General features: G+C 52.0%; 45 protein-coding genes, 1 pseudogene and 1 riboswitch (2 of these 47 cut by a window edge). Of the genes and pseudogenes, 19 read left to right on the top strand and 27 right to left on the bottom strand.

From position 1 onward, the window contains the following. The 7 genes from HFP08_RS10720 to HFP08_RS10690 all read right to left on the bottom strand — a co-directional run. Positions 1 to 116 carry the 5' end (the start) of an ABC transporter permease gene (locus tag HFP08_RS10720; protein ID WP_240941288.1) on the bottom strand. Its footprint begins 808 nt before the window's first position, so the window shows 116 of its 924 coding nt (coding positions 1-116); the start codon lies at positions 114 to 116; its stop codon lies beyond the left edge, outside the window. Between the two features lie 277 nt (positions 117 to 393). Next, complete coding sequence (locus tag HFP08_RS10715; RefSeq protein ID WP_168120595.1) at positions 394 to 1,950, bottom strand: response regulator transcription factor; 1,557 nt, start codon at positions 1,948 to 1,950, stop codon at positions 394 to 396. Next, positions 1,943 to 3,742, bottom strand: a complete 1,800-nt coding sequence (locus HFP08_RS10710; RefSeq protein WP_168120594.1) for a sensor histidine kinase — start codon at positions 3,740 to 3,742, stop codon at positions 1,943 to 1,945. Before HFP08_RS10710 ends, HFP08_RS10715 begins: the two co-directional genes overlap by 8 nt. An 84-nt stretch (positions 3,743 to 3,826) precedes the next feature. Further along, the gene (locus HFP08_RS10705; protein WP_168120593.1) at positions 3,827 to 6,709 is read right to left on the bottom strand and encodes a glycoside hydrolase family 3 C-terminal domain-containing protein; all 2,883 of its coding nucleotides are present in this window, start codon (positions 6,707 to 6,709) and stop codon (positions 3,827 to 3,829) included. Between the two features lie 58 nt (positions 6,710 to 6,767). Next, a complete protein-coding gene (locus HFP08_RS10700; RefSeq protein WP_240941276.1) occupies positions 6,768 to 9,197 on the bottom strand; it encodes a glycoside hydrolase family 95 protein in 2,430 nt (809 codons plus the stop codon). 205 nt (positions 9,198 to 9,402) lie between these two features. Further along, positions 9,403 to 10,239, bottom strand: a complete 837-nt coding sequence (locus HFP08_RS10695; protein WP_168120592.1) for a sugar phosphate isomerase/epimerase family protein — start codon at positions 10,237 to 10,239, stop codon at positions 9,403 to 9,405. 31 nt (positions 10,240 to 10,270) lie between these two features. Beyond that, positions 10,271 to 11,353, bottom strand: a complete 1,083-nt coding sequence (locus tag HFP08_RS10690) for a Gfo/Idh/MocA family protein (protein WP_168120591.1) — start codon at positions 11,351 to 11,353, stop codon at positions 10,271 to 10,273. Between the two features lie 144 nt (positions 11,354 to 11,497). On the opposite strand from HFP08_RS10690, the gene HFP08_RS10685 reads away from it, so the two are divergent. Next, on the top strand, positions 11,498 to 12,379 hold the full coding sequence (locus HFP08_RS10685; protein ID WP_168120590.1) for an AraC family transcriptional regulator: 882 nt from the start codon (positions 11,498 to 11,500) through the stop codon (positions 12,377 to 12,379). 254 nt (positions 12,380 to 12,633) lie between these two features. Here the strand turns inward: HFP08_RS10685 and HFP08_RS10680 are convergent, their stop codons facing one another. Continuing rightward, complete coding sequence (locus HFP08_RS10680) at positions 12,634 to 14,133, bottom strand: L-fucose/L-arabinose isomerase family protein (protein ID WP_168120589.1); 1,500 nt, start codon at positions 14,131 to 14,133, stop codon at positions 12,634 to 12,636. A gap of 125 nt (positions 14,134 to 14,258) precedes the next feature. On the opposite strand from HFP08_RS10680, the gene HFP08_RS10675 reads away from it, so the two are divergent. After that, on the top strand, positions 14,259 to 15,137 hold the full coding sequence (locus HFP08_RS10675) for a helix-turn-helix domain-containing protein (RefSeq protein WP_168120588.1): 879 nt from the start codon (positions 14,259 to 14,261) through the stop codon (positions 15,135 to 15,137). Here HFP08_RS10675 and HFP08_RS10670 read toward each other — a convergent pair. Together HFP08_RS10670 and nikR are read right to left on the bottom strand one after the other, a co-directional pair. Further along, positions 15,134 to 15,409: a hypothetical protein gene (locus tag HFP08_RS10670; RefSeq protein ID WP_168120587.1), complete on the bottom strand. Its 276-nt coding sequence runs from the start codon at positions 15,407 to 15,409 to the stop codon at positions 15,134 to 15,136. The genes HFP08_RS10675 and HFP08_RS10670 overlap by 4 nt on opposite strands. A gap of 22 nt (positions 15,410 to 15,431) precedes the next feature. Beyond that, positions 15,432 to 15,911: a nickel-responsive transcriptional regulator NikR gene (gene nikR / locus HFP08_RS10665; protein WP_168120586.1), complete on the bottom strand. Its 480-nt coding sequence runs from the start codon at positions 15,909 to 15,911 to the stop codon at positions 15,432 to 15,434. A 128-nt stretch (positions 15,912 to 16,039) separates the two neighbouring features. On the opposite strand from nikR, the gene HFP08_RS10660 reads away from it, so the two are divergent. Next, complete coding sequence (locus HFP08_RS10660) at positions 16,040 to 16,279, top strand: hypothetical protein (RefSeq protein WP_168120528.1); 240 nt, start codon at positions 16,040 to 16,042, stop codon at positions 16,277 to 16,279. A gap of 223 nt (positions 16,280 to 16,502) precedes the next feature. On the opposite strand, the gene HFP08_RS10655 is transcribed toward HFP08_RS10660, so the two are convergent. The 3 genes from HFP08_RS10655 to HFP08_RS10645 form a co-directional block, all read right to left on the bottom strand. Next, entirely contained in the window at positions 16,503 to 16,706 is a 204-nt protein-coding gene (locus HFP08_RS10655) for a hypothetical protein (protein ID WP_168120585.1), read from the bottom strand. A gap of 104 nt (positions 16,707 to 16,810) precedes the next feature. Further along, positions 16,811 to 17,512: a hypothetical protein gene (locus tag HFP08_RS10650; RefSeq protein ID WP_168120584.1), complete on the bottom strand. Its 702-nt coding sequence runs from the start codon at positions 17,510 to 17,512 to the stop codon at positions 16,811 to 16,813. A gap of 76 nt (positions 17,513 to 17,588) precedes the next feature. Beyond that, on the bottom strand, positions 17,589 to 18,620 hold the full coding sequence (locus HFP08_RS10645) for a Gfo/Idh/MocA family protein (RefSeq protein ID WP_168120583.1): 1,032 nt from the start codon (positions 18,618 to 18,620) through the stop codon (positions 17,589 to 17,591). A gap of 144 nt (positions 18,621 to 18,764) precedes the next feature. Here HFP08_RS10645 and HFP08_RS10640 point away from each other — a divergent pair, with 144 nt between their 5' ends. After that, entirely contained in the window at positions 18,765 to 19,610 is an 846-nt protein-coding gene (locus HFP08_RS10640; protein ID WP_168120582.1) for a YihY/virulence factor BrkB family protein, read from the top strand. On the opposite strand, the gene HFP08_RS10635 is transcribed toward HFP08_RS10640, so the two are convergent. Further along, a complete protein-coding gene (locus tag HFP08_RS10635) occupies positions 19,591 to 20,637 on the bottom strand; it encodes a Gfo/Idh/MocA family protein (RefSeq protein WP_168120581.1) in 1,047 nt (348 codons plus the stop codon). The two genes, HFP08_RS10640 and HFP08_RS10635, sit on opposite strands and share 20 nt — an antisense overlap. 150 nt (positions 20,638 to 20,787) lie before the next feature. On the opposite strand from HFP08_RS10635, the gene HFP08_RS10630 reads away from it, so the two are divergent. The 13 genes from HFP08_RS10630 to thiD all read left to right on the top strand — a co-directional run bounded on the left by HFP08_RS10630 (position 20,788) and on the right by thiD (position 32,336). Next, on the top strand, positions 20,788 to 21,672 hold the full coding sequence (locus tag HFP08_RS10630; RefSeq protein ID WP_168120580.1) for a helix-turn-helix domain-containing protein: 885 nt from the start codon (positions 20,788 to 20,790) through the stop codon (positions 21,670 to 21,672). Between the two features lie 87 nt (positions 21,673 to 21,759). Further along, on the top strand, positions 21,760 to 22,608 hold the full coding sequence (locus HFP08_RS10625; RefSeq protein ID WP_168120579.1) for a helix-turn-helix domain-containing protein: 849 nt from the start codon (positions 21,760 to 21,762) through the stop codon (positions 22,606 to 22,608). 179 nt (positions 22,609 to 22,787) lie between these two features. Next, positions 22,788 to 22,897, top strand: a riboswitch (TPP riboswitch). Between the two features lie 78 nt (positions 22,898 to 22,975). Next, positions 22,976 to 24,310: an acetylornithine deacetylase gene (locus HFP08_RS10620; RefSeq protein WP_277345849.1), complete on the top strand. Its 1,335-nt coding sequence runs from the start codon at positions 22,976 to 22,978 to the stop codon at positions 24,308 to 24,310. Further along, a complete protein-coding gene (gene tenA / locus HFP08_RS10615) occupies positions 24,307 to 24,978 on the top strand; it encodes a thiaminase II (RefSeq protein WP_168120577.1) in 672 nt (223 codons plus the stop codon). The genes HFP08_RS10620 and tenA overlap by 4 nt, the downstream gene beginning before the upstream one ends. Beyond that, positions 24,975 to 25,838, top strand: a complete 864-nt coding sequence (locus tag HFP08_RS10610; protein ID WP_206109224.1) for an ABC transporter ATP-binding protein — start codon at positions 24,975 to 24,977, stop codon at positions 25,836 to 25,838. Before tenA ends, HFP08_RS10610 begins: the two co-directional genes overlap by 4 nt. Further along, positions 25,835 to 26,596, top strand: a complete 762-nt coding sequence (locus HFP08_RS10605; protein ID WP_240941275.1) for an ABC transporter permease — start codon at positions 25,835 to 25,837, stop codon at positions 26,594 to 26,596. The genes HFP08_RS10610 and HFP08_RS10605 overlap by 4 nt, the downstream gene beginning before the upstream one ends. Before the next feature lie 48 nt (positions 26,597 to 26,644). Beyond that, the gene (locus HFP08_RS10600) at positions 26,645 to 27,661 is read left to right on the top strand and encodes an ABC transporter substrate-binding protein (RefSeq protein ID WP_168120576.1); all 1,017 of its coding nucleotides are present in this window, start codon (positions 26,645 to 26,647) and stop codon (positions 27,659 to 27,661) included. A 17-nt stretch (positions 27,662 to 27,678) separates the two neighbouring features. Next, positions 27,679 to 28,689, top strand: coding sequence for a ThiF family adenylyltransferase (locus HFP08_RS10595; RefSeq protein WP_168120575.1), 1,011 nt, complete (start codon positions 27,679 to 27,681; stop codon positions 28,687 to 28,689). A gap of 22 nt (positions 28,690 to 28,711) precedes the next feature. Then, the gene (gene thiE, locus HFP08_RS10590; RefSeq protein ID WP_168120574.1) at positions 28,712 to 29,329 is read left to right on the top strand and encodes a thiamine phosphate synthase; all 618 of its coding nucleotides are present in this window, start codon (positions 28,712 to 28,714) and stop codon (positions 29,327 to 29,329) included. 11 nt (positions 29,330 to 29,340) lie between these two features. Continuing rightward, on the top strand, positions 29,341 to 29,538 hold the full coding sequence (gene thiS, locus HFP08_RS10585) for a sulfur carrier protein ThiS (protein ID WP_168120573.1): 198 nt from the start codon (positions 29,341 to 29,343) through the stop codon (positions 29,536 to 29,538). 3 nt (positions 29,539 to 29,541) lie between these two features. Beyond that, positions 29,542 to 30,321 carry a thiazole synthase gene (locus HFP08_RS10580; protein WP_168120572.1) on the top strand — a complete coding sequence of 260 codons (780 nt, stop codon included), beginning with the start codon at positions 29,542 to 29,544 and terminating at the stop codon, positions 30,319 to 30,321. 37 nt (positions 30,322 to 30,358) lie between these two features. Further along, entirely contained in the window at positions 30,359 to 31,525 is a 1,167-nt protein-coding gene (thiO, locus tag HFP08_RS10575) for a glycine oxidase ThiO (protein WP_168120571.1), read from the top strand. Further along, positions 31,515 to 32,336, top strand: a complete 822-nt coding sequence (gene thiD, locus HFP08_RS10570; protein WP_168120570.1) for a bifunctional hydroxymethylpyrimidine kinase/phosphomethylpyrimidine kinase — start codon at positions 31,515 to 31,517, stop codon at positions 32,334 to 32,336. Before thiO ends, thiD begins: the two co-directional genes overlap by 11 nt. A 105-nt stretch (positions 32,337 to 32,441) precedes the next feature. Here the strand turns inward: thiD and HFP08_RS10565 are convergent, their stop codons facing one another. Next, the gene (locus tag HFP08_RS10565; protein ID WP_168120569.1) at positions 32,442 to 34,388 is read right to left on the bottom strand and encodes an alpha-L-arabinofuranosidase C-terminal domain-containing protein; all 1,947 of its coding nucleotides are present in this window, start codon (positions 34,386 to 34,388) and stop codon (positions 32,442 to 32,444) included. Positions 34,389 to 34,563: 175 nt separating this feature from the next. On the opposite strand from HFP08_RS10565, the gene HFP08_RS10560 reads away from it, so the two are divergent. Next, complete coding sequence (locus tag HFP08_RS10560) at positions 34,564 to 35,364, top strand: helix-turn-helix transcriptional regulator (RefSeq protein ID WP_168120568.1); 801 nt, start codon at positions 34,564 to 34,566, stop codon at positions 35,362 to 35,364. Here HFP08_RS10560 and HFP08_RS10555 read toward each other — a convergent pair. The 10 genes and pseudogenes from HFP08_RS10555 to HFP08_RS10505 form a co-directional block, all read right to left on the bottom strand. Further along, positions 35,340 to 36,260, bottom strand: a complete 921-nt coding sequence (locus tag HFP08_RS10555; RefSeq protein ID WP_481856558.1) for a nucleoside hydrolase — start codon at positions 36,258 to 36,260, stop codon at positions 35,340 to 35,342. The two genes, HFP08_RS10560 and HFP08_RS10555, sit on opposite strands and share 25 nt — an antisense overlap. Positions 36,261 to 37,401: 1,141 nt before the next feature. Beyond that, positions 37,402 to 37,632 (bottom strand): annotated as a pseudogene (locus HFP08_RS29690) (hypothetical protein); the annotation flags it as partial. 437 nt (positions 37,633 to 38,069) lie between these two features. Further along, the gene (locus HFP08_RS29500) at positions 38,070 to 39,275 is read right to left on the bottom strand and encodes a collagen-like domain-containing protein (RefSeq protein ID WP_277345847.1); all 1,206 of its coding nucleotides are present in this window, start codon (positions 39,273 to 39,275) and stop codon (positions 38,070 to 38,072) included. A 521-nt stretch (positions 39,276 to 39,796) separates the two neighbouring features. Then, on the bottom strand, positions 39,797 to 42,283 hold the full coding sequence (locus HFP08_RS10535) for a glycosyl hydrolase family 95 catalytic domain-containing protein (protein ID WP_168120565.1): 2,487 nt from the start codon (positions 42,281 to 42,283) through the stop codon (positions 39,797 to 39,799). Between the two features lie 15 nt (positions 42,284 to 42,298). After that, complete coding sequence (locus HFP08_RS10530) at positions 42,299 to 44,029, bottom strand: type 2 periplasmic-binding domain-containing protein (protein WP_168120564.1); 1,731 nt, start codon at positions 44,027 to 44,029, stop codon at positions 42,299 to 42,301. A gap of 68 nt (positions 44,030 to 44,097) precedes the next feature. Beyond that, positions 44,098 to 45,009, bottom strand: coding sequence for a carbohydrate ABC transporter permease (locus HFP08_RS10525; RefSeq protein WP_240941274.1), 912 nt, complete (start codon positions 45,007 to 45,009; stop codon positions 44,098 to 44,100). Between the two features lie 24 nt (positions 45,010 to 45,033). Further along, on the bottom strand, positions 45,034 to 45,969 hold the full coding sequence (locus HFP08_RS10520) for an ABC transporter permease subunit (protein WP_240941273.1): 936 nt from the start codon (positions 45,967 to 45,969) through the stop codon (positions 45,034 to 45,036). A 229-nt stretch (positions 45,970 to 46,198) separates the two neighbouring features. Further along, positions 46,199 to 48,061, bottom strand: a complete 1,863-nt coding sequence (locus HFP08_RS10515) for a cache domain-containing sensor histidine kinase (RefSeq protein ID WP_168120563.1) — start codon at positions 48,059 to 48,061, stop codon at positions 46,199 to 46,201. Continuing rightward, complete coding sequence (locus HFP08_RS10510; protein WP_168120562.1) at positions 48,012 to 49,619, bottom strand: response regulator; 1,608 nt, start codon at positions 49,617 to 49,619, stop codon at positions 48,012 to 48,014. Before HFP08_RS10510 ends, HFP08_RS10515 begins: the two co-directional genes overlap by 50 nt. Positions 49,620 to 49,760: 141 nt before the next feature. Beyond that, positions 49,761 to 52,469, bottom strand: a complete 2,709-nt coding sequence (locus HFP08_RS10505; protein WP_168120561.1) for a glycosyl hydrolase family 95 catalytic domain-containing protein — start codon at positions 52,467 to 52,469, stop codon at positions 49,761 to 49,763. Between the two features lie 111 nt (positions 52,470 to 52,580). Between HFP08_RS10505 and HFP08_RS10500 the strand changes: the two genes are divergently transcribed. Continuing rightward, positions 52,581 to 53,489, top strand: coding sequence for an AraC family transcriptional regulator (locus HFP08_RS10500; protein ID WP_168120560.1), 909 nt, complete (start codon positions 52,581 to 52,583; stop codon positions 53,487 to 53,489). Positions 53,490 to 53,518: 29 nt separating this feature from the next. On the opposite strand, the gene HFP08_RS10495 is transcribed toward HFP08_RS10500, so the two are convergent. Both HFP08_RS10495 and HFP08_RS10490 read right to left on the bottom strand, forming a co-directional pair. Then, a complete protein-coding gene (locus HFP08_RS10495; protein WP_168120559.1) occupies positions 53,519 to 57,196 on the bottom strand; it encodes a glycosyl hydrolase in 3,678 nt (1,225 codons plus the stop codon). 141 nt (positions 57,197 to 57,337) lie between these two features. Beyond that, positions 57,338 to 57,671, bottom strand: partial view of a response regulator transcription factor gene (locus HFP08_RS10490; protein ID WP_168120558.1) — the final stretch only. 422 nt of this gene lie beyond the right edge of the window; only the last 334 of its 756 coding nucleotides appear in the window; the start codon falls outside the window, past its right edge — the gene reads right to left on this strand; it ends in the stop codon at positions 57,338 to 57,340.

Raw genomic sequence — 57,671 nt, 5'->3', positions numbered from 1 at the left:
CCCCAGATCGGCACATAGCTGAAGATTACAATCCAAACAACGAACGGCAGCGACATAAAGTACAAATAACGATTCTGAAGCATCCGCTTCAGGAAACGGTTTAGCTTGCTCGGCATGACTGCCGGCTTTATCTCTTGAATCTCCCCTTGTGACAGCGTTCTCATAAGCTTCCTCCTCCTGAATATTTGCGATGGGGTCAGCTTACTTGTGCAGCTTTCTCCACTTCCTTATGCATTAATCATAACGGATTAACCGAAGGGGAAAACACCCGATAAATCCGATATAAAGTCATGTCAAAACTAGCCTTCCTCCTGATAAGATTCCTATAAAAATCAGTGATCATGCATAGGAAAACCTTCATCCCTGAAGGAATGAAGGTTTTCAAGATAGTCCTTATTTGCCGCCGCTTTGCTTGAAGGCCGAGGGCGATATCCCCTTGTATTTCTTGAACTTGCTGTGGAAATAATCTGCATTAGCGTATCCGACGAGCTCGGCCACTTGATGCACCTTATGCCCTTGCTGCAGGAGCTCAATGGATTTGGCGATTCTAACCTTGTCAAGATACGTGTTGAAGCTTTCTCCCGCATGGCTCTTGAACAGCTTTCCAAGATAGCCGCTATTATAGTTGAACAGCTCTGCGAGCGTCTCGAGCCGTATCGATTCGTCGTAATGGCGATCGATAAAATCAAAAATCCGCTTCATGACAGAGGTCTGATCCGAAGCTCCCATCTTCTCCGTCAGATCGATTAGCTGCGTGCGCAGTTGATCGAGCATTTCATTATAGTGATGCTTAAGATAGAGACCGGTAATCATGGCCAGATCTTCTTTCAGCTTCAATTGCTGATGAGCAGCAGCCGCTTTGTTCAGCATAATGGTCAGCAATTGCGCCCAATTGCCCTTCAGCTGTTGTTCATTATCGGAAGCTTCCGCAAGTCTCGCAGAAGCTTCGTCTAACGTCTTGATCAATCCGTCCTTGCTGCCGATATCCGCCATATAGAATAGCTTATGGGCCAGCTCCTCGATCAAGACCGATTCCAGACGGGGTTCCGAAGAGCGCAGTGCGGACGTCATGTCCAATATCATGGACGTCGAATAAATCTTATCGCCCTCCAGCATGAACCGCCGCTTCAGTCCCGTCTTCATAATCGGAATTTCGGCGGAAAGCTCGTCGATATCCTTCACTGTGCGGCTGAGCATGGCGGTGAATCTCGCTTTGCCCTCGCAAGCCTTCGCGAGCCAGTCCTTCAATTGTTCCGCTCCCCCCCGAAGCTCGGGAAGGTCCTTGAGCAGAATGCCAATATAAGGCTCAGCCGCAAAGGTCCAGCCCGCCTCCTTCACGCAGACGAGCTCATCAAGCCGCTTTCTTACGACATTCTTCATCGTTAGCGAATGCTCTCTGCTGTACAGCTCGATCAGCAGCAAGCGGGAAGGCCAGAGGCGCCCTTGAAACCAAAGCGCGGTTTGTTCCTCCGTCAAGCCGTCATGCTCGAGCCTCTCCTCCAGCAGCTGCTGCAGCAGCTCCTCCCGAAGCAAGGCTGCAGCTCGAGGATCCTGCCTGGAAGCTGGGAAAGCCTGATTGCTTAACGAGGTAGAAATTCGCTCCACAAAGCTTTCGAGCTCATTCTCGTCGATCGGTTTCAAGACATAGCCGTCTACGCCGAAACCGATCGCCTGCTTCGCATAATTGAAATCCGCATAGCCGCTCAGAATGAGAATATGGCAGCTCTCGTCGAATTCCCGAATCGCCTCTATCGCCTTGAGTCCGTCCATCTTCGGCATTCGTATGTCTATGAGAAGAAGCTGCGGGCGCAGCTCCCTATGCCGCTGAACAGCCTCCTGACCGTTCGAAGCCGTGCCGGCCACCTCGAAGCCGTATTTGCTCCAGTCGACCAAGGTCTGCAGACCTTCCCTAATCATCGGCTCATCATCCACGATCAGCACTTTATGCATGGACTTGACCCCCTCGCGGTATGTCGAGACTAATCATCGTACCCTTATCGGGCTCGCTGTGCAGCCGGAGACCGCAGTCTTCTCCGTAGATCATAATCAGCCGCTGATGAACATTGCGAAGCCCGATTCGATATTCGCTTTCTTCCTCCATGTCATCCAAGGCTTGCCGAATCTCGCTCATCCGCTCCGGCTCAATACCGCTGCCGTTATCCGCAACCGCAATAGAGACTTTCTCTCCTTCATCCTGCACGCGAATTGTAATTTTGCCGCCTTGCTCCACATGGTCCAGACCATGGACGACGGCATTCTCGACGAGCGGCTGAATGATGAGAGGCGGTATATCCACCATCTCACAGCTTTCATCGACAATCATTTCGAAGGAAAGGCGATCGTTCCCGTAGCGGAATTTCTGAATTTCCAAATAACATCTCACGACTTCAAGCTCGGCCTTCAGCTTAATCAAGCCAGTGCCGACCTCGAGATTTTGCCTGATCATCTTCCCCAGCATCCGGACGACAACGGAAATCTCCTTCTCGCCCTTCAAATGCGCCTTCATGCGAATCGATTCCAGCGCATTGAACAGAAAATGCGGGTTGATCTGGCTCGCCATCATCTTCAGCTTGATCTCCCTCTGCCTGAGCAGAAGCTGGGATTTCTGATTTTCCGATTCCGCCACCTCGTCCATCAGATTCCGAATGCTGACGACCATATGATTGAATTGTCTCGACAACAAACCGATCTCGTCATTGCCGCTAATATTCGAGATGACGTTCAAATCACCCATCGCGACCTTATTCATGTCCTTATGAAGCACAAGCATGCGCTTGGCGATAATCGATGAGGTGAAATAGATAAGAATCCATGCGATCACGACGCTGATCAGCATAATCATGAGGCCAAGCAGACTGATCCGGTTCGCTCCGCCCACAATGCTGTCAATCGAGAATACGGATACGATATGAAGCCCGTTCTTGCTGGATGACGGAATCAGCTCGTCGAGAACGACTCGGGACGGCTTGCCGTCATATCGAAGCTCGTACGTACCAACCTCCTTATCGATCAATTCGCTGGCAAAGTCGAGCGTATTAATATTCTGTCCAACCAATTGCGTATCCTTGGCCGCAACGATTATGCCTTTATCGTCGTAGATCATCGTTTCGAACGGCTCTTGCTTCACCATATTATTAAGCTCATTCTGATCAACGCTAATGACAAGCACGCCGCTGGAACGATACAGCGGAAAGTTGATTTTCCGAACCAGGCTGAGATAGGACTGATTGCTCTTCGTCTCATCGGCAATGTAAGTCCAATGAATGCCGTCCTCGTCCATCGCCTTCTTGAACCAAGGCAACGCCTCTGTCTGAGGCCTAATGTTCAGAAACTCCCAATTCTCTAGCAGCGTCGTATTGGAGGAATAGAAGCGAATATTGTATATTTCGTTATAGAGTCGGACATAGTCCCGGAAATCATGATAATCGCGGTAAGCCTCCACGATCTCGTAGGTTGTTCTGTATTTCGTATTAACGACATTCATCAAGCGGCTGTCGCTCAGCAAATTATCCGAAATTTCGATCGGCATGCGGATAATATCGGCAGTCTGGGATTTGACCCGCTCCACATTGTTGGTCACTTGCTTCGTCGCTTGATCGAGCACATTCTGACGGAACGCCGTCGTCAAGAAGATGCCGACGATCAGGATTGGAACGAATACGACAAGAATAAACGAGAAAATCAGCTTGTTCTTGATTCGTATATTATTCGTGCGATGGGCAAGCTTGTGGATGGCTTTCATGCTGGGCAGTCTCCTCCGGCAGATGATGCAAACAGTCTAATCATTCTATCACATACGCTTTTTTCGAACCAAAACCAAACCTGTTCATTTGATGCTGAATTGACTAAGCGCAAGCCCGCCTTTAATCACAATATCGAGATCGCTTCCTTCTTGAACGGGCTGCGACAGCTCCACATCGACATCCATCCATCCGGCTTCGGCTTCGGAATCAAGCTGAAGCGTTCCCAGTTCCACCGCTTCGCTTCCATCGCGACTGACAGCCTGCAGAATCAATTCTCCTCCGCCTGCCGAACGAATGCGTCCGGAGAATCGTCCGGAGCCCTGCGACCAATCAATGAATCGATAGCTCATGCGGCCTTCGCTCTCGATTGCTCTTGCACAAGTTCCGCCTTCCTTGCATTCGTCAAGGAAGATTCCCTCATAATCATCGTAACAATCCGCTTGCGTCATCCGCGACAGATCGCGGGGAGGCACGACCTCTCCTTCAAGCCGCAGCGATAGCGAAAGCCTGATATCGCTTGAGGAAGCGCCGATCATGAACTCGTAAGAGGCGGATTCCAGACAAAATTTGCCTCGCGTCACATCCCAGAAGCGAAGCTCCTCTTCGTTAACGCTAATCGTTATGCGCTTCTGCTCCCATGCGTCCAGTCTAATTCGCTTGAATCCGACCAGTTTTTTCAACGGACGCCGCACCCTGGAACCTATAACGCGGACATAGGTCTGGGCAACCTCGTCCGCCGCTTGACCCGAATTGTTTTTCAAGAGGAAGCTCAATTGCCACTCCCTGTCGCGGCTTCCTTGAACAGCGACTTCTTTCACAATCAAATCGCTGTATTGGAATAGACCATAGCTTAAGCCGTGACCGAACGGGAACAACGGCTCGTCCTTCGCATACATATACGTTCTGCCGGATTTCATAATATCGTAATCCATAATGGATGACAGATGATCTTCCGACTTGTACCAGGTCATATTGAGCCGCCCGGCTGGGGAATAATCGCCGACGAGAACCTCGGCAAGCGCGTTGCCTAGCTCTTGACCCGCATGAGCGAGATAGACAATAGCCGGGATCTCGTTAATCAAATTTCCAAGCGCGAACGGATAGCTGCCGATCATAACAACGATTGTTCGCGGATTCTCGGCTAATACAGCTCGAATTAACCGCTGCTGCGATTCGGGAAGCGCAAGATCTGGACGGTCAATCTCTTCCTTGCCGTTAATGAGAGGATTGTTCCCGACGACTACGATCGCTGTTTCCGCAGCTTTGGCAGCCGCGGCTGCCGCGGCGATTCCGTCCCTTTCAAGAATCTTCCTCACTCCGCTGTCCGGATGGGAAGCCGGAGAAGCGGCGGCGTCCTCAATGGTCCATGCGTTATGCGATTCTGCAGTCGACGATAGAACTCGCTTGCCATTCCAGGTTCGCAGCGTTAGAAGCTCGCTCTCCCCCTCCTCCAGCTTCAGCACCTCCTTCACGAACCAGCCGAAAGCTTCGTCCGCCGTTGCTGCAAGATGCTTGTCATCCGCGCTGGTTAGAAGCTTTCCCGTGGACATGGAGCGCAGAGTCAGGCTGCCATGCCCCCAATCCGTCAACTCGAAGCTTTCCCCTTCTTGGCCCGCTTCGCCGCTGGACAGCCTGCTGCCGTTATCAGCGTCGAGAACGAGCTCCCTGCCGCTTGCGGTCGCCAGCCGAAGACAATCATTGCCGCTGCTGAAGCGAATCGTAACTTTCTGAGGACCGGCAAGCTTGCTCCGCAGCCCCTCAAGCGGCGTCACCTTGTAAGGCAGCGTGCCGGAATACCAGTCCCGATACACCGCATCCGCCAGCGGACCGACGACAGCGATATCGGAGGACTTGTCGCGGCTGAGCGGAAGCAGCTCTCCCTCGTTCTTGAGCAGAACGATGGATTCCTTCGCGGCCTGGAGCGATAACGCCGCATGCTCGGGAGCGCATAACTTCGATGCCGGCGTAGGCGAATAGGGATTGCTCTCCTCCGAATCGAATTCGCCAAGCAGGAATCGCACCCGGAACGTGTTCCGCAGCGCCTTGTCCAGATCGGCTTCCGCAAGCAGACCCTCGGATAACGCCTCTCTAATCGCGTCGCAGGTCTTCTCCTTCTCGTCGGTCATGCTGTCGATGCCGGCTTTGATCGCATGCGCGACCGCTTCCTTGTTGGTCTTGTAATAATGATGATCTCTCACGATGCCAAGCAAATCGCCGGCATCGCTGACGATGAAGCCGTCCATGCCCCATTCCTGCTTCACAACCTTGTCGACGTCCTCATGCAGAATCGTAGGAACCCCGTTGACGGCGTTATAGGAGGTCATCATCGACTTCGCTCCGCCTTTGACGAAGGCCGGCTTGAATGCCGCTTGATAATATTCCTTCATATTGCGCGGATCGATGCTCGCCGAGCAGCTTCCTCGATTGATTTCATTATTGTTGCCGATAAAATGCTTAAGCGTCGCGATCGACTTGTAATAGACGGGATGATCGCCCTGCATGCCCTGAACGAGACCGGAAGTCAGCTCTCCGGTAAGAAAAGGATCCTCCCCGTAAGCCTCCTCGTTGCGCCCCCATCTCGGATCGCGTTCCATATCCACCGTGGGAGCCCACAGAGTCAGTCCGTTCATCTCCGGATTGCGCTGATAGAACACCCTGGCCTCGTCTCCGATGGCGGAACCAATCTGCTTCATTAAGTCCGGATTCCATGTGCAGCCAAGACCGATTGGCTGAGGGAAGCTTGTCGCCTCGCCCAGCCACGCCATGCCATGCGCGGCTTCCGTGCCATGCTTGTACGCCTTCACGCCAAGCCGATCAATGGCGGGCTGATATTGCAGCATCGATTCGATCTTCTCCTCCAGGGTAAAACGCGAGACGAGATCATGGACTCGTTCTTTCAAATTCAGCTTTGCGTTCAGATAAGGAAAGCCGTCTTTCCCTTTCGTTGTTGTTTGCTTCACTGCCATCACGCATTCCCCCTCAGAGCTTCCTTACATTCTTCCCGATTTAATCAGGCGGTGCGGATCAAGACTTTGCCGGCGTGTTCAGCGTGACATCGTAAACTCGGCCAATCTCCGTCGGTATGCGGTCCCCGGCGCCTCCCAGCTCTTTGCCTTCTTCGTCCCTTATCCGCAGCCCGCCGCTGTTCACGATAGACAGAGGCGAGCCATATTTCGAAGTCAAAAGCGCTTTCACCCATTCGCCTTGACGCCAAGCGATATCGACCTCGAAGCCGCCGCGCGCCCTCAAGCCGCGAACCTCGCCTTCCGTCCAAGCCACGGGCAAGGCAGGCAGCAACGCGATGCCATCGTCCGCGCTGCTCTGCAGCAGAAGCTCCGCTATGCCGGCCGCACCTCCGAAGTTTCCGTCGATCTGGAATGGCGGATGATTGTCAAGCAGATTCGGCAGCGTCGACCGCGATAACAGTACCTCGATAAAATGATGCGCTCTCTCCCCGTCCTTCAATCTTGCGAACAGGTTAATGAGCCATGCGCAGCTCCAGCCGGTATGTCCTCCTCCGTTGCTGATCCGGCTGTCGAGCGACAATCGGGCCGCCTCCACCAGTTCCGGCCGCACAAGCTCGCTAATGCTGCTCCCCGGGTACAAACCATAGAGATGCGAAACATGCCGATGGCCCGGCTCATGCTCCTCGAAGGCATCCTGCCATTCCTGCACCAAGCCTTCCCCGGTTATCCGAAGCTCCGGCAGCCGGGAGAGCGCATCCTCGATACGCGCTCGAAGCGCCTCATCTTCTCCAAGCAGCTTCTGCGCTTGAAGCATATTTTGGAACAGCTCGCGAATAAGCGTCACGTCAAGCGCCGATGAGATCGCAACGCTGCTCACTCCGCCGCTTCCTGTGACGAATTTATTTTCCGGCGAGGAGGAAGGAAGCGTCATCAACTCGCCGCCGTCTCTCTCCTGCAGCCAATCCAGGCTGAACAAGGCGGCTCCGCGCATGATGGGATACGCTTTCTCGCGCAGATAATCAAGCTGCGGGCGGAACAGATATCTTTCCCATAGATGCTGTGACAGCCAGACACCGCCCATTGGCCAGAACGCCCAGCTTGGATGTCCCGCCGAAGGGCTCGACATTCGCCACAGATCGACATTGTGATGCGCGGTCCAGCCCTCGCAGCCGTAATGAACCGCTGCCGTTCTCGCGCCCGTGACGCTTAGCTCCTCCAGCAGGTCGAACAGCGGTTCATGGCATTCGCCCAGCCCGCATGACTCGGCAAGCCAATAATTCATTCCTACATTTATATTGGTCGTATAATTGCTGTTCCAAGGCGGCTGAACATGCTCGTTCCAGATGCCTTGCAAATTCGCGGCCTGCGTGCCTGGACGCGAACTTGACAGAAGCAAATATCTGCCGTATTGAAAATAGAGAGCCTCCAACGCAAGATCCTTGCTTCCGTTCTTATAGGCGGTCAATCGTTGATCCGTCGGAAGCAAAGCATATTCGCCAGCCCTGTTGTCATTGCCTTCAAGCCGCAAATGCACGCGGCCCATCACCGCTTGATGCGCTTCAATATGCCTCAGACGCAAGGCTTCGACATTATGCATGGCTGCAGCGTTTTGCTGCTCCAGGTTGCGCGCTTCCAGCTCCTCATAGCTTTGGCCGGGCATCCGGTCGAAGCCGCGAAAGCTTGTATTCGCCGTTATTCGCAACACCGCGTAGCTTGCGCCGATAATGTTCATTTGACCGCTCTCCACTATCACGCTTCCGTCGGTATCCGCCTCAAGCATCGCTTGATAGATGATGCCATGATCCTCCTCGTATTGAACGGAGAAGGGATGGTCGCGATGATAGTTATCCGCTACATGGCTAGGGCAGCGGCTATTCATTATCAACCTTCCTTCTCCGCCGTCATGAACGCTAAACGGATGAGGACTGTCCAAGCTTATGGCAAGCTCGATTGCTCCCGGAGTATCGCTCTCATAATGGGATATCAGTACTTGATCGGCTGCGCTGACCCACGTCTCGCGGCGATAGGAGCTGTTCCCTGCTTGAAACTTCACCGAAGCGACTGCCGTATCGAGACAAAGCTCCCGCTTATAATCGGTAAAAGCCGTGCCGGAGAAGTTCTGTTTGATTCTCAAATGCCCAAGAGGCTGATATGCCTGCGAATTCACGCCAAGCATCTTCGCCTCTATCAACGCCTCGGCCTCCTCGTACTTCCCTTCCATCAGCAGTTGCCTCGCGCGCTTCAAATATCGCGCCGCTTCATAATTATTCGTATCTCTCGGGAATCCCGACCATAACGTATCTTCATTCAAGAGCAACACCTCTTCGGCCGCTCCGCCATAGACCATAGCGCCTAATCTTCCGTTTCCGACTGGAAGCGCTTCCTCAAACGCATTAGCCGGCTCTCTATACCAAAGCTTCAAAGGAGCTGGATGGGATTCATGCTCTTTGAAATTCTGCTCGTCATACGACTTCATCTTAACGCTCACCTGTCTTTCCTCCTAATTAAGCGGGCTATCATCCATCTTAACGCATAGGGTTAAGCGGGCATACCCGTCATATTTCATCATTTATCATATCAAAATTAGCGATTGCATGCGAAAGCCGCTCAGGCTAAATGCCTGAGCGGCGGAATGAAATCATTCGTATGAAAGTAGAACCGAAACACTAAGCCTGTGGAATAAGCTCTTTCGACTATAGTCCGGCTGCGCCGTATACTTTGTCGAAGCCGGCTTTGGAGCGCTCGGCCAATTGATCAGGAGTGCCTTCAGGCGCCTTCGCCGACAAAATCTCTTGCGTCACGGAGCCGGTATAACCAATTGCTTGCAAGCCTTTCAGGAAGGATACAAGATCAATAACCCCTTCGCCCGGATACAAGCGTCCGTTGTCGAGCGCTTCCTCTACCGGCACATCCGGCGCGTCGTTAATGTGGACATGAACGATCTGATCCGCGCGAAGCGCTTCGATGTCGGCAATCGTGCCGCCATTCGTATACCAATGATACGCGTCGTACAACAGACCTACATTGGGCTCGCCGATTGCCTCGATCCAATCCAGCGTCTCCTCCTGCGTCCAGATGAATGGATTCGCCCATGCCGTGCGAAGATGATGCGGTCCGACGAACTCAAGGCCGAGACGAATATTGTACGCGCCAAGAATTTGCGCACAGCTGCGCAGGCGACGTGTCGCAAGCGCCATGAAATGCGCGGCTTTGAGGTCCGTGGAAGGCAGAATGTAGGTGCAGCAGCGCGTGCAGCCCAGCGATTTCGCAGCCGCCGCAGCGCCGGCCAGCTTCTCCAGACCGGCAAGAAAATCCTCTTCGGATTTCCGCCATTCCACCGGCAGACCCGTTGAGCCGATAACAACGCCGTTCTCGGACAGAAGCTTGCGCGCGCCATCCAGGCCATACTGATCGATCAAATCTTTCGCGTTCACATCCACGCTTTGAAAACCGAATTTACCCGCAAGCTCAATCAACTGCTTATCATTGTCGAGCGCCCCGAGCCCTGCTCTCGATAACCCTTTTAACATGGAAATCCCTCCTTATCCCTCTGGCTACCTTCTACTCAATGCCTTCCCAGTTCAGCTTCACTTCATTGCCTGTCCGCGATGATTCGTAGATGGCGTCAAGAATCAGGTTGTTCGTGAAGCCGGTAAGCGCGGAAGTAATCGGCTGCTTGCCGTCGCGAATGCTTTCCAGGAAGTGACGGCTAAGACGCGTCCGCTCCCCTTCGTCATTCTCCGGCTTGCTCAGCGGCGTCTCAAGCGGTCGATCGAATTTCTCCGTCAGCAGCTTTCCGGCAGCTCCCCTATAGCTCGCTCCGCCTTCCGTGCCCATCAAGTGAACGAACGGCGCATTCTCGGTGTCCATATGAACCGCCCAGCTGACCTCAAGAGTAAGCGAGCTTCCGTCCTCCATCTTAATCATGGCTGTTGCGAGATCCTCCACATCGTAGATGCCGTCCCAATTCGGACGGCCCCAGGTGCCGATGCCTTTGCGCTCCGGACCGAAGGCTGCGTAGGTGGAGCCGTACACGGATACCGGCTTGGGATTGCCCATCATATAGAGAGCCAGATCGAGCATATGCACGCCGATATCGATCAGCGGTCCTCCCCCTGATTGATCCATGCGGGTGAACCAGGTGCCCCAGCCCGGGATGCCTTTGCGGCGGTACCAGCCCGTTTTCGCCGTATAAATCTTGCCAAGCTCGCCGCGCTCCACCTGCTCCTTAATCTGCATCGCAATGGATTCCCAGCGCATTTGATGCGCGATCATGACAATGCGATCCGTCTTCTTGGCCGCTCTATAGATTTGTCCCGCAGCCTCGCTGTTAATGCCCATCGGCTTCTCCAGCAGCACATGCTTGCCGGCTTCCAGAGCACCAATCGCAAGTGGAGCGTGAAACTGATTCGGAACGCCGATCACAACGGCATCCACATCGGCCCGGTTGATCAGTTCTTCCGGGGATGCGGCGACATTCGCGATTCCATAGAGCTTCGCTTTCTCCTCCGCCAGCGGAAGATACGCGTCCGTTATCGCAGTGACCTCGCATTGCTCGGATAATTTTGTGAATTCCTTGGCATGCACGCCGCCGATATTTCCCGCGCCGATAATGCCGATTCTTATTTTGTTAGCTGCTGACATTCCATTTCCTCCTTAAAATGCGTGTTCAAAACATCCTCTTGTTTGGACATCATAGTCATGCTCTTTATGTTAAAATAACAGGGACAAGATTGCATCCTCATTTTTCGATAAACATCTCAATTTTTCGGAAGGATCGAAATCCACATGACTTATATTCCCGATTATTTGAAAACGTATCCGAATATGGACACTGCCTTTCCCTTTCATATAAGTTTGAACAAGCTTCGCGACGGCTATCGCAAGCACCGCCATGATTATCTCGAATTTTCGTTCGTTGTCGAAGGCTCCGGCTCGGAAGAGATCAATGATGTCGTACATCCCATGCAATCCGGCACTTTCACTTTCGTTCTTCCGTACCAGGTGCATCAGATTTTCACGGAGAACGGCAGTACGCTCGTGCTGTATAACTGTATGTTCGATATAAACCTGCTCACGGAATCCGGAGAGCTCGAGAGCTTGAACAGCTTGATCGATCAGAGCGAGGTGACGCCGTATATGCAGTTGAACGAGGAAGACAGCGCACGCATGAAGCGTTTGATCGAGGATATGTACAAGGAATACCAGGGGAACGAGCCTTGGAGACGAACGATGCTTCAGCTGCGCCTTAGGGAGGTGCTTGTCTTGTTCGATCGCGCCAGGCGGATGGATTCATGCCGTCGCGAGGAGAGGATGAAGGCCACGGCGGGCGCAAGAACATCGATCTGGCCGATTATCCATTACATTCATCAGCATTATGAGGATGAACTGCCGCTGTCCGATCTGGCGGCCCGCTTCTCGCTCAGCGTCTCCCGAATCAGCGAGGTCATCAAGGAAACGACGGGCCAAAATTTCCTCCAGCTCTTGAACGATCTCCGGGTTCGTCAAGCCTGCAGCTTGCTCGTATCAACCGACATGAGCGTATCCGAAATCGCGCTTGAAGTCGGATATGGCTCGTACACGACCTTCTCGCGAATATTCCGGGAGAAGAAGAAGCTCTCGCCGAAGGACTATCGCAAGCAGAAGCAAACCAGCCGCTACAACGGTTGACAAGAAGAAGCCCGGATAACGACGCGCGCTATCCGGGATTTATCTAATTCCAATGAATAATCGTGCTGATGGTCAGCGCGATGACAAACAGGACATACAGAATCAACGAGATTATCCTTGCCTTTCTCCTGCTCAAATCCGCCGCATCCCTTCCGAGTGAAAGCTGTTGCTTCATTCTATGCAGAGATAGACGAATGCGGAGCTTGTATTCCGGCGAATCATACACCATGTGAAGCGAAAGGAATCCTTACAGCTTACAAGGTGACATGAGCACTGCCCAACAAATCTCCAACCTTCTCATAGAGACCCGCCTGATGCCCGATGGACAATGCGCAATGATGTGTCGGCGCTTCCGCAAACCATTTCTCCATATAGACATCCGGATGAACGCTGAATCGAACGGGAGTCTGCGTATTGCCGATTCGCATAATCCTTCCATCGGTTGATTCTCCTTCGCTGGAAATCAGCTTTAATCTTCCATCGAAGGTCTGCGTCACATTCAAGGTTGTAACTGCCCCGATCTTCACCTTCGCTTCCACCGATATGCCGCTTCCTTGCTTGCCGTGATAGAGTCCCATGCCGCGAAGAATCGGCTTTCCCTCGGATATCGCCGTATGAAACGGACCGTCATGGCCAAGAAGAATCGTATGATCATCATAATCGACGACAACAATTTCCGAGAAGCTGCCCCCCGTTCCAAGTATGTCGCAAATCTTCATGGCGAGCGCTGTCTTCAAATCGCCTTCGCCAGAGCAGGGAATGCCGCGCGCTGTCAAGAGGGAGTGGCCGACGATAAATCCGCTTTGCAGCTTCTCGTATTCGCCTCCCGGTGAACCGTGATAATAGTACGTCAGCGCATCGAGATCATATTCTCGAACCAATCTCTCCTGCGCAGCCGCAACCTTGCAGGACCAATCCAACTGTTCTTGCGTTGGCTTGCGGGCGAGGGGATCGGACGGCGAATCGCCGCTTATCTGAAACAGGCTTTGAACCTCCTCAAGCTTTGCCTTCACTTCCCCGGGCGTGACTTCACGAAGCTGCCGATCCAAGTCGCACATCTCGAGCATCTCGACATGGATGCCGGTCTGCGCCTGCATCATCGTGAAATCGCTATACATATCGAGCATGCCGCTGTACGTATTTCCCAGAAAACCAAAACGGCTGTGCTGCAGGGTTCTCTTCACTCCCGCCGCTTCCGACCACTGCTTGATCGCTTGCCATGCGCGGATCGCTTCCGGTCGATGAGCCGTTACCTCATCGGCCAAAGAAATGTCCGGCGTATGCTCCAGACCCAGCAAACCGTTGATCACCCTGAACGCGATGCCTGCGCGGTTAAGAGCGTTCGCAAATTCCGGGACAGGGCAGGCTCCACAATGAGCGAGCCATTCCCCCGTATGCGTTTGCTCATAATTAATGCGCGCCGCCGGTTGAAGATTCAACACGATGAGCGGAGCCTTGTTTATTTGATGAACGGGCAGAACCGTTGAACTGGTTGAATACGTAGCGGCGTGACAGAAGACAAGATCGACTCCCTGTTGATTCAGCCATTCACCCGCTCTTCTTCCCTCCGCCTCCGTATCGACCAAACCGTAATTACAAACATCCGCCCATTCCGAAACCCGGGTTTCTATCCATCTTCCATACGCGATCAGTCGCTCTTGCAAGCCTGGAAATTGTGCCCAATACGCTTGCAAACCGACAGAATACAATCCGATTCTTGCTTTTTTAGCCGGTTTTATAACAGGAAGTTGCATTCCCTTTACCTCCTCAGCGATTTATGAAACAATAGAATGATGATCTTATTGTAATCGCTGTCTCAATCCTATACATCCGAGTATATTGGCGAAAAATACTAGAATCTTGCAAGGAGGAGAATGGAATGTGTGCATATCGCGAGAGAGCCTCGCACGACTGGAGCACCGATTCGGAATGGCGGATTGCAACCCCTTCATCCTTCGCCAGAGCGCATCTATTCTATGTGCAGGAAATCGGACATTTCCATGCCAACAGCAACTACTATACCGAGCGCGAACAGCTTGATTCCTATTTGATGGTCTATACAGTCTCTGGAGTAGGAGAGCTGGAGTATGAGGGGTATCATTATAGCTTAAAGCCGCATCAGCTGTTTTTCATCCATTGCATGCCTTATCAGTTTTATAAAGCAATGGAGCACGGGCCATGGGAATTCGTGTGGACACATATCAACGGAGGGAATGTCGGAGGATATTATGAGCGATTCAGAGAAGCTTCGGACAATGTCATCACATTGCCCGCGACTTCGCCAGTGCCTGATTTCATGCTGCAATTGCTTGCGGAGCATCGCTCTAACAATGTTCGGACTGAATTGCAAAGCTCGCTGATCATTACCGAGCTGTTAACCGAGCTTCTATTCACGACGCGCGATATGAGATTGGCGGGGCAAGGAGCTCCAGCGATCGTGGCAACCGCCGTACAGCTTCTGGAGCAAGGCTTTAACGAAAAATGGTCTTTAAATCGCTTGGCTAATTTACTTTCAATCGATAAGTTTCATCTGTCCAAGCAATTCAAACAGCATATCGGCTACTCTCCCATTTCGTACTTAATCAGAGTCCGTATTGCCTTCGCCAAGGATAAACTCAAGCATACAGATATGACGATAGACGAAATTGCCGAAGCCGCCGGCATTGAACAGACAAGCCACTTCATCCAATTGTTCAAAAATCGCGAAGGATGTACGCCTCTTGCATACCGGAAAAGCTGGAAGTCGCAGCGACATTAATCCAGATATCCCGCAAGACCCTTCTTCATCAAATAATCCATTTCGCTCTCGAGAATATCCTCTACCTGTATCTCATTCAGCTTCACGTTGGAGCGTCCCATAATATAGTCCACGAGCTCATCGCTGTCGATGTCAACCTCGCCCTTGGCATTTCCCTTGGCATTGTTAATAAAGTCCTCTTCATGCTTGAGCACCAACTCGACCTGCTTACCCTCAACCTCCGTTTCTCCGGAAATATAGGCGATTAATTCTCGTTTGTTCACTTCGCTCATCCACGTTCAGCTCCATTCTATATTATCCTTCATGATTGTGATGATGATGATGCGGCGCGTGAAAATGGCTGCCATCAACCGGCTGCTGCTCCGCAAAGGTGACTGAAAGCTCGGCGTATGCTACGCCCTTCTGAGTCTGAATCTGCTCATGAAGCTTCCGAAGCCTTGTGAGCTGCCCCCTGACAACAATCACTTCCAGGCATTGGTCGTGATTCAGATGCACATGCATATTCGATACGATATCATGATGGAAATCATGTTGAATATCCATCAGCACAATGGGAAGTTCCCGCACATGATGATCGTACACAACGACAATCGTGCCGGCTACATATTCGTCGCCGCCTAGTCCTGAAGAATCCAACATCGCTTTGCGGGCCATATCCCGAATCGCTTCAGAACGGTTCGTATAGCCTTGTTCATCTATAAAGTGATCAAACTGTTCAATGAGCGGCGCCGGAAACGATACGCCGAATCGAACCAGTTCATCCTTCTCGCCCATTTCTCCACCTCCTATTGCTCTAGTATAGTCTATCTGCCTTTATTCTCAAAAGCTTTGTTTCAAGCGGGTTGCCGCCGGGTAGTTACAAGTATCGGCAACAACCAGATTTGAGAAAGGGGAGATGCTTCATGAATGCAGTCGAGAGACGAAATGCGAATGCTAATAATACGGTGAACATGCCAAACAACAGGGAGGCGAGCAACGATATGAACACAACAAATCGCAACGTAGACGTGGAGGAGACGCATGTACAGAAGAAATCGGATTCAAGCTTGGTGCTATCTACGCTAATTAAGTATACAGCTTATCTCGTTATCTTTTTCGGCATCCTCTATTTCCTGGTCAACTATGTTTTTACGATGTTTTAGGATTTACGAAGTCAGAATTATAGATTATGAAGTGACGCAGGGCAGCATGGCAGATGCATATATCTCTGCCACGCTGCCCTTATCACTTGTTTAGTCTCAATCGTTGTTAAGGGATCCTGTAAGCCTACCGGAAACCAACAAAAACTCCCCGCCCTTCCTCTGATTTATTCAATCTGAGGAAGGGCGGGGAGTCTCTTCATGCGAATCGAATGCTATCGTATTATTATTGTGCTCCTTCACTTGGCAATACCGTACCGTCGGTTGCCATAGGGGCATTCATCGCGCCGTTCGTGCCCGCGTTTTCGTTGTTATTCAGATTCGTATTGTTATTGTTGTTGCATGCGGAAGCTCCGAACATAATGGATGCGCATATCGTAGCCGTCAACAATAACTTTGTTGGATTTGTCTTCCTCATATGATATTTCATCTTCATCATCTTCCTCTCGTTTATCATACTTGTTAATGTGTTGCTACGTTACATTAACCAGCAACGAGAAGAATGAATCGACTTCCATCATGAGAAAACGCTCATCAATTGCCGCCTCTGCCTCCATATCCGCTCATGCCGCCAACTATGATGCGAGTCGCTTCAAACGAGTCAGCCTTCAGCCATATCGTGAGGACATCGTCGATCTTCAAATCCGTCGCCGCAACATCCCCATAGATCATACCATCCTCTCCCATGGTCATGGCTTGGATAATCGTAGATTCCGACAGGGTAATATCCTCGGTTTCATCCGAGAACATATTGGCTGCGCCGCCGAAACCACCGGATGGGCGCTCCGTTCCATCGCCGGATTGACCGGGTACAGCTTGATTGCTGGAAGACGGCGGCTGCGCGCCCGCATCGCCTGCTTGGCTCGGCGGCTGCGATTGTCTGTTCCCCCGATTCGCCGGTGCACCGCTGCCCGGCGTGAAGGAGGACTTGTACACCGTAATCGTATTGACATTCATACTCTTCACTTTGCCCATCAGACTCGCGGCGTTGCCATTCTCATCCGTCATGCCGCCAAAGCCGACTCGCCCGCCGCCCTGGAAGCCGCCCTCTCTGCCCGCAGATACATCTCCCAGCGAATTACCGTTTCCTATGCCGGATTGATTCCCGGTCTGCGCGCCATTTTGGGCGGATAGATTCGTAGCAGCGTTTGAATTCCCTTGTTCCTTCGCATTCGAGCAGCCGGCTAACATTGCAATAAGCAGCGCTGCCGCAGCTGCCAATGTCCATACTTTCATGCCAAATTCCTCCTTGTAACGTGTACATTCAGGAGCAATGTAGCACAGATCTATGAACGGCAGATGAACGCCCGAGCTAGTGGATATTCATCACCTTCATCGCACCGTTTCCTTCATCAAGCGATTGCTTCACCGCCTGAGTGAACGCCATATATCTCGTGCCTTCCTTGAAGGACGGATATCCTTTCACGCCGTTTCGCACAGCTTGAATGAAGTCGGCTTCCACGGTCCAGCCCTTAAGCTCGCTTTTCCCAATATCCACTCTACGCTCACCTTCAGCGGTGAATAACGTGACATACGGCTCGTCGGGATGGCATTGGAGCGAAGCCTTGCTGCCGTGAATCAGCATGAAGGGCTGGCTGATTGCCGCCGAGCCGGAGAACAGAGCGGTTAAAGTCGCTCCGCTTAGAAACTCGCCCGTCAGGCTGACCGAATCCGGCAGCTCTACTTCTCCGTATTCATCATTATGCGTCCGACGTTCTTTCACCCATGTTGCTCCGTTCGCGCTAAGAGAAGCAAGCGGTCCGAACCATCTGTTCAATACTTCTCCTAGCATGCCGACCTCGAGCATATTAATGCCTTGAATCGCTTTCGTCTGACGCCAATGAAGCGGCTTATCCGGATCTTGGTACGCCGGCGTCACTTGCTGCAGGACAACATGCCGAACTTCGCCCAATTGCCCGTCGCCGATCAAGTGCTTCACGAATACATCGACTGCCATATAATGCGGCGGCGGACAAAGCATCGTCGTTAAGGAAGTAGATCGATCCTCCTCCAGCATCAACAACGCTTCCTCCAGATCCATCGCCATTCTCGCCTGGCAGAACACATGCTTGCCTCTCGATAGCGCGTAGCTCGTCATTTCCTTATGCATATAGGGAGGCGTACATATGAATACGGCTTCCACTTCGGGGTCATCCGCCACTTCCCTCCAGTTCTCATAATAACGTTCGAAGCCGAACTCCTCGGCCGCTTGCTTCGAGCTCGCCAAGCTGCGATTGGCCACTGCCGCCAGCTTCACGCCTCTCAGCTTCTTGAGACCGGGAATATGGCGCACCCGCGCAATGCCTCCCGCTCCTATCATTCCAATTGCGATTTCCTCTTTCATGAACAGGATCAGCTCCTTTCTACTCAAATTGTCTCATTCCGCTTCTTGGGCAGTCAAGCTTTGATTAGAGGAGCCTGAAATCGGTTAAAAAAAAGGATATACTACGTACATATAAAACTACGGCAAAAGGAGGCTGCGGCATTCATGCCTTTATCGAAAACAAAACCGTTTCTCAAGCTTCTATTCCGCAAGGTCGCCGGAGATCAAATTACCGATTTATCAGCTCAAATCGCCTATTATTTTCTGCTGTCCTTATTTCCGTTCTTGCTGTTCGCGATTGCGCTTCTGCCTTATTTCGCTCTGGACAGCGATGCTGTCATCAAGCTGCTAAGAGAATATTTCCCCAGCGGCACAGTCGATGTCATCGATAAAAATCTGGCTTCCGTTCTCGAGAATCCGCAAACCGGGCTGCTCTCGTTCGGCGCTATCGCTACCTTATGGTCGGCCTCCAACGCAATTGGCTCGATTATGCGGGCGCTTAACCGCGCTTATAATGAAGAATCGCATCGCCCGTTCATTCAGGCGAAGCTTCTATCGATTTGCATGACCATCCTGCTCGTCTTCGTGCTCGTCATTACGTTACTGCTGCCGGTATTCGGCCAGCTGTTGCTGAAGGGCATTCGCTTCTTCTTCTATATTCCCGAATTGTCCGACGGCATGTTCCAGGCGATTCGATGGGGAGTCGGTTCGGCCATAATGATCGTCGTACTCATGCTCTTCTATCGCATTGCGCCCATACGCAGGCTTTTCTATCGCGATGTCATCTGGGGAGCGGTCACCGCAACGCTGCTCTGGCAGCTCATCTCGCTCGCCTTCTCCTTCTACTTGAACAATTTCGGCAATTATTCCGCTACTTACGGCGCGCTTGGAGGCGTTATCGTCCTGTTGCTCTGGTTCTTCCTGACGGGAGCCTTGCTCATACTCGGCGGCGAAGTAAACGCGACGATATCGGAGATGCGCGGAGAGAGCACTACGACTCCCCGTTCATGAAAGCGACGATATCCACCTTCCGTCCTTTCTTCGAGCTTTCCAGAGCCGCAAGCACCATCGCCATGCTGTATCGATTGTCGCGGCAATCGGTCTCGGCATGGCGGTTTTCCTCCAGCGATAAGAACATCTCGTCGAGACAGCCTTGATGAAATGAATTGTCTGTCGCTTGAACCTCTGACTCCACTCGCATGTAATCTTTGATAAATTTCCCGCTCTGCTCGGCTTCGACTGCCACTTCTGCATAAGGATTTCCAATTCCGTCCCAAATCGCCGTTCCCTTGGAGCCCGTAACGCGCCATGACGCTTCCCATGAGGTTGGCGCGCCTTCGGCGCACCATGAGCCGCGATAATTGAAGATTGACCCGTCCGACATTTCGAAGATGCAGATGGCGGCCGCGCTTCCTTCATACCACGAGCCGGGAGGGTTGAATTCCTGGCAATACACGGACATTGGATTCGCCCCCGAGATCAATCTGGCCTGATCGAAGGTGTGGATCGCCATATCGAGCAGCAATGGACTGGCCATCACATCGCGGAAGCCGCCAAAATGAGCGCCGATGAAGAAATCCGCTCCGATAAATCCAACCTTGCCGATGGAATCCCCTTCGATAAGCCCCCGCAAAGCGCGAATGCGGGGATCATACCTGCGATTTTGCATAACGGCATGCGTCTGTCCCGTCTGCTCCGATAATTGAACAATCGCATTGCACTCTGCCATCGATTCCGCCAGCGGCTTCTCTCCGAACACGCTGCACCCATTCCTCAGAGCTGTCGTGCTGATAGAGAAATGACTCGCGGGAATCGTCACGTCGAAGACAAGATTAGCATGCGTATCCTTGATTGCTTTCTGCACATCCGTGTACAGCCCGCAGTTCAATCCATGCCGCTCCGCCATCTTCTCCGCAAACTCGAGCTTGATGTCCACCAGCCCGACAATTTCTGTATCAGAGCGATTCAACGCATAGCCCACCCAAGTATTCGCCATTCCGCCGCAGCCTGCGACCACTACCCGATATTTACTCGTCATTTCGTCAGCTCCTCTTTGCTTTGCTTCTATACATCATTCCGATATTGACTTATAGTGATTAGAACAACTCTAGTATAACGGCGATAATCGCCAGTTGCTTCAATAATTGTGTGTAAAACTAGTCTAATCTTGTGCTGGAGGCGTGACTCGATGACCTATCCCAAAGAACTGAAGGAATTCACGAATCTGGGGGAGAAAGCCTATCCCTTCCAATTATTCCTCAATGGCCATGAGGCATGCAAAGTAAACCAGAGCATCATGTATATGCATTGGCATGAGCATTTTGAAATCATAGCGATGCAGAAGGGAAGCGCCGTTTTTCATATTAACAGCGAAGCTTACGAAGCGGTGGAGGGCGATGTGCTGTTCGTGCCTGCCGGAGGCTTGCATGTCGGCTACAGCAGCTATGACGGACCGATTAGATACATTTCATTCGTTTTCAATGCCTCCTTATTCAATGATTGGACGCATGATCCGGAGCATCTCAAATTTGTTGCGCCTTACCTTGAAGGCAGGCTGCAATTGCCGGTCAAACCCGTTCGCCACGTGAAGCATTGTTCCGAATATTACGGGCTGCTGGAGCAGTCGCTTCAGGAATTCATTGCAAAACGCCCAGGATACAAGCTTGTGATCAAATCTCTGCTTCATCTGCTCTTTACCCAGTTGGCCCGAGAGTTTATCCCCGCTCGGCTTGCGGATAGGAAGAGTGCTATTCCATCCCGGAACAGGGACGCGTTCAAAGCTCTGCTTCAGCATCTCGAGACGCATTATGCCGAGAGAATGACGGTTGCTGAAGCCGCTCGATTCGTCAAGCTCAATCCGCATCATTTCTGCAAAAGCTTCAAGAAGCTGACTGGCCGCACCTTTGTCGAATACATGAACGTGCTTCGCATGAACGAGGCCGAGCGCTTGCTTCAGGAGAGCGACGATTCGATTACGGAGATTGCAGGCATGGTCGGCTGCGATAATCCGAATTACTTCACCAAGCTTTTCAAGCAGCACAAAGGCGTCACGCCTTCGGCTGCGAGGAAATGAGGCCGAGCCTGCGCTCTTGCTCTGGCTTCAATCCTAGGATACGATATAGATCGCAAGATATATATTGGACATGTCGAGGTGACTTGAATGGATATGCTTCCTCTTAAAACGAACAGCTCTTACAAATATGATGATTCCTTGCCATTCACGGTCTACACCGCCGGTACGGAAATACAAATCCCCATTACAAGAATCGATGGTTTTTCCGCAAAGCAGCTGCTTGTCACCTTTTCCGGGCAAGGCCGCTTTCGTATTCTCGGACAAAAAAACTGGGAAATAGTAAAGCCCGGAACCATTCTGTATATACCCGCCAAGATTCCTAATGAATATATGCCGCTCGATGAACAGGAACAGCCCTGGCAGGTCGGATATGTGACGTTTAACGAAAGCAAAAAGGGATTGCTCGAGGGCTGGGGATTTGCTCGCAACGCGTTTGTTCAAGCTGTAGCCGATACAGCTCCTTATTACATCTTCATCAGGAAGATTTGGTCCCAGCTAGGCGCTCATTCCAATCCATGGGAGGCCGTTCGGCTATTATTCAATATGCTCCTTGAGGTTAAGAAGGACAACCATCTTCATAGAGAGTCGCGATATCCCGCTTCCACAGGCAAGGCAGAGCCCTTGCCAGGCTCCGTCGTAGAGAACGCCGTTCGTTTCATTCATGACCATCTTGGTCATTCCTTAACGGTGACCGGAATTGCTGCTCATGTCGGTTATTCCTCCAAGCAGCTTAACAGACTGTTTCATAAGGCCTATCAAATTTCCCCGTTGCAGTATCTCCAGCAAAGCCGTATGCGAACGGCTCATCTCTTAATTATTGATCATCCGGAGATGACCATTCGGCAAATTGCGGCATACGTCGGAATGGAGCCAGATTACTTCGCCAGGCTGTATAGACGAGAATATGGTTGCACGCCTACTCAATCCCGGATATAAGACATGACAAGGCTGCTATTCCTCCTCAACCCTTGTTTGATTACGCCTACAATATTGATTTTATCACGAGAGATTTATTCTATGCTTGTCATGATTTTAAGAGAACAGAATTTGCCTCATTTCCTCGAGCGCTCGAGGGTATTGCCATTTCCCCTGTACTGGTATATAGTTGTGCTAACAAAATCGTGTGCGGGGGCTGGATGAAGTCTGGCTGAGAGTGGGAACTGATTTCCCTGACCGTTAATCTGATCCAGATAATGCTGGCGTAGAGAACAAGTCGAATTGAAGCCATTCGTTTATTCTCGAGTGGTTTTTTCTATGTCCGGCGCTATCCTACTCTATGCTCAAGGAGGCGCTTCCTTCCATTATGCAACATGCCATGCAAGATCAAATCCGCCGACTGCAAGCGCTCGCCGAGACGAGACAAGACGAATTATGGACCTTGCTCGAGCGGCTTGTCGCCTATCCCACCGTCAGTCCTCCTGCCCGCAACACCGGGCAAGCCCAGCAATATGTCGCCTCGTATCTGCAAGCTTGCGGGTTCGAAGCCTCCGTATGGGACGTCTACCCCGGCGATCCCAACGTAACCGCCTTGAAACGCGGCGCCGACAGCGCGAACTATCGCAGTCTGCTCCTCAACGGCCATATCGATGTCGCAGAGGTGGGAGATCACGCGCAATGGGAGCGAGATCCGTTCCGGCTCGCGCACGAGAACGGCCGCGTCTACGGCCGCGGCGTCTCCGACATGAAGGGCGGGCTTGCCGCCCTTCTGTTCGCGCTCAAGCTGCTGCATGAAGAGAATATTGAGCTTCAGGGGGATCTGCTCATGCAATCCGTCATTGGCGAGGAAGCAGGCGAAGCAGGCACAAGAGCCTGCATTGAAAGAGGCTGCGAAGCCGACTTTGCCATCGTCGCCGACACAAGCTCGCTGGCAATTCAGGGACAAGGCGGGGTCATTACGGGGTGGATCACGATTCAACATCCAGAGACGCAGCATGACGGCATGCGAGCTCGTCTTCTTCGCGAAGACGGCAACGCGCAAGGGATCAGCGCCATCGAGAAAATGATGAAGCTCGTGGCCGGTCTTCAGGAGCTGGAGCGGCGCTGGTCGGTCGAGAAAGCCTATCCCGGCTTTCCTCCCGGCTCCACCACCATCAATCCCGCCGTCATTGAAGGCGGCCGCCACGCCGCATTCATCGCGGACCGCTGCGCTCTGTGGATTACCGTTCACTTCTATCCGGATGAGGATTACGAAGCGGTCGCTCGCGAGATCGAGGAGCATCTCATGCGTATAACAAGCGCAGATCCCTGGCTTCGTCAGCATCCGCCGACCTTCCGTTGGGGAGGACGCTCAATGATCGAGGAACGCGGCGAAATCTTCCCTTCGCTGGCGCTGGATCGAACGGAGGCGGGATTGCTGCAGCTCGCGCGCAGTCATTATGCGCTGCTTGGCGCCGAACCGCAAATCGACATGAGTCCGACGGTAACTGACGCGGGATGGATCGCAAGAGCGGGCATTCCTACCGTCATCTACGGTCCTGGAGAGCTACGGCATGCCCACGCGGTGAACGAAAGCGCCGACAAGCAAGAGCTTCTCGCCTATGTTCAGATTATGATTGCCTTTATTTGCGAGTGGTGCAGCACAAGCAGACCTGAAGCGCCTGTGAATCATTTGGTTGAAGAAGGGAGGGAGAAGCATTGACCTTATTGACTGAGCGGCTCTACGAGTCAAGCCGTTCCCTATGGGAACAGAGTCACAGACACCCTTTCCTGACCGAGCTTGCCAACGGCTCGCTAAGCGAGGAACGGTTCATCTATTATTTGAAGCAGGATTATGTCTACCTCATTGATTATGCGAAGCTGTTCGCCATTGCCAGCGTCAAGTCGCCGGATCTTGACACGATGCACCGCTACGCGGAGCTTTATCATTCCACGCTGCATGTCGAGATGGAGCTGCACCGCCAATACGCCGAGCGCTTCGGCGTAAGCAGAAGCGACCTCGAGCAAACGCGACCGGCGCCGACGACGATTGCCTACACCAAATATTTGCTGGATGTGGCCGCGAGCGGCTCGCTTGCGCAAGTAGTTGCGGCGCTGCTGCCATGCATGTGGAGCTACCGCGAGATCGGCGTCTCTCTGGCGGCCGTTCCCGGCGCCCTGGAGCATCCGCTGTTCAGAGAATGGATTCTAATGTACAGCTCCGATGAATTCGGACAATTGACGGACTGGTGCGTCGATCAGATGAATCGGCTCGGGGATGGCTTGCCGGAGCGCGAGTTATTGAGACTCGAGGAGCATTTCGTCACCGCGTCCCGGCTGGAATATCTGTTCTGGGACATGGCCTACAAGCTTGAGGAGTGGCCGGTATGAACGCCGGCGTCGCAGCATTGGAGCAGCCCCCTGTCTCGCTTGCGGTAGATCGTCTCGTCTTCGGCTTTCCCGGAGAACCGCCGATGTTCGACCAGCTTGGCTTTGAGCTGAGGCAAGGCGAGTTCGTCAGTCTGCTGGCGGCGAGCGGCCTTGGCAAGACCACGCTGTTCCGCCTCCTCTCCGGACTTCTCCCCGCGAAGAGCGGCTCGATTCGTATCGGAGCGGACGGCATGGACGTCGCCTCCGCCGCCCGGCATGGACGAATTGGCTACATGCCGCAACGCGATGGATTGATGCCCTGGCGCACCGTGCTGGACAATGCCGCAATCGGTCTGGAACTGCGCGGCGCAAAGCGCAAGGATGCGCGCAGCCGGGTGCTTGAGCTGCTGCCGGACATGGGGCTGGCCGGAACGGAGCGCAAGTACCCGCATGAGCTGTCCGGCGGCATGCGGCAGCGCGTATCGTTCCTGCGGTCGCTGCTCGGCGGCGGAGAGCTGCTGCTGCTCGACGAACCGTTCGGAGCGCTGGACGCCATGACGCGCGCTTCCATGCAGGAGTGGCTGCTGCAATCCTGGGAGCAGCATCGCAAAACCGTGTTATTCATTACGCATGATGTGGATGAAGCGCTGCTGCTGTCGGATCGCGTGCTCGTAGCCGCCCAATCGCCGATTGCCGCTTTCGAAGCATTCGACGTGCCGCTCTCTCGCCCGAGACGGCAAGCGCTTGTGATGGAGCCTTCCTTTGTTGCGCTCAAGAAGCAATTGCTTCGGCTCTATGATCATTCGGCGCAAGCGCATCTTGCCGAGCATGACGAGCCTGCGCCGGGGAGCGCCCCGCACAAGGAGGCGACGCTGCGATGAGATTCATGCTGCAGAAGCTGCGTCAGCACGCGCCGCTCCTCTCTCTGGCTTTGCTGCTCGCCGCTTTATGGGAGATTGGTCCTCCGCTCGCCGGCATTCCGCATTACATCATTCCGAGATTGTCCGATGTGCTGGTCTCTTTATGGGAGGACAGACAGCCGCTGCTTCGTCATTTCGGTGTTACCCTGTGGGAAGCGCTGCTCGGCCTCGGCATATCGACCGTATTCGGGCTGTCGTTCGCGATCGTCATCGACCGTTCCCGTCTGGCGGAACGCACCTTGTATCCGCTGCTCGTCGCCTCGCAGACGATTCCCATTGTCGCGTTGTCGCCAATTATGGTCATGTGGTTCGGCTACGAGCTCGGCAGCAAGGTAGCCGTCGTCATTCTGTTCACCTTCTTCCCGATTGCGGTCAACACCGCTTCGGGCTTTCGCGGCGCAGACCCCGATACCGGCGATTTGCTGAGAACGATGGGCGCAAGCCAGCGCCAGCTGTTCGTCAAGTGGAAGCTCCCCTCCGCGATGCCCGGCTTCTTCACCGGCCTGAAGCTCGCTGCCGCCATCAGCGTCGGAGGCGCTACGCTGGGAGAATGGCTTGGCGGTCAGGCCGGGCTCGGCATGTATACGAAGCGAGCGTCCCACATGCTGGCCGGCGACGCCGTATTCGCGGGCGTGCTGCTGCTGTCAATCATGGGGATTGGCTTGTTCTTAACCATTCAGTGCATTGAACGTCTCTTGCTCGCTCATCGTCGGTCTTGAGACTCGGTTCACCATTATTCCATACTAGAAATCGGAGTTGACATGAATATGAAACAACGTAATTCCTTGCCTTCCATTCTACGCTCCAGCGTTATGCTCGTTGCTCTCTGCTCCCTGCTGCTTGCGGGCTGTTCGACGACATCAAGCAACACGAACGCCAACGCCAAGCTTGATGAACTCACGGTTCTGCTCGACTGGTATCCCAATGCCGTCCACACCTTCCTCTACGCCGCCGAAGCGAACGGCTACTTCGAGGAAGCAGGACTCAAGGTCAAGCTGCAAACACCGGCGGATACGAATGACGCCGTCAAGCTGGTCGCAACCGGCAAGGCGGATCTCGCTCTCAGCTATCAGATGCAGGTCGCGATTTCCCGTGCGGAGGACATCCCTGTCGTTTCCCTTGCAGCTATCGTCAGGCATCCCCTGAACCGCTTGTTCGCGCTGCAAGAAAGCGGCATAAGCCGTCCGCGGGACCTGGTCGGTCAGCAAATCGGTTATCCCTCCATCCCGCTGGACGAAGCCATCGTCAACACAATGGTGGAGCATGACGGCGGCGACGCCTCCGCTCTTCATTATCAGGATATCGGCTGGGATCTCATCCCGGCCATGACAACGAAGCGGGTGGACGCTATTATCGGCGGCTATGTGAATCACGAGAAGCTGCTGCTGGAGAAGGAAGGCGTGAAGCTAGTCTCCTTCGACCCTTCGCAATACGGCGTGCCCGATTATTACGAGCTCGTACTGATTGCCAGCGAGGATGGCATCGACAAGAAACAGGAGCTCTATCGCCGCTTCATCGAAGCGGCTGCCAAGGGGCAGCAATATACGGCGGAGCATCCGGATGAAGCGCTGGCGCTGCTGCTCGACAAGCAAGAAGGCGAATTCCCGCTGGATGACGACGTGGAGAAGCAAAGTCTGGACATTCTGATGCCGCTCATGGATGCCGGCGGCGAAGCCTTCGGCTCGCAATCAAGCGAGAACTGGCAATCCGTCATCGATTGGATGCAAGAGCACGGACTTCTGAAGCAAGCTGTCGCGCCCGAGGAAGCCTTCCGTAATTTATAATTGAGGTGAACTGGCAGATGAACGAGAGATATTCCAGACAAATCTTATTTCCGCCCATTGGGTCGGCTGGACAAAGCAAGCTTGGAAGCAGCTCGGTATGCATCGTTGGCATGGGAGCGCTGGGCACCGTGCTCGCCAATCATATGGTGAGAGCCGGCGTCGGCTTCGTTCGCATCGTCGACCGGGATTATGTGGAGGCAAGCAATCTTCAACGCCAGCTTCTGTACGACGAGAACGATGTCGAGCAGGGATTGCCCAAAGCCGTTGCCGCGCAGAACAAGCTTGGCCGCATCAACTCGGAGGTCGAGATAGAAGCTCTCGTCATGGACGTCACGCCCTCGACAATCGAAGGACTGCTGGATAACGTCGATTTGGTGCTCGACGGCACGGATAATTTCCAAACGCGCTACCTGCTGAACGATGCCTGCTTCCGCCAAGGCATTCCGTTCATCTACGGCGGCGCCGTAAGCGCCAGAGGCATGTGCGCCGTGCTGGTGCCCGGCGCTACGCCATGCTTCCGCTGCCTCGTGCCTGCGGCGGAAGCCGACGGGCAAACCTGCGATATGATCGGCGTCATATCGCCCATTGTCGACATTATCGCCTCCTTCCAGGCGGTGGAAGCGCTGAAGCTGCTTGTAGGCGCCGAGGAGGCGCGAAGAGATTCCCTTCTCTCGGTCGATCTTTGGGGCAATCGCCTCTACGAGATGAAGCTTGGCGCGCCGCGCAAGGATTGCCCCTGCTGCCAATTGAAGCAGTATCCGGCACTCCAAGCCCGCGGCGATGAAGCCGTCGCGCTATGCGGGAGGGAAACCGTGCAATTCGCGAGCAAGGGGCCGATGAAGCTGGCCGACTGGGAGCATCGCCTGAGTCCGGTCGCAGCAAGCCTGACGCTTAATCCTTACCTGTTGCGGGTCGAGCTGCCGGATGGAGAGCGCCTCGTGCTGTTCCCGGATGGTCGGGTGCTCGTGCAAGGCACCGATGATTTGACGCGGGCGAAGATTATCTATGATCGTTATATCGGAAGCTGATACAATAAGAGGAGATGAGCTTATGAAAGACTTCAAGCTATACGCCATCACCGGAGAAACGTTCCATCCCGGACGAAGCCTTGTTGACGTTATGGAGCAAGCTATTCTCGGCGGTGTCGACATTGTGCAGCTGCGCGACAAATCAAGCGCTCGCGCCGAGCTGCTGGAGAAAGCCAGAGCGCTTCGGGAGCTGACGCGCCGATACGGCGTAACCTTCATCGTCAATGATCATATCGAGCTTGCCATGGAGGTTGACGCTGACGGCGTGCATCTTGGACAAGACGATCTGCCGCTCGTCGAAGCGCGCAAGCTGGTCGGCGACAAAATTATCGGCATCTCGACGCACGCCATTGAAGAAGCGCTGCTCGCCGAAAGCCAGGGCGCCGACTACCTCGGCGTCGGCCCCGTCTTCCCGACGACCACGAAGGCGGATGTCGTCGATCCCGTAACCGTAGCCTATGTCCGCGAGGTCGCGGAGCGTATCCGTATTCCCTTCGTTGCGATTGGCGGCATCAAGCTTCATAACGTGGACGAGGTTATCGCCGCCGGAGCGTCTCGCATCTGCGCCGTGAGCGAAATTGTAGGAAGCGACGATGTCAAGGGAACCTGCGAAGCCTTCCTGAAGAAGCTGAACGGATAGGAGGAGAGCCCATGCAACTTATGATTAACGGAAAAAGAGAGAGCCTTGATGTGCGAACGGTTGAAGACATCGTATCCTACTATGAGCTGCTGGATAAACCAATCGTTGTAGAGGCCGACGGCCATGTTCTGACGAAGGAGCAATGGTCGTCCGTCAACGTGAACGAAAATAGCAAAATCGAACTGGTTCATTTTGTGGGAGGAGGTTAAAGCATGACAAAAGATACATGGCAAATCGGAGGACGCGTCCTGCATTCCCGCTTGTTCCTCGGGACGGGACTGTTCCCGAACCCCTATGTTCAGCAAGAAGCAATTAAAGCTTCGGGCGCGGAGGTGCTTACCTTCGCGATTCGTCGCGTCAACCTGGACGCCGCCGGCGATGATTCCATTCTGCAGCATATTGAGCCGGAGTCCTTCCACTTTCTGCCCAATACCTCGGGAGCAAGCACGGCGGAAGAAGCCGTGCGCATCGCCCGTCTTGCCCGCGCCTCCGGCCTCAGCGACTGGATCAAGGTCGAGATCAGCGGCAACGAACGGACGCTGCTGCCCGATCCGATCGAGACGCTGCGCGCTACCGAACAACTGGTGAAGGAAGGCTTCACCGTGTTGCCCTACACAACCGATGATCCGATCCTGTGCAAGCGGCTTGAGGAAGCAGGCGCTGCTGCCGTCATGCCGGGAGGAGCGCCAATCGGAACCGGGCTAGGCATTCTGAACCCTTATCATATCGGATTAATCGTCGAGGAAGCCTCCGTCCCGATTATTGTCGATGCGGGGCTTGGCTCTGTCGCCGATGTTGCGCAGGCCATGGAGCTGGGCTGCTCCGGCGTGCTGATGAACACGCCTGTTGCGAAGGCCCGCGATCCGATCGGAATGGCAAGAGCCATGCGGCTAGGCATCGAGAGCGGCCGGCTTTCCTACCTGTCGGGCCGGATTGCCAAGAAGAAGTATGCCACGGCAAGCAGCGGTTATGACGATTTCAAGCTAAACTAGTCTGCTAATCCCTCAACAGAAAGCTGGTATTGCGCACATGAGCGAGAACATCATCATTATGGGCGGAGGGGTCATCGGCCTGTCCGTCGCCTACGAATTGCAAAGCCGGGGATATCAGGCTACCGTGCTCGAGATTGCTCGCTGCGGAGGCCAGGCCTCCGGAGCGGCCGCCGGCATGCTTGCCCCGTACTCCGAAAATGTCGAGGGTCCCGATCCTTTCTTTCGTCTATGTCTGGACAGTCTTCGACTCTATCCGCAGTGGGTGGAGCGGGTGCGGACGCACTCCGGCATTCCATTCGAATATACGAAATCGGGCAGCCTCTATCTGACCTATCACGAAGCGGATCGCTTGGCGCTCGAAGGGCGACTGCTGTGGCAGCGGCAGCATGGCTCGACGGGTGAAATTGTCGAGGCTCCCGAACTGTTCACTAGGGAGCCCCTGCTGTCGAGACAAGTCAAGGCAGCCCTCTACACCCCCGAGGAAAGCCATCTGTATGCGCCGGACTATGTGAGAGCGCTTGAGGACGCCTGCCTCCGCTCCGGCGTTGCCATCTTCGATCAGTTGGAGAGCGTCGACGTTGCAAGCTGGCAAGAAAGCATCGTGCTCGAAGCCCGCGACGGACGCCGCTTCGAAGGCGATCGGCTTGTCGTATGCTCCGGCGCCTGGGCGCAGGAGCTTGCCGATACCTTCGGCATGCCATTGCCCATCTATCCCATACGCGGACAAATTTGCGCGTATAGGAGCGAAGAGGTTGGCGCATGCGAGGACGGCAGACCCGTTCGCCATATGCTGTTCAGCAATCAGGGCTACCTGGTCGCCAAAGCCAACCGCTCGCTCGTATGCGGCGCTTCGGAGGATATTGCCGGCTTCGACACATCCGTCACCGAGCGCGGAATCAACCGCTTGAGGGGATGGAACAAGAACGTCATTGAGAAGCTGGAGAAGCTGGTCCCCTTCCATCAATGGGCGGGGCTTCGTCCGTCGACCCAGGACGGTTACCCTTTCCTTGGCGAGCTTGATTCCGCGAAACGCGTCATGTTCGCGGCTGGCCATTACCGCAACGGCATTCTGCTCAGTCCGATTACGGCGAAGCTAGTGGCAGATCGCATTGCCGATCAGGCTGTGCCGAATTATTATGCTTGCTTTTCGCCACGGAGGTTCGACATCGTACGAGGAAAGGAGTCGATCGATCATGTCAACTGAGTCCCTGCATTCGCGCAGCAGCGTTCCCCGCGCTTTGACCATAGCCGGCTCGGACAGCGGCGGCGGCGCGGGCATCCAGGCCGATGTGAAAACCTTTCAAGAGCTGGGAGCCTTCGGCATGTCGGCCATAACGGCCGTAACCGCGCAGAACACCATCGGCGTGCAGGCGGTTTATCCGCTGAGTCCCGAGGCCGTTCATGAGCAAATCCGATCGATTGGACAAGACATCGGCGTTGACGCGCTCAAGACGGGCATGCTCTTCAGCAGCGAAATCATCGAGGCTGTCGCCGCTTCCCTGAAAGCCTTCAAGTGGAAGCGCGTCGTCGTCGATCCCGTCATGATTGCCAAAGGAGGATCGGTGCTGCTGCAAGAGGCGGCGTTGAACGCCTTCAAGCGCGAGCTGCTGCCGCTCGCGGAGGTTGTCACCCCGAATATTCCTGAAGCCGAGCGCTTATCCGGCATCCTGATTCGCAATGCCGCGGAGAAACGCGAAGCGGCCAGACGTCTGGCCGCTCTCGGCGTGCAATATGTCGTCCTGAAGGGAGGGCACGAGTCGGGAGCCGAAGCTGTCGATCTGCTCTATGACGGCTCCAGCTTCTGCGAGTTTGCCGCCGAGCGTATCGACACCGTTCATACCCATGGCACAGGCTGCACCTTCTCGGCGGCGCTGACTGCCGGCCTCGCGCATGGACTGGCCGTGGAACCCGCCGTCCGGCAGGCCAAAGCCTTCATTCAGGCGGCCATCGAGCATGGCATTGCTGTCGGTTCCGGCATCGGTCCTACCAATCATTGGGCTTATCGGCTCCAATAAGCAAGGCATGAGCTTAAAGGGGAAACGACGCGTCTTGAACGCGTTGTTTCCCCTTTATTCCTTGCACATTATTCGTCATTTGCGTTGCTTATGTCTATCCAAATGCTACTTCGTCTGACAGAACAGTTTCATAACATGAAAAGACCCCGGCTCCAGCTCATATTCCATTCCCTCGCGCCACAGAAAGGAAGACTTTCTCGGCGCTATTAGCTGCGGCTTCTCCAAGGAATTGAAGGCGTCTTCCTTGCCCTCCATCTTGTATAGCTCCCCCAATTGCTCCAGCGGCATCTCCGATTGAAGCTTCACCCAAACGGTGCGCGGCAGCGGATTAACCAGCTTCAGAATAATGGTGGAATTGTTCCGATCATAGGAGGCTGTGAACGGAATTGCCTCTTCCTCTACGCTCGTCTTCAACACATGAGTGCCTTTCAATGTGCTATACAGCTTCTGCACATAATAGCTCGGCGTCCCGTAAGACACTGCGCCGTCAAACCAGATCATATCCGGCGACCATTGCGTATAGCCGATCCGGGCAAACAACGGCGCGTAGCAGGCAAGCGTCACAATATCGGCGTTTCTCTCGAGCCCCGTCATAAACGCCGCTTCCGCCAGCGCCGCGCCCCACATGTTCAGATGAGGAGCATTCATTCCGTTGCTGTAATGGACGGCAAATTCTCCTGCGAATATCTTGATGTCCCGCGGATATTGGTCATAGAAATGCAGGTTCTCATACATCCATTCAGGCTTTACGTAATAATGCTCGTCCACGGCATAGACAAAATCAGGATTTTGCTTCGCTTTCGCCCGATAATAGCTCCATGCGGCTGCATATTTCTCCGAATGAACATCCGGTCCGGCCGATCCAATAAGCTGAATAGCGGGATTTTTCTCATGAATCGCTTCCTGAAATCTTTCGTACCTGCGGAAGAAATCCGAATGCTCCGACTCCCATTGCTCATTGCCGATTCCGATGTATTCCAATCCGAACGGCTCGGGATGTCCCATTTCTGCGCGAAGTTTTCCCCACCTTGTTGCTTGAGAACCGTTCGCAAATTCAATTAAGTCCAGCGCGTCATCAATGTATTGCTGAAACTCGGGACTGTCAGCGGGCACATTTTCGGAAGACTGGAACTGACAGGCAAGCCCAACGCTTAAGACGGGAATCGGCTTTGCTCCGAGATGCTCGCATAAGAGAAAATATTCATAATAGCCAACGCCGAGCGTCTGATTGTAATGACTGTAGGGACTCGTGAACTGATTTTCCGGTTTATTGCCATGAAGCGCCCAACGATTGCCGATCGGCCGTCGTTCCTCCGACTTGCCGACGCTATGCTTCCATTGATAGCGGTTGCCAAGCGAATAGCCCTCCACCACGCAGCCCCCGGGAAAACGAAGAAAGCCTGGCTTCATCTCTCGCATCCATTGTACCAAATCCTGACGGAACAAGCCCAATACCGCATCGGAAGGAATCATGGAGATAAAATCAAAGCATACTGTTCCCGGCTGATTCAGCCTGATCACGAATGTTCCGCGTTCCAGAGTCTCATCGCTCATCATATTCACTTCATACTTCATCCACTTGTCGCTAATCGCCTCTGCGGCAATGACGCTCGCAACCACACGATGGTTCTTCTCTGCCACTACCTCGACGCTTCCGGCGTACTGTTCGGCTCTGGCGTAGAAGCTAATGCGATAGGACAAAGCCTTCCTCATATAGATGCCGTCATAAGCTTTATTCGCAAAACCCTGTCCCGCTTCTTTGGCAGTAAAAACCAGGTAATGCGGATTGATTGGATTTTGCGGATAATCGCTTTGAATGTCAAGGCTTCCTTCCTTTCCGCCCGGCGGATATGCGCTCCAGCCGTAAAGTCCGCTATAGGATTCCCGGTAGCTGCGATTTCCGCCTGTTGTCTGGATAAACTCAAAGGAACGATTTTCAATCATTTCCGCGTGTAAACCGCCGTCCAGACCATAATTGATATCCTCAAAAAACAAACCGAACATCCCGGGATTGATTGCTGCGCCAAGCTCTTCCGTCATATGCAATTTCATGCTGAATCACCTCTTGTCGTTTTCATGGATACGACTAGCATAAGAAATTGGAACGCGCGAGACAATTGCGCTTCGTCCTTATTTGCTGACCTATTGTGCAAACCATCATTTGCAACTCCGCTCTGTCGAGATTAGAATAGATATCAACCATTCATATTTCAATCTGGAGGTTTCCATGCAACTTGTCAGAATCGGGTACCATCATCGTCATGATGCGAACTTCCGCATTCATCGGCCTGGCGGCTCCGGCGACTATCTTCTTCTGCTGCTTAAAAGTCCGGCTCTATTCTTTTTTGGAAACCGCGAGGTTGCCGCCGAACGAGACTCCTTTATTCTCTACGACAAGCATGTTCCCCAATCATATCGCGCGCTCGGCTCCGTATTTTCCAATGACTGGTTTCATTTTCAGATGAATGAGGAGGAAATTCGGTTTCTCGAGACGCTCGATATTCCGAGAAATCAGCTTGTGCAAATCGGGAATGCACGTGAGTTGTCGCTGCTGATCAATCAATTATGCTATGAAATGTATACCGGCAGTCGGAATCGCATGGATACTCTGGAGACCTCCTTGAAGCTGTTCTTCCTGAAGCTGAGCAACAGCATACACGAGCCGGGCTTGAATCGGGGAAATTCTCATTACCACAAGCTGTCCATTTTCCGCTCGAAAATCTACAATCAGCCCTTTCTCCCATGGACAATTGATTGCCTGGCGAATGATTTATCCATGAGCCGATCAAGCTTTCAGCATTTGTACAAGCACTATTTCGGCGTCAGTCCAGTGGCCGATGTGATTGCCAGCAGAATCGAACGCGCCAAATACTTGTTATCCACCACGGATATCGCCATCGCCCGAATTGCCGAGATGTGCGGCTACAACACTGAAACACATTTCATGAGACAATTCAAGAAAGCGACCGGGGTTACGCCTACCTGCTTCAGACTGAATTCCGCTCATTCGCGAGCTCCAGCTCCGTAGGTCAGAGCGAGCTTGGCGAACAGATCCTCCAGCGTAAATCTGGCGTCAACGGTGTGATAAACCCTGATTTTCCGTTCCGTCTGGTGATGCACGTAATACATGTCCGATGTTATTCTAGGAGCAGGCTTGAGCTCATAGCCATAGTCATGCTCGTCCAGCAGCAAGCTGATGGCCGGCGAATCCCCCATGGCCCACATCTCTCCCTTGGGCCAGCCGGGGCTTGTCGCTTGTTCATTGTACTCCATCAGTTGTCGGAACAGATATTCCCCGATTTTTCCGTAAGGCTTGACCTTATACATCAGCTCGGCAATGCTGACCCTCATCGTGCAGTATACCTGATTAGGAACTTGCCATAGCTCGATATTGGAATTCATTACAACATTCGCTGCATGAATATCGTTTCGGAGATTGAATTCCCAGCCGCCTCGCGGCCATGCGGCCCCTCCAATCCAGATCGCCTTCAATCGAGAGCCAATGCGAGGCTCGGTCAGATAAGCTGCGGCAAGATCTGTCAGAGGACCAAGAAACACAACATACAAAGGCTTATCGTCCTCCGCCATCGCTTCCTTGATAATGGCCTCCGCGCCCTCCGACATGAGAGAATCATGCTCGCTTGGCAAAGCGGAAGCCGCTCCTTTATAAACCGGAACACGCCCTGTCATATCCATAAGCTCTATAATCTTGCACGCCTCGTCATAGCTTTGCAGCATCGTATCCACGCGTCCGGTTCCTTCGGCATTATTCTCGAATTGAGCCGCAATAATGCCCTTTACGATAAATCTTGGCGTTAACAGCGCATGCGCGATCGCATACTGATCGTCCGCCTCATTCTTGGCATCGGTATTGACTATTAATCGTATCTTTCTCCAATGGGGAATATCAAAGGAAAAACTCACATGCATACCTCCCGTTGCGTCATATTTACATTTTAGAAGCTATCCGTCTGTCCAGGCTCTAAACAAAAGGGACATGAAAGACGACATTTCGGACAAATCTTCCTTATCGCCAAAGCTGCCAAGTGTCCCTATTCGTACAACATACAATTTGTGTAGCACGAACGGGTTGCAAACAGGACGCCATCTGCCTATTTTCGAGAAGAAAGTCTACCGCGCTTACCCTCGTCGTAATCCATAAAGCCTTACAATTCCAAATCACTCCGGTCCCCGAACAACGAGCTTTCAATGCTAATCTGTTTATCCCATGGTTTAATGAAAAAAAATACCCATCCGCTTGAATAGCGAAATGGATATCCTATTGATGTATATCGTTTCAATATGCTTTCTGTCCACGAATTATTGATTTACTGAAGGTTTAAGATAATCTCGTCTATCTCTGATCACTAATTGAAGCATCGTTATTATTAGCTGCCAAATCGGTTAAAGGATCATATGGAGGTCCAGAGACAGTCCCTACTAACAAAGCAATATCGACTGCATTCACGGGACTGCCCCATGAGTTGCCTGAAAATACGAACACTGCCCCATCAACAACAAAGCCGCGAGTATTGTAAACAATATTATTTATAATATGACCTTGAGAATTTGGATTTAAATAAGCCGGTTGCCTCATTGAATAAAAAATATTGTCTCTTACAATTAAATTCACTACATTCGATTGTGTAACAAATCCCCTGTTCACAACCCAACCAGTGGAAGGACCCGCTTGAGGCGGTCCGTATATCACATTGTTAACAAGCAAATGGTTGGTTCCCGAGAGTTGAATGAATTCTACTGCATAAGGGTTATCGCTTGTAATCGTTAATCCGTCGATAGTAATGCCATCCCCGGTTACAAGAAACGCTATAACGGCTGACTGTAAGGATATAAGTGTATTCGGATAACCTTGAATTGTTACTCCAGCTTTATTGATTGTTATTTGTGAAGTAATCGGATAAGTTCCGCCAAGCACATGTACAGTACCTGTCGGAGAAACAGCTGTAACTCCTTGTTGAATCGTGCCAAACGGATTAGCTTGAGTTCCATCCCCTCCAACTGCACCCTCCAAAACATAAACGTCGAATGGGTTAGGCTCGAAAGTACCTGTTGGGCCGGTTGGACCCGTTGCTCCATCTGCTCCCGTTGGGCCCGTTGCTCCTGTTGCTCCGTTCGCTCCAGTCGGACCCGTCGCGCCTTCTGGACCAGTCGGCCCTGCGGGACCGCCTGAAGGACCGGTTGGGCCGGTTGCTCCATCTGCTCCCGTTGGTCCGACAGGTCCTGTCGGACCGGTTGGGCCAGTCGCCCCTGCTGGCCCGGTGGGACCTGTCGGTCCGGGAACTGAAACATCATCCTGCACGATAACAAGAGATGCTTTCAAAGGAATGAATGTCGGAAGAAAAACTGCAGCAGTGCTGGCATTAACCAACGATAAGGTTACTGGCGCAGCACTAACTTCAATAACTCCTAATCCGGGTACGACCCCTGTCTTGATAGGAGAGCTTCCTTCAAGAAAATCGCCTTGGGAAGAACTGAGGGCAAATACAGCTCCATTAGTAGAAAAGGAAGATTGAGTAGAAACCCACCAGTTCAAAACATATCTGCCCGCTTCATTAAAAGTAATTACTCCGGTTACAACGTTATAACTAATATTCCCGGAAGAGTATACGATTGTATCAAAGACAATATTACTTCCGGTATTCACTGTACCAGAACTAAGAAGTTCCAACTGTAATAATATATCGCTCATGTTAACCTCCTTTGAAACCAGCGTTAAATGGGCACATTGACTTCTGAAATGACTATATTGGCTTGAACAGGTGTTTGCCCAAAGCCCACAGTCTGCCCCGTAGCATTAACCAAAGTAAGAATGGCCGGTACAGTTGCAACTGATAGAAGAGCACTGCCATTTAGTTGCCCGGTTGGAATTGGCGAGGAAGCCGAAATATCTCCACCGCCATCCAAAAGAATACTAAAAGTGACAGACGGGGAAGTGCCTGCTCCATCTGTACTGACCCACCATTCAACATAATACAAACCAATTGCCGAAATCGTAAACTCTCCAGTCCCCAAATTGTAACTGATATTCGAACTTTGATCATTGACTAACGTGTCAAATACAACATTGTCACCATCGTCTATTGAAACTGGAGCTTCCAAAAGCTGAGTTTGAATACCACCCAGCTCGACTGCTGAACCGGTCGGTCCAGTCGGACCTGTCGCTCCGTCTGCTCCTGTCGGGCCGGTCGGACCCGTCGCTCCGTCTGCTCCCGTCGGGCCGGTCGGACCCGTTGCTCCTTCCGCTCCCGTCGGGCCGGTCGGACCCGTCGCTCCTTCCGCTCCCGTCGAGCCGGTCGGACCCGTCGCTCCGTCTGCTCCCGTCGGGCCGGTCGGACCCGTCGAGCCGGTCGGACCCGTCGCTCCGTCTGCTCCCGTCGAGCCGGTCGGACCCGTCGCTCCGTCTGCTCCCGTCGGGCCGGTCGGACCCGTCGCTCCGTCTGCTCCCGTCGGGCCGGTCGGACCCGTCGCTCCGTCTGCTCCCGTCGGGCCGGTCGGACCCGTCGCTCCGTCTGCTCCCGTCGAGCCGGTCGGACCCGTCGCTCCTTCCGCTCCCGTCGGGCCGGTCGGACCCGTCGCTCCTTCCGCTCCCGTCGAGCCGGTCGGACCCGTTGCTCCGTCTGCTCCGGTTGTTCCGGTTGCTCCGGTTACTCCGGTTACTCCGGTTGCTCCGGTTGCTCCGGTTGCTCCGGTTGCTCCGGTTGCTCCGGTTGCTCCGGTTGCTCCGGTTGCTCCGGTTGCTCCGGTTGCTCCTTTCTTACCACGATGCCCTTCATGACCACGTTTGCCTCGTGGACCTCTATCACCAGTTTCCCCGGTTACGCCGGTTGGACCAGTTGCCCCAGTTGGGCCAGTTGGGCCTATTGCTCCTCTACAACCTTTTGGACCTTTGATGAGAATCAGCTTCTTACATTTAATCACCTTTCTTTTATTTCCTCGTTTTTTTTTACTCACATGACTAGAGTTTGAACATGATGCTGACAAGACTTTTTTTCGGACGACTACTTGCCGAGTATGCTTCTTTTGTTTTTTTTGCACGCTGCTTTTCAATTGAGACACCTCCTTAATGTTTTATATTTTATGAACATGCATCTAACTATGAATGTGCATATCGGAACAAATTCGTATCTGCTTGTCAAATAGAACAGCTTCAGCTTTTCTGGATAATTGCGAAGATGTCTGTTTGCCGCAAGCGAAGCACTCGCTTAGGGAAGAGGAGGGGTGTCTTTGTGGAACACGAATTGGGGATCTAACACAAAGTCTTGTTTCTTCGATTTATTTATTCACAAGTTCAGATGTTGCATAATTATCTATCGCTAGAATCGTCTTAGAAAGTACGTTACTCGAAATTTTATAAGCTATAGTTAGCACAAAAAGCGTTCCGCGACGCTATGGTTCGCGGAACGCCCTGACGACATTTGATATTAGCCATTATGTGCTGCTTAATCTCCTGCCCCTTCGGACAGCTCGCAACTGCCCTTCACCTGAAACTGCTTGCCCGAATGCCGCTCGGAATGGCTGCCATAATCAATGACCGCCTCCCTCTCCCCCCAGGGATTGCACACGAGCAAGGGAAGGTCGCGTGACGCTGTCAATTTCACATATTCGATTGTTCCATTTCTCTTGCACGCCTCCACTTGATAGCCGTTGGCGGCAGGCAGCCGAATTTCGGCGTCCCAGCTCTCCGGCAACGCGGAGAACAGATGCAACACGGGCTCTTCCGCAGGAGAAGGCGGGAACGCGCGGCATAACGCATTGATCATCGCTTCCGTTGCCTGACCCATACGTTGCCCCGAAATCGCTTGCGGACCTTCTCTCAGAGTCAATCGATTATCAAGAATGACTGTAAAGCCGGAGCCCTCGGGATCGCAGAAATTATCCGGCGAAACTTCCAGAAGCAGCTTAGGCACAAATTGCTCGACAGCCTCCTTATCCCCCATTCTTCCGGGAGCAATAACGAAAGGATCCAGCTCGCCGATACTGCAAGCTGACGTGCCGAAGCCTCGCAGCTGCAAGCATTTGCGATAAGTGCTCTCCGCAAGGCTGCGTTGCCTCGAGTCAGGAGTAGCCGGCGTTATCAGGTCGTACAAGATAACAGGATCCATCGCGTGGTAATACGACTCGCGTCCGCGTCGCACCGGACCTGCGCCGCTGCTCCAGCATTCTTCCTCGCCTTCCTGTCGGGGCGCCAGCGTTCCCTTGCTGACATTTGTCAGAATAGGCGTCATACGGCGCTCGAAGACACTCCATACATGACGATGCTCTTCATCGAGCTTCAGAATCTCCGCAGCTTTAACCGCAATCGGAAGTATGCCGTGAATGGCCGCAAGCTCGGATATCGTATCGCTTGCGTCCCACATGTCCTCGTGATTGTTCACATGACGCAGATGAAGATAACCATCCTCCCCCTCCTCCACAAAGGGCAAATGCAAATACAAATCAGCTGCATCCTTCAGCATCGGATAGGCTCTGTTCCGAAGCCAGTCCTCATCGCCTGTCGTCCGATATCTCACCCAGAACAAATAAGCGATTTTGGCCGTAGTCGAGAAAATATGGTTCACATAGCTGTAAGGCGCAACAGTCTCCTCATCCTCCGGCTTGACAACGCATTGCCAGTTCCATCGGGATTCGAAGGGGTTGCGGCCTTCCGCATTGAGCCTGAAGGCTGCGCTTCTTTCCTCCCATGGCTTCCTGTTGGTATAAAGCTCTTCCATTTCCGAAGCAAGCGATTCCGGCAATTCGTCAGGGCCGTTGAACCAGCAGGTTTCCGGTATGAACATCCCCTGACTGCCCCACTGCTGCCGGGCGGCTGTTCGGTAAGCGGCTCTATTGTTCCAGATCTGTTCATAGAACGCGTCGGCAAGCTCGAAGCAGCCGGCTGCAACCAAAGGCGAGTAATAGCAGGATTGGTTATGCCACCAATATTGCGCCCCCCACATTCCGAAGTCGCCGGCCGTTTTGAAGAGAAGACCTGCATATCGAGCCATATGGCTGCCCCGTGACACGCTTGCCATCAGATATAGAAAAAAGACGGCATGCATAGCAACCGCATTCGCTGAACCGTCCTGGCTTTCCAGTCGCATAAGAGGCGCTCTCGACCAGAATTGATGCCACCAGGTTCTTGCGTTTGCCGACAACGCCGGAAACGACTCCGCGCCGATGGCAGATAGCGCAGTGCAAAGCTTCTCCTGCCGATCGAAGGATTGGGCGGTTGCGATCGCTACCGTTAATGAGCCGCGTCCTGCTTCAAACGTCAGCACCGATTCCGCGCTGTTGCGATTCCATGCCTCCGCAGTCCGACCAAAGCCTTCCAGTTCAAGGAACGAGCGGCTGTCGTATTGCCCCTCTTCAAAAATCTGCGTCAAGGAGAGTCGTCTATTTGATTGATGCAATATAGAGGTGGCAAGATGATGATGTGTTCTTACATACGTGTATGCCCCATCCTTACGCAGAGACGGATGAATATACGGTCGTCTCCCAACCGTATATTCGCTGCCGCCTCGCATCGTTCGAAGATGAACGGATATCGGCTTCGGAAGCTCGCGCCTATCGGTAATCTCCACGATAAACGCGTCCTGATCAGGGAGGGCGAAGCAGGCGATATGCACCTGCTCCGCTTCAATCTCGATTCTTCCATCATATACCGACAAATGCTGACGCGTCTGACTTGTGAACACGGCCTCGCCAAATTGAATATCAATCAAGCCGCAGCCTCCGTAATAATCGGAATCAAGGTCGGAGAAAGAGGTCGATGCCGCATCGCTGGCGAACAAATCAACACGATTAATCTGCATGCGCAGCTCCCTCGGCGTCAGCCAAACGAGCGTTCCCATCCTCCCGTTTCCAAAAGGAAGACCCGCTTCCGCTATTCGCTCAATTCCTTCATAACGCAAATCGGCCGTTGCGATCAACTGCTTTAATGATTTCATATCGGAGCCCCCGGCTTACTTGGCAAATTCGGCGTATTTGGACTTGGCATTCTCCCATGCCTCTTGATACCATGCCCAATATTTCTCCGAGCCTGCCGCTTTCAGCTTTTTCAGCGTATCCTGCTTCGCCGCTTCGAATTCCTCGTCGGTTTTGGCCAGTATAGCGGAAGGCGCGCCTCTAAGCCAGATTTCCTCCAACTGAGTGCCGATTCGCTTAATATCGTCAGGCGGCGATTCGAGCAGCGCGTTAATGCCCGTTTTCCATGTGCTGATATCGAAAAACTTGCCTTCTTCCTTCAGGTTAATGTAGACATCGTTTTTGGTTTCCGCTCCATAGTGCTCGGCAAAATCCTTATCTGCGGCCGTCATGCTAAGCTTCCAGGCTTCCGTTGTGTTGAACAAGCTGAGCGGAGCGCCGTCGGGATGCGTTTCCCCTGGAGAAATGCCGGCGAAGTTAACGTCAAACTGCAGACCCCACTCCTTCTTCACTTTATCGTCGCCGCTTGCCGCAGCTTTCAGCACTTCTTCCTTCATTTGCGGTTTGCCGTCCACCATATCCCAATGCACGCCTTGAATACCGCTTTGAAGCAAGCGAATGCCGTCATAGGAATTAAGGAAATTGATCAATTCGACCGCTTTGGCCGGGTTTTTGCTGCTTTTGGTAATTCCGACAAGTCGGTTGGCAAGCCCCGCTTCATAATTCGCGTTGGCATAGGCACTCATGCCTTCAATCGGAATCGGTTCATAGGCAGCCAGCGTATTCGGATCTTTCTGAGCTTGAGCGGTATTGAAATCATTGAACATCCAGGAACCGAGCACAGACATATATTGACCGCCGGTAATCTTCCCCGTGTAATCGGCATACTTCTGAACCAGACTGTCGGTATCGAAGATGCCCATTTGATTCGCCTTGTTATAAAATTGCAGACTTTGCCACAAAATATTGTCCCCGTCGTTGTACATATCCACAATTTCATTCGTTCTCACATCGCAGAAGCCGGCATTGCAATCGACTACAAAATTGGTGCTGCTCTTCAGCATAACGTACGGCCATTTATTCCAGTCCGTAAACAAGCCGAAGCCGTATGTTTTTTTGCCGTCTTCCGTTGTCGGATGCGCTTTCACCATCTCCGCTATCATCTTCAAGTACTCTTCGTCGCTGCCGATAACGGGCGCGCCAAGCTCCTTGAAATAATCCCAACGCGTGAAATAACCGACTCCGAAGCTCCCGGTAAAGCCGTCATTGCCCGCTTGGAAAGGCACCCAATAGAGATTTTCCGAGCTGTCGCTTAATGATTTTCTGGAGAAATTCGCTCTTAGTGGGAAGTTATTGACGATATCGGAGCCATATTGCTCCAGATAAGGATCCATCGCAATGACCAAGCCTCCCTCAATCATTTGCTTGGCGATGTCCTGATTGCCCGTCGTGATAATATCCGGCAATTCTGTACCGGAGGAAAGCATCAGCTTAAGCTTTTCTTCGGGAAGATCCACTATATCGAATTTAATATTGAGCTGCTTTTCCATTTCCTGAATCGTGTCGTATGGCCAGCCGGAATCGTTGGCCTTGGTATCTCCCTGAATGCCCCAGGTCAGATGGACGGGCTCGCTCTCGCCGGTACTGCCGCCGTTTTCGGTTGCCTCCTTGTTCCCCTCATTGCCATTCTTGCTGCATGCGGCAAGAAATACCAGAACTAGCGACATTACAACAATCAGCAGCAATTTCCACTTCATAATCCGCTTCATACGCTTCCCCCCAAATTTCATGTATTTGATTAACAACTGCATGGCAGTTGATTCATCCTGCATTCATCCTAGCCTTTGACTGCTCCAAGCATAATGCCTTGCGTGAAATACTTTTGACAGAACGGATACACGACAAGGATCGGCAGAACGACGACCATTGTAAGCGTCATGCGAACCGTCTGCGGCGAGAGGATCATGGCGTTCTTCATCGCTTCCATATTGGCCGTTCCGGATTCCCTGACGCTGGCGGCAATGCTCTCCGCCTGAGTCAGATAGGTATAGAGCAAATATTGCAGAGTGCGCAAATCCGGATCAGAGACAAACAAATAATTATCGAACCAGTTGTTCCAGTGTCCAACGGCGGAGAAGACGGCGATTGTCGCAATAATCGGCTTGGACAGCGGCATGACAATCAGCGAGTAGATGCGAAGAAATCCTGCGCCATCCAGCATCGCGGCTTCGAACATCGACTCCGGCAGCGATTCAATATAGGTTTTGATCAGGATGACGTAAAAGGCCGATAACGCCGTCGGTATGATGTAGACCAGAAAGCTGTTCATAAGACCAATTGATTTAATCGTCATATAATACGGAATCAGACCGGCATTGAAAAACATCGTAATCACGACAAAGCGATAGATTGTCTTGCGCAAGTAAAGCTCCGGCCGGGTAAGCAGATAAGCGAGGAAGGAGCAGCTCAGCACCGTAATGCAGGTGCCCGATATCGTTCTTACAATGGAGATAAACAGGGCATTGTAGATGGCCTTGATCTGAAATACATCGGCGTAGCTGTTCAAGTTAAAGCCAACCGGCCATAGAAACAAGCCTTTCTGCGCCTCAATCGGATCGCTGAGCGAATAAATCAGAATATAATAAAACGGATACAGGCAAAGCAGCGTAAACAGAGTGAAGACAGCATAATTAAGAAACACAAACAGCGCGGTCCCCGCTCCCGTTTTTCGATTCGCGCTTACTCTCATGTCGGCAAGCCTCCTTTGATGCGATCAGATGATAGATTGTCCATTTATTTTTTTCGAGAAGCGATTAACGGCAAACAGCAGCATAATGCTGATGAGCGTCTGAATCATGCCCACGGCGGTCGCATACGAAATATCATTATTCTGAATGCCTAGCCGGTACACATACAAATCAATCGTTTCAATCGCATCGGCGACAAGCGGGTTGCGGAATACCAGATACTGGTCGATGCCCGTCGTCAAAATACTACTGAGCTGCAGGATGAGCAAAACAACAAAGGTCGGCATAATGCCTGGCACCGTAACATGCCAAATCTTGCGAAATCTTCCCCCGCCATCCACGTAAACCGCATCATACAATTCATTGTCTACGCCTGATATCGCGGCGAGATAAATAATCGCATTCCATCCAAGCGTCTTCCAGACGCCAAGCGCGGTTTGGAAATACCAGACGGCGTCTCCGTTGCCCATAATATTGGAGGAGCTGTTCTCCATGCCAAGCAGCGCCAATAGCGCGTTCAGCAAGCCCTCGCTGGAGAAAAAAACATAGGAGATGGAAAAGATAATGACCCAGCTGATAAAATTGGGCAGCGTCGTTACCGTTTGAACGAATTTTTTGTAGCGCTTGCTTCTCATCTCGTTCAGAAAGATCGCGAAAACCGCAGGGAGCGGTGCGCAGATGATCAGGAAAGCGTTCATTGCAAGCGTATTGCGAATAACCCGAATCGTATTCGACCAATCCTGCCGGATAATATCGAAGTTGCCCAAGCCGACAAACGGCGTTTTATCCAGCGGGATGCCCGGCTTGAAGTTCAGAAACGCAAGCAACCATCCCGCCAGAGGCGCGTAACTGAATGTCAGGTAGAACACAACAAACGGAATCGCGCACAAGGACAAATACAGCCGCCTCTTCTGAATTCCGCTAAACGGTTTTCTATTCATCGTCCTCTCTTCGTTCTTCATTCTGAATCCCTCTCCATCCATTCTGTTGTGTCCTTATCGTACCAAGACCGGCGAAACGAGCAAATATAACCATTTCAGATCAGCTTGTAAATAATTACGATTATTCCCTATTCGAGAGGAGATGAGCGCCGGGCTTGTAATTTTTTATGATGGAAATGGTTAAATTTTATGATTCCACGAATGAACCCACAAAAAACCCTCGTTCATCAAACGAACGGGGGCTGTTTTTTTATTTTATTTTGGTCGGTATGCTCAAATATACGCTCGTTCCTGTGTCGGTGTCGCTCTGAATGTGCAAGCCATATTTGCTTCCAAAATGCAGCTTGATCCGATTGTCCACATTACGCAGTCCGATACCGTCGCCGCTGTCCGACTGCAGCGAAGCATCCTGCAGAAATTGACGATTCAGCCTCTCCGCAAGACCCTCCGGCATGCCCTCGCCGTTATCAGCTACACAGATGACGATATCCTCACTGGAATGATCCATTGAAATTTCAATCCGTTTATTTTCGTCCTTGTTCTTCATGCCATGCAGAATGGCGTTCTCCACCAGCGGCTGCAGCGCAAGACGCGGAATCTTATGCTGCCGGATGAACGCATTCGAATGGACGATAAGGATAAGATCCTCTCCGTATCGATATCTCATAATGCGCACATAATGCTGAATGTACGTCATTTCCTCGCCAATCTCCCAGAACATTTCCTTATTTCTGAACAACGGCCGGATGATATGCCCCAAAGTTTCGATGCTTGATGCGATATGACCGGCCTTGATGGCGAGCGCCATCCACTTAATTGTGTTGAGCGTGTTGTAGAGAAAGTGAGGCTGAATCTGATTCTGCAGCATTTCCATTTCAAGCTCGCGTTTTCTTCGCTCCATCTGGCTGTTCTCGTGAATCAGATGGAGAATATCAAGCGACATTCGGTTGAATTGGTTAATCAACAAGCCAATCTCATTGTTGGGCACTTCCTTGACGACCGATCCTACCTTGCCTCTGCCCACTTCCCGGATGGAATATAGGAGCTGATTTAACGGCTTGGTAAACTTTTCTGCCCAGAAGACAAACAGGAAGGAAATAAACAAGATGCTGCAAATAAATATAACCATGCTGGTTCGCTGCAGCTTGACGATATCGCTGGAAAAAACCGCTGTTGGCACTTCGTTGACAAGCGACCATTGATTGTCGGACATCGTGTAGTAGACGATTTGCATCGTTTCGCCGTTCAGCTTTTCTGTAAAGCTTCCGCTGGCATTCGTACTGACTACGTTCTCTGCATAGGGATACTTGTTGCCGATGGCAGCCGAATCGGTGCTTGATATCACCTCTCCCGCTTCATTTAACAGAGAGATGTTGCCGGATCCCGTATCGGAAAATTTCCCGTAAATCGCGCTTAAGGTTTGCTCATCTATAACGATCATCAGCGTTGCGATTTGTTTGAATTGAAGACCCAGGCCGATCCCTTTAACCGCTACAATCGCTTTCGAGGGCGTCGAAACAGTAGTCTCCAACCACCCTTCCCCAAGCTCGCCGAAGGTGTAGCCTCCTATAAACGAGGTCTTCGGATGGCTGATTTTCCCTGCCGTATAAACCAGCGAACGCTGAAAGGCCTCCTTACGCACTCCTTCCCTCATCAATAGGACGTTCCTTCGATTCGTTCCAACAATCTTCATTTCATCCGTCACCATGTAGATTGAATCCAGATAGCTGTATTCGGACATAAAGCCGGTCATTTTAGCAATAAACGTATTAATCGCGACAATCGTATCGGGCTCGCTATCAATGCCTTCAACCAGCAGCTGTTGAACGCTCGGATCGATGGAGATTAAATTGGTCAGCTTTTCGATTTCATTCAGATAGGTTGTAATATTGTATTCGGATTGCCGAAAGTTTCGGAGCGTTTCATCTTCAATGCGATTCTGGAATAGCTGCGAGCTGGTACGATAGCTTAACAGCGAATTCAAGGCAAGAACAAGCGCGCTAAGCAGAATGAAGGACAGAATCAGTTGCGCTTTCAACGAAGAGAAGAAATGAATGCCGGCTTTATTCCTCATGACTGTCCATTGCCCCGTTCTCTCTCTTGCGATAATCATTCAGAACCGTGCCCGTATTTTTTTTGAACACCTTGCACAAGTAGCTCACATCTGAGAATCCCGTCATTTCCGCGATTTCATACGCCTTCAATTGCGTTTCCCGCAGCAGGCGCTTTACGTTTTCCACCCGAACATTGGACAAATAATCGACAAATTTGACGCCCGCTTCTTTTTTGAAAAGCGCGCTCAAGTAATTTTGGCTTAAGCCCACTATCCCCGCCACATCGTTCAACGAAATATCCTTATGATAATTCTCATTGATATAGCGAATGGCATGAGCGATCTCCTTGGTATGCGACTGATTCAGCAGCATGGGAGACTCCCTGGTCTCCTGCACAAGCTGTGTGAACAGCTCCATCATTCGGTCTATATTATCGCATCGCCTCAGCTTGTCCAGATACGCTTCTCTGGCTTCCTCCATGTCGGAAGGCTGCGAGAACAGCAAGGGAATCGTTTCCTGAAACGATCTGGAGAACCACTTCAGCACGCTGCTTCTTGATTGCAGCCAATCCGGATGAAGCGACTGCGCCATGCCGGCTATAAGATTGCGAATGGCAGGTGCTTCGACCAAGCCTAGAATATGCTGCAGTCCGTCGCCAATTTTTCGTATAAGCTGTTCAATGTCGACCTCGCAGCCATAGTAATAATCGCCGTTGCCCATGAAGAAGCTTTGCTCCAGCGCCTGAGCCGACTCGATATACATAGCTGGCAATCGTGCGAAGCCGTTGCCGATCTCGCTGATGCCGAAGGATACCTTCAAATCATAATACAAGGAGAGATAATCCCGTATTCGGTTCAACACTCCGGCAATCTTCCCTTTGACCGCCCACTCGTCGGAGACGGCGCTTATATTCATGACGATGATATACTTCTCTTCCTTGTCTACAAAAACCTCTCCAATATTTCCATGATCCAAAATTTCAATCAACACATTATTCAGTGCGAATTGCACCAAAATCCCCTTCTCGTCCTTAAATCGCGCAATAAAATCATTATAATTCGCAATATGCATCACGCAGACAACCAGTCTCTCCGGCGCCAGCTTCATCTTGAGCCGCCTGGCCTTCTCAGCGAACTCGGAGGCAGAGTATAGTCTGCTGAAAATAAATTCGCGCATCAGCTTGCCCTTGATTAAACTCAGGTCATCCAGCGGCATAGCGGTCGACGGGCTTCGCTCCAGCATCAATTCCTCTTTCACATTTTGCAAGATGTTTTCCATTTCTTGCGTGGACATCGTCAACTTTAGAATATACGAGGATACACCGTACTCCATCGCCATTTTAACAAGCCCAAACTCCTCCAGACAGGTTAAAATAATAATTTTTGTTTTGCTTGCGCCTTCCCCTCTTATCTTTTTAATTAATTCCATTCCGCCCATCACAGGCATTTTCAAATCGGTAATGACAATATCAGGTTTTTCTTTCAGGAAGATCTCCCATGCCTCTTGTCCGTTTGCTACATCCGCAATCACATTCATGCCGTAGAAGCTCCAGTTCATCATGCTTCGAAGCCCGTGACGAACCAGCATTTCATCCTCCGCAATTAGAACTTTATACATAATCGGCCTCCTGATGAATGAGATACGCTGTTTGTCTTCTTTCATTAATTATGTTCCCTTTTGATTCAATATACAACCATTCATCATGTATAACCCGCACCTGACAACAGGATGCGGGTTCAGAACGATCAGGTTGGTTGCTTATTTCATCAGGAATGCAATCATAACCGTTGCTCCCTTGCTTAGCGTTACCTGGATATGCTTGCCTCTCTCATCACTGAGCGCTTCAGCCTCGCATCCGTCCACAATAGCCTTCGACCATGGAAGGCCCGCGCTTAATCTGATGCGATTATCGTCAACATTCGAGCAAAGCTTGACTTGCGCGGTATGGGAAGCCGTGTCCCAATTTAATTGTTCTACCTCAATCTGCGATCTTGCCATCAAGCCGTCAATGGCTCCCATCCGCCAATCAGAAGGCAAGGCTGGAAGAATTTCGATTTCTCCGGTATTGGAGTACAGCAGCGCCTCATGAACAGCGGCTACAACGCCGAAGGAGGTGTCCGTGCAATAGCAATGATTTCTCCGATTCGTATCATGATCCGTCATGAGCGAAGGATAATAGCCGGCATCGGTCATCATCGGCAGCAGCGAGGACACTACGCCCTCACCCAGCTTCAGCCGTGCGCTGACCAACGCCTTATGCATCCAGCCATGCCCTGCCGTCGCATCCTTCGTATTATATTTGTCGCGATTCTCCAGAGCGAGCCTTGATGCATTCCCTAGCGATTTATCGCTCTGCGTTTCATAGCCAGGCCACGCAACATATAGATGACTCAGATGTCTGTGGTTATTGTTCTCCGTATATTCACTCATCGCCCATTCGCGCAATGCGCCGTCTGTATCGTACTTATAGGCGGGCAGCAGCTCCAATAGAGCTTCCCATCTGGCGACTGCGCTTTCAAAGCCTTCTCGTTTAACCGCCTTTTCCATCGTAATGACCATTAAGAGACCATCCCTGGCAGCGGATATATCCATTGTCGCGTTAGCCGTAATCGTGCTGTTATAGCCGATCGGGTTATTCTCCGGCGAATAGGTTGGGATAATGATATACTTCTCGCCTGGAAGCAACGATGCTTTGCCGCTTTGATGACACGCATTGCCGTTCCTATCCGTATAATATTCCGGCGTGCAAATCTGTTCCCAGAAATTCGCTTGCTTCGTCAGAAGAGGCAGCAGGATGTCCTTCTCCAAATCGAGGACTCCCTTGCGCAGTAGAGCCTCGAATTCCGCATCGGACAGTCCGCCGTCATTCACGCTGAGCAGCGGCTGCAGCTCCTGAATTCTCATCGCTTCTACAATCGGGATCTGTACATTGCCATAGCATTGCCAGTATTCATAGATGGGCAGCAAACACCAGCTCGCTCCGGCGTTCCAGTATTCGAACGGATAATCATTATCATATTCGACATGCATGCCCCGATCGCCGTCAGAATTGACGGACACCTGCAACGCATCGTGCATTCCGTACGCCATTCGGGCATTCGAAGCAAAGTCCGGCGCATTTCTCAGGAAGAATGCGATATATCCAAGCTGCGCCTGCTTCAGATGTCCTGTATTCATGGCCGCGACCTGCAAATTCACGTTGGCGTCAAGCGTGTAGATGCCGCGCCAGCCCGGATTCCACTCGCCGGTCCACATTCCGTACAAGCGAGGCGCGCTGGAGCCGCCGCAGCAGATCATCGCATAGCGCCCTTGATTGTATACTTGCTCCATAAACGCATGATGAATGCTCGATTTCATTCCTTGTTGCGTTTGAATCAAAGTCAGGTTATCCGCATATTTATCGCGTTCATTCACCGACAAGGAAAAGCGGACAGCGTTAAACTCGGCAGCATGCTGATCGGCATGGGGGGCCAGAGCTGCTGCATAGTTGAAACGGCCTGCCGCATCCACATATTTTTGCGCCACCCTGTTTGTTTGATCGAGCAATTGCTCCATAAGAGCATAGACCGTTTGTTCGGTGAACGCTTCGATTTCTCCCATGTCGAACGTCCGATCGGATTGCGTAATGAGATACACTGCGTCTGCATCTGTAATTTGAATCGCCGGGTTCTGCTCCCCCCCAACATTCAAGGCTTCATTCGTTGCTTCAAGCAGCACTCTGTTCTTCCTTCCATTCACAACCAGAACCTGCGTTAATCCCGCATAACCTCCTCTGCGAAGCTCGCTGCCCTCATAAGCCGGATAATGCGCGACCTGTGCAATGTAGTCCGCGTTGGGATCTACCAGCTTTTTGTATAGAAGAGCGGATAATTCGGAGGAGCCGTCGCGGGCGCGGCTCATGCTGGACACATCATCAATGGAAATCGTCATATTTATCTTGGCGCCGGCAGTCGATTGCTCTATTCTCGTAATCGAAACATGATCTGCGCGCGAGGTGAAGGAGCTTCGACTCCACTCGCCTAATTCGTCCGTGTAGCGCACGCTTGTCTCCGCTGTTTCATAATTGGTCGAGCGCTCATAGCTCGATAGGCTTCCTCTATTGGACATATTCAATCGAAGCTGATGGCCGGGATGATAGCTGTAGTAGAATGTTCTAACTCGGGTCGAGCCGTTCTCATCCTTGATTTTCCATTGATCATTCTGGTTGAATACATTCCACCTTGCATCGCTTAATTGCTCGGTCAGCTCGCTTGGAATGGTTCTCGGGTCTCCGGACGGATAGTTAAACCACATGTTCTGGAAGATAAAGCTGTCCGAATAAGGCGCGCCTGACGTAATGTAACCGTTCTCGCCATTGCCGCTGATCATGCCGTCCCGCCATTCGTAGCCCGGATCGGTCAAGGGCAATTCTGTGTAGCTGTTAGCATAGTTGCCTTGTTGAAACCTTCGTGCAGCAGTAAGTGACATAAGCTTCCTCCCACATTTCCTAATTGCCGTGCTTTCGCTATAATTATAGCGATGCAGCCGGATAGATGTAATGAACGAAGACGACCACATTCACAAACGAGGTGTCGCATTATGACAGAAGTGAACACAGAGGAGCGTCTGCCTCCAATTGATATCGGCAATCTGGCTATCAAGCTCGCGCTTGAAGGCTTTATACTCAATGTCTTGTATGTGAAATTCGGCTATTTCCACAGCACAATGCGCGAGCACAGTCATAGTCGCGGGAGCTATGAGCTCCACTATATTCCTGAAGGCCAGGGCATTCTGATTGCTGACGGAATACGTTATTCCCTCATGCCTGGAACCTTGTTTATGACAGGGCCGGCGGTGCTGCACGAGCAGATTCCCGCCCCCGCAGATCCGATGGCCGAATATTGCATCTTCTTTGAGGTGGTCTCCGGAGATTCCTCCTCCTGCACCGACAAAGGCAATGGTCTGTCGAGCCATTCTCTGTCGGAGCTGCTTGTGAACACCCCGTTCTGGATCGGTCAGGACAATGAGAACCTGTTGCCCTTGTTCAAGATGCTTTCATCCGAGCTAAGCTCAAAGCCGCTCGGCTTCCATCATATGGCCAAAAATGTATTAGAAATGATTGTTGCCCGAACGGTTAGACAGTATTCGAACCTCCGCCCTTCGCAGCAGCATGCGCCTGAGAAAACGATGGACGACAGCAGACTGCTTACCATAGAAAACAGCTTCTTATACGAATACGCTGCCCTTACATTATCAGAGCTTGCGAACAGGCTAAGTCTGAGCACCAGGCAGACCGAGAGAATCGTGCTGAAGCTATACGGCGTCTCCTTCAAGGAAAAAAAACAACAATCCCGCATGAGCGCCGCAGCCCAGCTTCTTACAACAACGAACCTATCGATAAGCGGTATTGCCGCAAGGGTCGGATTTGCGACCCTGGAGCAATTCAGCCATTCCTTCAAGCAGTTTTACAAGATAACCGCCACTCAATTCAGAGCTCGCAACAAATAATCATTAGCTGCTGCATGCCGCAATCGGCATTATTCATTAACCAGGATGTTCAGCGTGACCGGACCGAGCAGCCCCGAGGCCAGCTCGCCTCGATAACGTGTCGGAATCGTCATGTAATGATTGGCAAGCGTGTTGCATACATACACTTCCAGCACATTGTCGCCCGTCAGCAGCCAAGGAGCTATATCCGCAGTCCACGGCTCCCTCACTAAAGTTCGGACATGCTGGCCATTGACTCTGATCTCTGCAGATGCTGATACATCTCCCAGTTCAAGTATTGCCCTGTATTCTTGCGATCGCTCCGGTACCGCCCATTCCAGCTGGCGCCTGTATACCGCTCCTCCGGAATAACAGGTTAATCCATCGATAGCAGACCAGTCTCCAGCTTGTATCAGTCCTTCTCCACACTTCAATCGTATGGGATCCGGCAGTGCCGCCCCCGCATAATTCGAGGTATCGTACGCAATACGAACGGCTGCAAGACTAACTTCATTCTGCTTCACCAAGGATGTTACCTGATACGTAGCAGCACCGTCATGGCGTATGGCATCCACTTGATCAACCTTCCATTCCACACCATTCACCCAAACCTGAACCGTCCCGAAAGCGGCAAGCTCCATGCCTTCAAGCCCTGGAGGAGCCGTGAAGCGATACCACCCTGCTAGTGGCCTGCTTGCGTCAGGATAGGCATCATAGGCTATGCTTCCCGGCTTATTATGCCATGTCATTGCCAGAGGCAATGGCTGCTTCCATTTCTCCGGGGCGTTCAAGCTCTCGAAGAGCACATGTCCTCGCCCGGCTCGCCCATAACGAAGCAGCACTGTATTGACGCCTCTTTCAACCTTAAGCTGATCGGGAATTTCCTCCATCCATTCACCATTCAGCCATAATTTCTCCGGTAGAATGCCTCCCATTCGCAATCGCACGCTTTGACCGTCAATTGAATGAAACGATGACCACAGATAGGCGATACTGTCTTCTTCCATGTCATATTGCGTGCCCGTCAGATCGAATGATGGCCGGCCAATGGCGATGAAATCATTCGTGATTTCGCCCTTTAAACCATGATAGCCTTGATGTCCAGGATCTCCCTCTATTCCGTATCTCGTCGAGCAGACATATCTGCTCCATTCATAGTTGCTCCCACTCGCTTCCATACGATATTCACTTGGCGCTGATTTCAACTGAAGAAATTCGTTCTCCATATCCTCGGATACTTCCGAACGCCGGAGCGGACCAAATTGCCACAAATAAGGACCGTAACCATAAGTCACCTTCTCCCACATGAAATCATTGAAGGCAGCGTTGCGCCACTCCTCGGTGTTGAACAATCTGTGATCCTCATATGAGAATCGGAACTGGCGCGCTTCCGCTCCTATGAGCGAATCCTCCGGCGGTTGACGAAAATCTCCAAATTGATTATCCATTGTTGGACGGAGTTCAAAGCCCCATTCTCCATCCAATGGCATCGATTGAAGCAAAGATATGGACTCATTCGGGAGCCTCGGCTCCCATGGCACACGCTCCTCTGCATGGATCTGCTTTCGGTTCGTGAAGACAATTAACTGTATCTCCGTTCGGCTAAGCGGCAGCTTAATATAAGTACCTTCAGCCGTAATGCGGCTAGCTTCCAATCGAGTGACTGTCCCATCCCACGGATTCCACAGCTCGATTTTGCCGTGACTTCGGAAGAAGCATTCCGAGCCGTTCATTCCCCCGTATATCGCGTACATATCGCGAAAGCCAATTCTGCGATGCATCACATAAGGAACCTCAGAGTCTCCATCTTCAATCCCACAAGCAAAGTCGCGCGGAAATGCGCCATTAATAATAGCCTCAACTTCCTCGAATGAATGTGCGGTATACGCCGTTCCGCCTGCCTCGTTCCTTTGTGCTCGACTGCCGCCCTGTACGGCGGCCTCTATCGACGTCCACCCGAATAAGGCACGAACAGTATCATCCAGAAGCGAGTCAAAGGCGCCCATTCGCTCGCTGGCTTCAGGCAACCGGTCAAGCGCAATGACAATGCCGCCTGCCTCATGGAACATTCGCGCCTTCTCCAGCATGGAATATCGCACCGCGCGCATAGAGGGCATAATTAAGACGCGATACGCTTCCCCGGCAACACAGAGCTTGCGATCCTCTATTGAAGAACGCTCAATAGACTGGAAATCGATAAAATCAAAATCAATTCCTTGCTTGTACAAATGCTCGCCAACTCCAAAGGCCGACCTCACCGACGCTTCACCGTCAAGCCCTGCCTCCATAGCCGCCACAGGATAGACGATTGCGACATCGCAGACATGAACGCCTTGACTAAGCAGGTAGCTGAGACGCTCCGTGCATGCCAGAAGCGTCTCCATATGCTCCCAATACGGCATGCGGAAATGATTGCACGGAGGTGCCCATTCCCACCAGCCTCCGAAGGTTGTGTAATACAAACCATGCAGCGTCAGCAGATTATGACCGGATACAAAGTTTCGAAATATCGCATCTGTCACATCTGAAGTCGTCGTTCCCCATCCGGTGCCATAGAAGCCTTCCAGCCAGGTTCGCGGCCGCTCATATAGATGGGCGATGGAGCTGGCAACTTTGTTTTTGATCAAATCGCTCTCGAAATCGGGCTGATCGCAGCCAGGGCCTTGATTCCAGCGCTGCGTGCGGAAGTAGTCGCCAAATTCAGTAATGTCCTTGCCTCTGCCGCCGTGATCGCAGCCATAAATCATACCGCGCTCCTGATGCCACTCGAATATCGGAATGAAATAATGCTCCTCGGACAAGGACACCATCACATCTCCGTAATCCAGTCTGATCTTGGCCGTTCGAGGCCCGATATCGATGAACAGAGCCGAAAGCTCATCCACGATGTCATAGCCCTTGCGACTCATAAACGCTTCTCGGAACCTGTCGTTCCACAGCTTCCCACGAATGCCGAATTCCAGCTCATCAGAGAAGAAGAAGCCTAGCTTGGCATTGTCTATTCCTGACAGCCGCTCCTCGAAGCGCGCAAAAAAATGCTCTATGACCATCACACCGCTATCCGGATGCATCGGATCGATGGATCGCGGCTTATGCTCCGCATAGACAATCGATATATGCCAGCTGCCGTCCGGCTTGTCCCATAGCAGCTTCCCATGATGGATAAAGGGAATCAGATTTATCCATTTCTTCGACTGTTCATCAGTTTCCGTCAAGAAAGCGCCAGCCGAAATCACGTCTGTTGGAAGCTGTCTCTCGACTTGCATTGCCTCTTTCTCCATAAGCCAGTCCAAATGCGCAAGATTCGTTCCCGTAATATCCGGCTTGCGCGCTCGAATCTCATCCGTATACCATCCTTGTCCAGGTCCGCATAACGTATAGTCGCTCAGACTGACCGCGATGCCGTATGTGCCGGCTTTCTCAGCAAACCAGGCGAACAGCTCCCACCACGCTTCCGAAAACAACGGAGGATCGCTTGGATAGGTCAGCCCCCATGCGTCTCCTCCCTCATCGCTGTGTCCATAATTAATTTGCAAGCCGGAGATATGATGATCTTTCAGTTGCTCCAGTTGCCAGGTCAATCTCTCCTTCGTGAGGGGCTCGCCTACCCACCAATAGAAAGCCACTTCTCCGTAACCTGCAGGAGGATTGACAAATCCCCGGAATACGTCAAGGTCTTGGCTGCGGCTTGAAAATCCTGCTTCCAATTCTGTTTCTGCACTGGTCATAGAACACACTCCTGGCATAGATTAATGAAAGGCTTCATGGAATTGATCATACCGAAATAAAGCCCTCAAAGAGAGCCTGAGAATTATCTAATTTGTGTTCAGAAGTAACCTATTTTTGCAACAAAAAGAAAGAACGTGTTTTTATTTCTGGTCGCCCGATTTCCTGTACTCCCCTGGAGTTACACCTACCGACTTGCGAAAAATCTTATAAAAAGTACGGCTGTTGTCATAGCCAACGCATTTTGCAATTTTATCAAGCGGGATATCCTTCGTCCCCTCTAGCAGCTTTTTCGCTTTTTCAATCCGTAGTTCGTTTACATATTTAACAAAGGTATGGCCTGTTTCCCGCTTGAACATTTGCCCCACGTAGCTCGGATGAAGGTTCAGATTGGCGGCTATATCAGGCAAGGAAATATCCTTCATAAAGTTCGTTTCAATATAGGCCATCATAAGCGATATATTCTCGTTTTGTTGC

The organism is Paenibacillus sp. HB172176 (genome assembly GCF_011947265.1).
Taxonomy (GTDB): domain Bacteria; phylum Bacillota; class Bacilli; order Paenibacillales; family Paenibacillaceae; genus Pristimantibacillus.
This window is presented reverse-complemented; position numbering and strand designations above follow the sequence as displayed.

What these genes read in the sequence shown, in the direction of transcription:
- HFP08_RS10715 (WP_168120595.1), bottom strand. Translation starts at nt 1,950, where the DNA reads ATGCATAAAGTGCTGATCGTGGATGATGAGCCGATGATTAGGGAAGGT.
- HFP08_RS10710 (WP_168120594.1), bottom strand. Translation starts at nt 3,742, where the DNA reads ATGAAAGCCATCCACAAGCTTGCCCATCGCACGAATAATATACGAATC.
- HFP08_RS10705 (WP_168120593.1), bottom strand. Translation starts at nt 6,709, where the DNA reads ATGGCAGTGAAGCAAACAACAACGAAAGGGAAAGACGGCTTTCCTTAT.
- HFP08_RS10695 (WP_168120592.1), bottom strand. Translation starts at nt 10,239, where the DNA reads ATGTTAAAAGGGTTATCGAGAGCAGGGCTCGGGGCGCTCGACAATGAT.
- HFP08_RS10690 (WP_168120591.1), bottom strand. Translation starts at nt 11,353, where the DNA reads ATGTCAGCAGCTAACAAAATAAGAATCGGCATTATCGGCGCGGGAAAT.
- HFP08_RS10685 (WP_168120590.1), top strand. Translation starts at nt 11,498, where the DNA reads ATGACTTATATTCCCGATTATTTGAAAACGTATCCGAATATGGACACT.
- HFP08_RS10680 (WP_168120589.1), bottom strand. Translation starts at nt 14,133, where the DNA reads ATGCAACTTCCTGTTATAAAACCGGCTAAAAAAGCAAGAATCGGATTG.
- HFP08_RS10675 (WP_168120588.1), top strand. Translation starts at nt 14,259, where the DNA reads ATGTGTGCATATCGCGAGAGAGCCTCGCACGACTGGAGCACCGATTCG.
- HFP08_RS10670 (WP_168120587.1), bottom strand. Translation starts at nt 15,409, where the DNA reads ATGAGCGAAGTGAACAAACGAGAATTAATCGCCTATATTTCCGGAGAA.
- nikR (WP_168120586.1), bottom strand. Translation starts at nt 15,911, where the DNA reads ATGGGCGAGAAGGATGAACTGGTTCGATTCGGCGTATCGTTTCCGGCG.
- HFP08_RS10660 (WP_168120528.1), top strand. Translation starts at nt 16,040, where the DNA reads ATGAATGCAGTCGAGAGACGAAATGCGAATGCTAATAATACGGTGAAC.
- HFP08_RS10655 (WP_168120585.1), bottom strand. Translation starts at nt 16,706, where the DNA reads ATGAAATATCATATGAGGAAGACAAATCCAACAAAGTTATTGTTGACG.
- HFP08_RS10650 (WP_168120584.1), bottom strand. Translation starts at nt 17,512, where the DNA reads ATGAAAGTATGGACATTGGCAGCTGCGGCAGCGCTGCTTATTGCAATG.
- HFP08_RS10645 (WP_168120583.1), bottom strand. Translation starts at nt 18,620, where the DNA reads ATGAAAGAGGAAATCGCAATTGGAATGATAGGAGCGGGAGGCATTGCG.
- HFP08_RS10640 (WP_168120582.1), top strand. Translation starts at nt 18,765, where the DNA reads ATGCCTTTATCGAAAACAAAACCGTTTCTCAAGCTTCTATTCCGCAAG.
- HFP08_RS10635 (WP_168120581.1), bottom strand. Translation starts at nt 20,637, where the DNA reads ATGACGAGTAAATATCGGGTAGTGGTCGCAGGCTGCGGCGGAATGGCG.
- HFP08_RS10630 (WP_168120580.1), top strand. Translation starts at nt 20,788, where the DNA reads ATGACCTATCCCAAAGAACTGAAGGAATTCACGAATCTGGGGGAGAAA.
- HFP08_RS10625 (WP_168120579.1), top strand. Translation starts at nt 21,760, where the DNA reads ATGGATATGCTTCCTCTTAAAACGAACAGCTCTTACAAATATGATGAT.
- HFP08_RS10620 (WP_277345849.1), top strand. Translation starts at nt 22,976, where the DNA reads ATGCAACATGCCATGCAAGATCAAATCCGCCGACTGCAAGCGCTCGCC.
- HFP08_RS10610 (WP_206109224.1), top strand. Translation starts at nt 24,975, where the DNA reads ATGAACGCCGGCGTCGCAGCATTGGAGCAGCCCCCTGTCTCGCTTGCG.
- HFP08_RS10605 (WP_240941275.1), top strand. Translation starts at nt 25,835, where the DNA reads ATGAGATTCATGCTGCAGAAGCTGCGTCAGCACGCGCCGCTCCTCTCT.
- HFP08_RS10600 (WP_168120576.1), top strand. Translation starts at nt 26,645, where the DNA reads ATGAAACAACGTAATTCCTTGCCTTCCATTCTACGCTCCAGCGTTATG.
- HFP08_RS10595 (WP_168120575.1), top strand. Translation starts at nt 27,679, where the DNA reads ATGAACGAGAGATATTCCAGACAAATCTTATTTCCGCCCATTGGGTCG.
- thiE (WP_168120574.1), top strand. Translation starts at nt 28,712, where the DNA reads ATGAAAGACTTCAAGCTATACGCCATCACCGGAGAAACGTTCCATCCC.
- thiS (WP_168120573.1), top strand. Translation starts at nt 29,341, where the DNA reads ATGCAACTTATGATTAACGGAAAAAGAGAGAGCCTTGATGTGCGAACG.
- HFP08_RS10580 (WP_168120572.1), top strand. Translation starts at nt 29,542, where the DNA reads ATGACAAAAGATACATGGCAAATCGGAGGACGCGTCCTGCATTCCCGC.
- thiO (WP_168120571.1), top strand. Translation starts at nt 30,359, where the DNA reads ATGAGCGAGAACATCATCATTATGGGCGGAGGGGTCATCGGCCTGTCC.
- thiD (WP_168120570.1), top strand. Translation starts at nt 31,515, where the DNA reads ATGTCAACTGAGTCCCTGCATTCGCGCAGCAGCGTTCCCCGCGCTTTG.
- HFP08_RS10565 (WP_168120569.1), bottom strand. Translation starts at nt 34,388, where the DNA reads ATGAAATTGCATATGACGGAAGAGCTTGGCGCAGCAATCAATCCCGGG.
- HFP08_RS10560 (WP_168120568.1), top strand. Translation starts at nt 34,564, where the DNA reads ATGCAACTTGTCAGAATCGGGTACCATCATCGTCATGATGCGAACTTC.
- HFP08_RS10535 (WP_168120565.1), bottom strand. Translation starts at nt 42,283, where the DNA reads ATGAAATCATTAAAGCAGTTGATCGCAACGGCCGATTTGCGTTATGAA.
- HFP08_RS10530 (WP_168120564.1), bottom strand. Translation starts at nt 44,029, where the DNA reads ATGAAGCGGATTATGAAGTGGAAATTGCTGCTGATTGTTGTAATGTCG.
- HFP08_RS10525 (WP_240941274.1), bottom strand. Translation starts at nt 45,009, where the DNA reads ATGAGAGTAAGCGCGAATCGAAAAACGGGAGCGGGGACCGCGCTGTTT.
- HFP08_RS10520 (WP_240941273.1), bottom strand. Translation starts at nt 45,969, where the DNA reads ATGAAGAACGAAGAGAGGACGATGAATAGAAAACCGTTTAGCGGAATT.
- HFP08_RS10515 (WP_168120563.1), bottom strand. Translation starts at nt 48,061, where the DNA reads ATGATTATCGCAAGAGAGAGAACGGGGCAATGGACAGTCATGAGGAAT.
- HFP08_RS10510 (WP_168120562.1), bottom strand. Translation starts at nt 49,619, where the DNA reads ATGTATAAAGTTCTAATTGCGGAGGATGAAATGCTGGTTCGTCACGGG.
- HFP08_RS10505 (WP_168120561.1), bottom strand. Translation starts at nt 52,469, where the DNA reads ATGTCACTTACTGCTGCACGAAGGTTTCAACAAGGCAACTATGCTAAC.
- HFP08_RS10500 (WP_168120560.1), top strand. Translation starts at nt 52,581, where the DNA reads ATGACAGAAGTGAACACAGAGGAGCGTCTGCCTCCAATTGATATCGGC.
- HFP08_RS10495 (WP_168120559.1), bottom strand. Translation starts at nt 57,196, where the DNA reads ATGACCAGTGCAGAAACAGAATTGGAAGCAGGATTTTCAAGCCGCAGC.